This is a genomic window from Methanimicrococcus hacksteinii (genome assembly GCF_032714515.1).
GTDB lineage: Archaea > Halobacteriota > Methanosarcinia > Methanosarcinales > Methanosarcinaceae > Methanimicrococcus > Methanimicrococcus hacksteinii.
On sequence record NZ_JAWDKC010000022.1, the window covers coordinates 57,672 to 104,581 of the forward strand.

Consider the following 46,910-nt stretch of genomic DNA (forward strand, 5'->3'; position numbering starts at 1 on the left):
GTCCATTCCATTTACATCGAAAGTCCGAAAGAAGTGCGCGACTCGATTCGCGAGGATTTGGAAGAAGTCGTTTTGGAGGCGTTTGAATGATTGAATTCGGCCTTGTGACAAGCATTGCGCTTGTCGTTGCGACCTGCGCTTTGTTCCTGGCGGTTTACAGGCTGTTTGTCGGCCCGACCATCATGGACAGGGTGGCATCGCTGGATGCTATCGGCAACACGCTTGTTGTGATTTTCGCGATTTACGCATTCTCGCAGGATTCTCAGTTCCTGATTGACATTGCCATTCTGCTCGCGCTGATTTCATTCATCGGCACGCTTGCGCTGGCCAAATACATTGACAAAGGAGAGGTGTTCTGATGGCAATGGAATTTTTGGCAGGCATTGATTTTACAACGATCCGCCTTTACCTCAGCTACGCCTGTCTTTTGTTCGGCGTCTTTGACGTTCTGGTCGGTATGATCGGGCTCATCCGTCTTCCCGACATTTACAACAGGCTGCACGCTACGACAAAAATTGCGACAACCGGCGCATTCTTTGTTTTGCTCAGCATTTTGATTCAGGACGGTCTGACGGCTTTCGGCTTAAAAGCGATTGCCATCGGCATTTTCCTTCTGATGACGGCGCCTGTTGCCGGCCATGTGATTGCGCGTGCCGCTTACAACATCGGCATTCCGCCGTGCGATCAGACGCTTTTTGACGCCTACGGCGGCAAACGTCAGGGTGACTACTGCGACGATTACGACTTCCACGAAGGATCGTATGTCTATTTGGACATTGAAAGAAGAGAAAAGGACCGCATTCATTCCGATCACTTCGAAGAACATTTAAGCGGTCAGTTTTCGGAAGAATTGTCAGGTCTTGTTCACGACGTCAATGATCAGACGCCCGACACTTTCGTTGAAAGCGGCGAAGACGACGACAACGAAGAACTGATTACCGGCTCGGAATCCGTTGAAAAATCGGCGCCGGTTTTCGAACAATTCGAACATCCGGATGAACATCCGAAAACAGACGACGAATCTGAACCCGAATCAGGCAGTGATTCTGACAGAGCTGATGAAGAGAAAGACGAATAATCTTTCTTTTTCATCATTTCATTTTTGTTTTTATTCTTGGTTTATTTTGTTTTATTTTTGTTTATTTTTTTGTTTTTTCTTATTTCCTTTTTTTATTTTTGTTTGTCTCAATTTTCCGATGACTGCCATTACCGGTTTTAACATCTTTTTGTTTCAGCCCTTCTTTAATTTCCATGAATTCAATCATTTTTTAAATATCATTATTTTCTTCTAAAAAAAGAAATGTTATTATAGGAGTTGTTACGTTTATGAATTATCGTAACACAAAAGCATTTTGTTTTTGTCAATAACGACCCTCTACAACCTCCTTCAATCATATTATGAAAACACGCCTTTGCACGCTGAAAAGCAGCTTCTTGCTTTTCCGTGCCTTTTCTTTTTTCGTTTTTTTCGTTTTTTTCTGTACACTTTTTTGTTTTTTCTTTTCATTTTTCTTTTTCTGTTCTTCATTTTTCTTTTTTTGTTCTCCATTTTTCTTTTTTTGTTCTTCATTTTGTTTCAAACAAAATTGCCGATTTTTGAGCGATTAGTTTTAAATATGTTAAATATGTTTTTAAATTTTAACACGTTTCTAAAAAAGTGTGTTATTTACAAACTGAAAAAATCATTGAATTTGGGGTTTATTTCCGTTAACCGGTTTTGTTTCGGAAATGATGCTGAAAAATGATTGCGGAGACAAAATAATGTTTAAGAAAATGACAGTGATCGGGTTTATCGCACTCTTGGTTTTATTATTTGCAACCGCGCCTGCAACGGCTCACAATGCCGCTTTAATTGTCGGCGACAACATCACCGACGCAATGAATGCGGATTATAATGATTATCTGATTAAGCCGGGAACGGTTCTTCCGATTCTTTTGATTCACGGCCACGGTTTTGAATATGACTTCGGAAATGTTTCAACACCCGTCAACGTGACGATTGTAACGCCTGACGGAACCAAACAATCCGTTACCACAAAAACAGCCAATGAATCCGTTGACAAAATTTTGAGCGGCGAAAAAGAAACCGTCGAATTCCAAAAATTCAATTACAATTTCACGCAGAACGGCACTTATTTCCTTCATGCGACGCTTCCCGGAGAAACAACGGAAGTTGCAAAATTGGCAATTTTTGTCGGCGAAGGCACATGGGACGACTGGAACAAACACTTGGGCCTTCCCCTTGAATTCACCATGTTCACCCGCATGAGCGGTCTTGCCGAAGGCGAAACTGTTTTCGGAAAACTTGTTTACGCAAACGGCACCGGCGCACAGAACGTTAAATATTATGTCGAACCCGTCAAAACAGCATCCGAAGCTTTAGAACTTCATGACATGCTCGTTTCCGACTACGCAACCGGCGAAAGCATTTACTTAATCTACTCCAAGCGCGCCATGACAGACGAATCCGGAAACTTTGTCTCCGCCATTCCCGAAAAAGGCGTTTGGTCATTTGTCGCCTCCGCAGAAGTGGACGGCGTGCCGTACAAAGCCACTTACACCTTCCCGGTTCTGCCGCAGTTTTACGGATCCGCCGACACCGGCGCCGATAAAGAAACTCCTGGATTCGGCATCACATTTGCCGTTTTAGCCATTGTCGCACTCGGCGCATTTATGCTAATCCGCAGAAAGTAATTTTTGCGGCTTATACCTTCAAACCCTTATGATCCGATTTATTTCGGATCATTCCTTTTTCTTTTTATTTCCTGATTTTTTTTGTATCGTTTTTCGGACGCCCGATCTTTATTCATTTGTCCCGGAATTATCATCTTTCCGGCCGGGTTTTCATCTTTTCTGCAGTCATATTCAAAGAGCACTTAAAAAATTGAAATCGTGTTGTGTTGTTATAAATCAATATTATCTTTAAAAATAAGAAATGTTAATTTTATAGTAACTATTTTTAAATAGGTTTAAGCTGTTTTAATTTCCGACATGTCATTTTTAAAACATGTTATTTTGTGTTTGAATTTTATGATTCATATCAGTTTGTTTTGATTTATTTCCTGTATTGCGGGAACATAAACTGAAAATGATTGGGAGTTAGATATAATGTTAAAAAAAGTTACAATAATCGGGATGATTGCAATCCTTATTTTATTATTTGCAGCCGCTCCGGCTTCAGCACATAATTTAATGCTGGCCTCAGGCAGCAACATCACCGATGCCATGGAAGCGGAGATTGAAGATTATTTTATTAAAACCGGAACCGTCAAATCAATTATTTTGATTCACGGCCACGGCGTTGACTACGATTTCGGCAATTTGACCGAATCTGTCAACGTGACAATCACGGCGCCGGACGGTACAAAATACAATGTTTCAACTCAATCCGCAACAGAAACCGTTGATATTATTTTAAGCGGCGAAAAAGAACAGCGCACGTTCCAAAAAATCAATTATAATTTTACGCAAAGCGGCACTTATTATTTGACGGCTGCCGTTAAAGAAGGAAACACCACCGAATACGCCAAAACAATGATTTATGTCGGCGACGGCACTTGGAGTGACTGGGCTGCAAATCTGAACAATCCGATTGAATTTGTCCCGTATACGCGTGTCAGCGGCATTGGCGCAGGCGAAGTACTGCACGGCAAACTTTACAGCAGCGGTTCCGGCGCGGGTAATATCAAATATTACCTTGAGCCGTTCATGAACGCGACCACCGCCAAAGCAACATATGACGAGCTTTCTCAGTTTAATTCAACCGGCGAAAGCATCTATTTGCTTTATTCCAAAAGATCCATGACCGACGAATTCGGTAATTTCGTTATCACAGTCCCGGCAGAAGGCGTTTGGACGATCGTCGCTTCCGGAGAGGCCGCAGCCGACGGAACAAATACAAAAGCAACCTATACATTCCCGGTTTTGCCCCAAATTTACGGCTCTGATGCATCCGCATCAACGGATAAAGAAACACCCGGTTTCAGCGTGCTTCTCGCCGTTTTTGCTGTCATCGGCGTCGGCGCATTCTTATTCACACGCAGAAAATAATTTTTGCACACGAAACCAAAAAATCCTCTTTGAAAAAACGGCTCAAGATTTTCTTGGGCCGGCTTTTTTATTTTCTTAATTCTTACTGTTTTTAGTTGTTTTTAACTGTTTTTTAATTTTTTAACTGTTTTAACTTTTTAACTGTTTTTTTAATTTTTTTAACTGTTTATTTTGAACTGTTTTATTTTAAAAATTTTAAAATCCGATTTTTAGAGCATGTCTGCTGTTTGAAAAAATAATAAAAAAAAGAGTGTTTTAAAATTAAAACACAAAAACTTCTTCCGAAGCGTTAAAAATATTTTAAATTAAAGAATTACTCGACAACGGTTGCGAATGCGTACTTGGGAAGAACTCTTGTAATTTTAACAGTCACTTCTTCACCGGCAGCGGTGTCGGGGACGAAGATAACGTAGCCTTCGATGCGGGCGATTCCGTCGCCTTTTTGTGCGACGTCTTCGATTGTAACATCGTATGTCTTACCTTCGGAAACCGGAGCGGTGACATTTTCGTTGCTGTTTTTAAACATTGAATTTTTAAACATTTTAATTACCTTTAATATTTTTAGCCGCCACTTGTTTAGAGTGTCAGCTTATCTGATAAAACTAATTTAAAAGAACCGTTTGTCGTCAAATTGCTAAGCAAAAAGAGAAATTAAGAATCTTATAAATTAATTCTTTTAAAGAAGATGAACATGTTATAAATAAGTTCCGAAATTAATAAAAATAAAAAAACGCATCAAGGCCCGTCATTTCAAGTTGTTTCAAACAATTTGTCCAAGCATCTTTCAAATTTTTGAAATTTCAGTACCATTTAATCTTTTTTTTCTTTTTCTGTCATTTTTTCTCTCTTTCTTTCTCTTTTTCTCTTTTTCTGTCACTTTTTCTTTCAATTCCGTTTTTCGGAAACGGCTTCGGCTTCTGCGAAATCTTTATATAAGGTCAAACGGATTTAGAGTATTCATTTCTGTGATTTGATTTATGATTCAGACAACTGATATTGAAAAACAAATTCAGAATGATTCATCAAGCGTGGGCCCGTGGCTTAGTCAGGCAGAGCGGCGGACTCTTAATCCGTAGGTCGGGGGTTCAAATCCCTTCGGGCCCGCTTCATTTTCTTTTTTCGATAATTTGGTCAAACAGCCGTGCGTGTTTTTATTCAAACAAATTTTTAGGAACATTTCGGATAATTTTTGAGACAATTCGAGCAAATTCTTCAGGTGTTTCACGGTAATCACTTTTAACCCATTCCGCAATTAAATTTGTCATTATTCCCGTAAGCGCGGCAATTGCATAATTCTGAGGGATGAATACTCGGTCCGACATCTCTTTTTCTTCCCAAATTGTTTTCAGCATCTCGCCGAATTTGCTTGCAAATGCCGGATCTCCTTTGTCGCTGATTAACAAAGTAAACAATTTGCCGTTTTCACTGATGTAATTTGCAAGACGGGTCGAATAAGCTTCAATTTTTTGCACGTCAGCTTCCTGTAAATCCATATTTTGAGACTGAATTAATTCAACCGGCGCGGTGATCCCGATTTCTCTGAACCCTGCCAATAATTCCTCTTCAATCCGATTCAATAAATCAAATTTGTCAACATAATGAATGTAAAATGTACTGCGATTGATTTCCGCGCGCTCAATGATTTGCTTGACATTCATATTTGAAAATCCGGTTTCCTCCATGAGTTCTAAAAATGCATTTTTAATGGCTCTTTGAGTTTTTATGATTCGAATATCTGTCTTTTCTTCCATGGTTGACGCCTTTAATGATATTTACTTTTAAAAAATAAAAGGCGGAAATGTTATATAAGTTAAACGATATTTATTGTTTAATAGACAAGTGTCTATTATTTGAGCATATCTAAATCTTGTACCCGTCAAAAACAAAAGAATTGAAAATGGATGTGATTCATTATGACAAATAAGAAAACAAAATCGGATAAGCCGACATATTATGAAAAATTCGGAATTTATCATCTTTTGGAATTTTTCAGTCATACAATTATGCAGTCATACAATTATGCAGTCATACAATTATGAATTCTTGTACGCTGAAAAATTCGGGACGAATGCCTGTCGTTCTTAATTAAAATTTTTAAAAACCTTACGAATGATCGCTGTAAAATTGTGTGAATCGATTGTGTGATTGAGCGTGTAAAATCAAAACAATCGAAAGTGTGTGTAAACAGCAGAAACCTCCTGCAGAGCAATTTGTGGCTTGCTCTTGCAGGAGTTTCTTTTTTAACTTTTTAATTTATGTTTTCTTAACTTTTTTCTTTTAATTTATGTTTTCTTTTAACTTTTTTTAAACTTTTAATCAATTTCATTTTTAAACGATTAATCCGAGCTTAATTTCCACAAATGCTTTTTCATTTGAATATTCCCGGCCGCTGTAAATGTAATTCCTTCTTTTTCAAGTGCCATTTTTTGCAGTTCCTGACTGCCAAATACATATTCCGGCGACAGCTTTCCGAGACTGTTGACAACCCGGTGCGCCGGAAGCCCGGCAGGCGCCGTCCGCATCGCGTAGCCGACCTGCCTTGCAGTCAGCCCGCCGATCATCATGGCGATTTGACCGTATGTTGCCACTTTTCCCGACGGAATGTTTGAGACAATCACATAGACTTCCTGATATTTATCCTGAAAATCCTTTTTCTTTTCGGCCATTTGTTCTCACATTTGTTTTTGTCTTTAGTTTTGTCTTTAGTTTTGTCTTTAGCTTTGTCTTTAGCTTTGTTTTTATTTTTTATTACATATGTATCAAATATTGTAATAAACAAGCAGAATCGCTGTAAAAACCGCGGCCGTACATAAAATAATGTTCAGCAAAATATTTGCCGCCAGCGGGAAATATTTCTTTTCTTCCCAATAAATCAAATTATTGTAAGAAAATGTTGAAAACGTTGTCAGCGATCCGCATACGCCGGTATTGAAAAAGAAAGTCATCAGTTCGATGTGTTCAAAAATCCCGCCCCAACCGTTTATTTCTTTGGCGGCGTAAAGGGTTGTCAATGCCAAAAGAAATGTTCCGATGATGTTTGCAATCAAAACGCCGGCCGGAAATTTCGTATATTTTCCGGAAATTTCAACGGCGAAATAGCGAAGAAAAGCGCCGACGGCACCGCCGATTCCTGCGGCAAGAAGGTAAACAATCATCAATCCTGCGGCAGCCATTTCAATCCGTTTCCTTTAAGCTGCCGTTGCTTTCGCGGACGTTTCCCTTTTTCTTTTTTTGAGATGAAAATTCTGCAAAATATTTGCCGATTGCCGCCGCGATTATTCCGATAATTGAAAAAGCGACGGCGTAAATCAAAAATTGAATCATAAAAAGCGGCGTAATGTTTGCAAAAACATTCACAGCTGATTCAGCGCCGTTTGCAGCGGCTGATAAAAACGGGCCGAATATGAAATATGAAAAAGTTGTAAAACCGCCCAAAAAGCCTGTGCTGATGAACTGTTTTTTATTGAATCCTGTTTTGCCGGCGCTCTCAATTTTCTCATCGCGAACGGACGGTAAAAACATAAAAAAGCCGATCAGAAAACTGCCGATAATATTGACAACAATATCTGCGCCTGCGGTTTGAATCAGCAAAAAAGTAACGGCCCGCGTCAAGCTTCCAAAAAAGCCGCCGAGCATGACGGAGAAAACGGCAGAGCGCGTCATAAAATCAAACATCGGCGGTTTTGTATTTTGCAAACCGGTTTGTTTGACTTGATTCCCGCGGCTTTCTGCCATTTTTCTTCCTCAATCGGACACGAATTAAAGACAATTTTAAAGCACAATTTAAAATTCAAATTTAAAGCTTTTCGGTTGACGGCACCGTTGTCAGTTTGGAGAACTTAACACCGTTGAGTGAAATGATCTTTTCAGCCAATGTTTTAATGTCGCGGCCGTCGCCGTCCAAAACAACAACTTCCAAACAGTTGTCGTGGTCCAAATGAATGTGAATGGACGTTTTGATAATGTCGGAGTGTTCGTGCTGAATTTCAGCCATCATGTTGGAAAGACCGCGTTTGGTGTGGTCATACACGAGTGAAATTGTTCCGATGCGGCGTCCTTTGATGTCGTTCATCCATTCGTAATGATTGATGTAGCTGCGAATCGCATCGCGAATGCCTTCCGAACGGGAAGAATAGCCGCGTTCTTCAATGATATTGTCGAATTTCGTCAAAAGATTATCGGGAAGTGAAACACCGATTCTCATTAACTCTTTTTCGGAGACTTTTTTGTCGTCAATCATAATATTTCTCCTTTATTTGTTAATACGGATTACACAAATTGTTTCGGATTTATAAATGTTAAAAAAATGATTTTGATTTCTGAAAAAATGACATTTTCAGCTTTATGATAATTTACATGTATCCGTTTCACAGAATAATCGGATAAATGTCATATGATTAAATCATATTTCTATTGAACATATTTAACACTATTTATTTGATGAATTCGGTTATTTTATCGTATTGGTAATATTTTCAGCAAATTTTCCCCCTGTTTGAAAAAACAAGGCCGGTTTTTATTTATTCTCAAATTTATGCGGTTCGCGCGCGGCGGACGGAAGAACGAACAAAATACAATCAAATCAATCAAATTTCACAAAGAATTAATGAGATGATGTTTTTATGATTCATAATTCAATTACTTTCAATATTTCCGATTATTTTTGATTATTTCCGATTATTTTCAAAAAGGAGTCAATAATATGCCGTCATCTTCCCTTCAGCCCGGTGATAAAGCGCCGGATTTTTGTCTGCCGAATCAGGATTCTGAAAATGTTTGTTTGAAAGATTTCAAAGGAAAATGGTTTGTTCTTTATTTCTATCCCAAAGACAATACGGCCGGATGCAAACAGGAAGCCGTTGATTTTACCGCGCTCAAAAATGAATTTGAGAAAAACGGCGCCGTCATTTTGGGCGTCAGCAAAGACAGCGTTTCTTCGCATCAGAAATTTATCGAAAAAGCGGCGCTGACGATTACGCTTTTAGCGGACCCGGAGCTTGCCGTCATCAAAGCCTTCGATGTCTGGCAGCTTAAAAAATTCATGGGCAAAGAAAACATGGGAACCGTCCGGACAACGTTTTTAATCAATCCCGAAGGCAAAATCGCGGATGTTTGGAACAATGTCCGCGTGAAAGGACATGCTGAAGCCGTTTTGGGAAAATTGAAAATAATCCAAACATCGGTTTGAAAATCATACAAACCCGAACTCCCCTTTTTCGTCAAATTAAAAAAATAAAAAGGGGAGTTCGTTTTTCTTTAACATTAAAGAAAAACGATGTTTGATTTTTTGATTTTTTTCCAGTAATTCTTCAGTGTTTTCTCAATCGTTTTTCAGAGTTTTTTCAGTGTTTTTTCAGTAATATTTTATCCGGCCTTCGTTAGATTTTTTATTTTGATTTATCTTCATTCCGGTTTTGAATTTCTTCATCCTTTTCCGATTTTCTTTTTTCATTGTAAATGAACAGAACAATCGCTGCGGCGATTAAGAAGAACACAAGCAGCCAAACAATTACCGGAATCTCCGGAATTTCAGGCTCCGGTTCGGGTTCAGGTTCCGGCTCAGGTGCCGGTCCGGGACCGGGCTCAGGCTCGGATCCTGTTCCGTTTCCGGGGGGAATGACCGATCCGTTTCCGGTTCCGCCGCCTCCGCTGCCGCCGGATGACGCATTCAATTTGAAAATCAAAGGCGTTTCGGACGCAAAAATCATGCCGCCGTCATCATTCGAAACAACGCCCCACGCGTAATAATTCGGCGGCGACGACGATGCCGGCAGATTTCTCAGCTCGGCCGTGTAACGTCCCGAAGTCTCATTATAGACGGCGGAAACAACCGCCGACGCCGTTAAATCCGAACTTCTGCCGTAAGCCAGCATCGTCTTCCAATCGTTCGGATCTTCAGAATCCCAATCGACTTCGAATTCCAAAACCGCGCTTGTCGTGTTCAAGCGAATTTTAGCCGGCATCTGAACAACGATGTCGGCATACCCGAATGTTAAAAGATGCGGATTGCTTTTCAGAACGATCTGATTGTAATCATTATCGACTGCGGCGCCCCAAACATAGTATGTTGTTTGGACTCTTGCAGGCGGATTAAAGACAGCTGTGTATTTGCCGATATCCGAATCATAAACTGTTTCAACAGGCAAAGCGTCTTCGAAGTCAGTGTTTGTTCCGACAAACAAATTGACGGTCCAATCTTCCGGAAGCTCATATTTCCAGTCAATTCCGAATGAAACAATCGGCCCGGATTGCCCGGATTGCTCCGACAGTCCCGACAGCCCCAACAGTCCCGATTTCTCCGATTGTCCGGCTTCGGTTTTTATGCCGGCGGCAGGTTCTTCGATTTCAAAAATCCAATTCAAATGAGATGCATTTGAAATTTCATTGCTGCTTTGATAAGCCAAAATCGGAAGTTTGTACGCTTCGTTGCCGGCATTCGCTTTCCAAAGTTCCGTATTCCAATTTGAAGCCGACCAATAAGATTCCGGCAAATCAAACATCTCGGCCGCAAGCATTTCAATAGTTAAAGCAAAATTTCTGCCGCCGAAATTATCGCCTGTCCGCCTGTTTTCAATATTCCCGGCATTTTCAATATTTTCGAGCCTGCCGAAAAATGAATTGATCCAGCTCATAAATCTTTCAAAAAGACTCTCTTTTTGCATCGGAACAGTCAATCCGGTTTGATCGTCTTCAATAAAATTATCCCAAACCAAAACCGATCTGACAAGGACAACACCGACTTCATCTCTGAACCCGTTGGGCCCGGTTGTTCTCATATTTTTCCATGCCGCGCAGTTTTCAATCGTTCCCGAATTTGTTCCTGCGAACCGATAAAGCGTTGTTCTTGTCGAATTGATGTTGCCGTTTAAAGCAAGACTGTTGTTCACATTGCCGCTGTTGGATCCGACAAATCCGCCGGCGCCGAAACTCTGAGGGTTAATGTTTCCCGCAGCATAAGAATTGTTAATGCTTCCCGAATGCTGGCCGACAAGACCGCCTGCCAATGATCCGGCAGCTGTGACATTTCCGGCGGCATAGCTGTTGTTAATCTGTCCGCGCGCATTGCTCACCCCGACCAAGCCGCCGGCACTGCTTTGCTGACTGCTTGTTGCAATGACATCGCCAGCCGCAAAACTGTAATTCAGAAGACCTGCGTTCAAATTTCCGACAAGGCCGCCGACATTCGAACTGCCTTTGACATTTGCGTACGAATAAGAGCTGCTGATTTCTTCGCCGACAAGTTTTCCCGCCAATCCGCCGATGTTTGAATTGTTGGATTCGATTTTTCCGGTCGTGTAGCATTGAATAATTTTTGTGTTCACGCCGTTTCCGAGAAGGCCGCCGCCGTTGTCATGCGTTGTGTTTATGAAAATATCGGCCGAAGACTTCTCAATTTTCGGACGGTCTGACGGACCGCCGGATGACATGTTTCCGACAAGACCGCCGACATCGTGCGTTCCGGAAACATTTCCAGAAACGTGGCAGTTAATCACGTCTGTTCCGGTGTTGTATCCGATTAAAATGCCCGTATAAGAAGTGCCGTTGATTTCGGCATCTGTGAGAATCATGTTTTTGATTTCAGAACCGGTGTTCGTGCTTCCGAAAAAACCGGTGTATGATCCGCCGCCTGAAATTGTCAGGCCTGTAATTGTTGTGTTGCGCCCGTCAAAGACACCGCTGTAATAAGAAACCGGTTTCCATTCTCTGCCGGAAATATCAATCGGCTGAGAACTGCTGATGATGTAATTTCGGTTTGTTCCCGCTGAAACCGTACGGTAATGTTCTTCAAATCCCATCAGATCATCCGCTGTTTTGATTTGATAAGGATTTTCAAGCGATCCGTCCCCGTCCAATTGAACGGCGGCAATTGCCGTTGGAATAAGACACAATATACATAATACCAAAATACCCGTTATGAAAAAAATTGCTGAAATTTTCACAATTATACCCCGATAATTTTCGTAAATGCCGGCTGAAAATTATCAAAAATACCGTTCAAATACGAAGCCAATATTCATTTTTTATTCACTTTTATTTGATCAAAAAACAATTAAAATGTCATCCGTTCCGATTATTGAAATTTGTTTACTTGTTTGGTTGTGTTCGCCAATCTGAAAAGTCAGTCATCCGGTCAAAATAAATGAAGAACAAAACTAAAAAAAATCAAAAAAAATAAAAAGTTCACGACTCATTGAGCCGTGAATCTCAAGATTTATTTGCGGTGAAGCATGCGGTAAGCCGCGTATGCCGTCAAAGCTGCGACAGCGCCGTATGCAATGTATTTTTCATCCTGAGTTAATTTTTTGTCTTTGGATTTTTTCTTGCCTTTTTTGCTGTCATCTTTGCTTTTCTTACCGTCTTTCTTGTTCTTTTTGCCGGCTTTGTAAGCTTTGAGCAATTCCGCGTAATGAGCTTCTTTTTCTTTCAAAACTTTCTTTCCGGTGTTGATTTTTTCACCGAGAATCTCATTGATTTCATCCAAGTCAATCTCAATGTCGATTTCATCCCATTCGTCTTCCGCATTCACGGGAATGGAACGGGCCGTATTTGCTTTGGATGCGCCCGAAGATTTCGAAGCGGCTGACTTTGAAGCGGCCGATTTTGATGATGCGGACTTTGCAGGTTTTGCGGGTTTTGCTTTAGAAGCGGCAGTTTTAGAAGCAGCCGGTTTGGATGCGGCGGTTTTAGATGCGGCCGCTTTAGACGCTGCCGTTGTCTTAGATGCCGCAGGTTTAGATGCTGCCGGTTTGGTTGCAGCTGTTTTAGAAGCCGCTGTTTTGGGTGCCGCTTTGGGCGCTGCTTTGGCCGTTGTTGTTCGGCTTGCAGCCGGCTTTGATGCTGCGGCTGTCTTAGGTGCCGTTGATCTTGCTGTTGGTTTAGCGGCTGCGGGTTTTGAAGCGGCCGGCTTTTTTGCAGCTGCAGTTGTTGTTTTCGCGGCTGTCGATCTTGATGCCGCAGGTTTGGATGCCGCCGCAGGTTTAGCAGGTGCTGCAGGTTTTGTTGTTGCAGGTTTTGCTGCCGCGGGCTTTGAAGCTGCCGGCGTTTTAGGTGCTGCGGTTGTTCTTTTTGCAGCCGGAGCTGCTTTTGCTGTTCCGGCAGTTGTTGGTTTTGCGGCAGGTTTTGCCGTGCTTGCCGGTGTTTTCGCAGCAGTTTCAGTCTTTATTTCAGACGGAATGACAGGCTTTGCTGTTGATTTTGACATACTTCGGACAGAATCGTTTTTCAATTCCGGGCTGTCCGATACCGTTGTCTCTGAGAGTGTATCAGCCATAAACTTTTACCTTCTTGTTTATTTTTTCAGGTTATTTTTTTATTAAAATTCTTATAACCTACCCATTTAATATTTGCTATTATTTATATAAGCCTTCGTAATGCGTCTTTAAAACGGCAGACCGCTTTGTTTTATTTGTTTTACTTATTTTGTTTTTTTTGAAATTTTGTTTATCGCCGTGAAATAAAATCAAAAACAAAACATATTTTAAAAAAAGATATTTCGTTTTTACAACGTTTACCGTATTTGTTTTTGAGACATCAATGTGATAAAAATTTCAAAAACAAAAAAATAAATTGAAAAAAATCGGAACGCTTTTTGAAGAAAAGAAAAAACAAAAAAAGGAAAATAAGAAACAAGAAAAACAAAAAACAAGAAAAACAAAAAACAAGAAAAACAAAAAACAAGAAAAACAAAAAACAAGAAAAATAAAAAGAATAAGAAAAATAAAAAATGTTTCTCGTTTTTGATTAATTGTTATGAAACGTTTGAAATTAAGATTGAAATATTGAAATAAAAATTGAAATATTGAAATAATATTTGAAATGATAATTGAAATTCTTAAAAATTTTGAATTTTCATTAAAAATAACAAACATCAAATCAATTTTCCGATCGGAAGATCGGCTTCATTTCCGATGTCAATGCCCAGTTCTTTGGCATTTTCTTCAAGCATGATATCCACCATTGCCGCAGACGACGCCACATATTTGGCGTTTTCAATCGGACCGTAGAGCAGGAAGTTTGCGCCCATCGCCTGCGCGACCAAGTTTGTTCCGATGTCGGCCGGCAAGTAATATTCCTTCGGATTTTCCTGCGTTTTCTTAAATTCGCGCATCCAGTCCCAGGCCGAAGCCGTGTTGTGAAAACCGCCGCCGACAGGATATCCGAGATGCCCTTTAATCGCTGTAATGCCGCGCATGGAAGCGCCCGCGCCCGAGCCGAGCGGAACAGCCGCCACATCAATCAAAGGCTTCTCAATGCCGCACATTTTTGAAATTTCCAAAAGGCCGCCCGAAAGTCCGGTTCCGCCTTTTTCCAAGATTTCAATCTTTCCCAGAACCGTCGGATTAATCGCATTAAACGCCAAAACAATCGATGCGCTGATCTTGCTTTCCGTCAGCGCTTTGATTTCGTTTTCTTCAATGCTTGCGTTGATTGAATTGTAAATCGCTCTGTCCTGAACACCGATTTCCGTTGCGTAGCCGGCGGCAAACGCGCGCACTTCGCTGTCAGAAGAATCCATTAAAAACGGTGTTTTGTCGTCGATGTCCACGAACCAGTCGATGTAATTTTTGATGGCCTCAGGCGTTTCGCCGACAAGCTGATTCGTGCAGGAGACACCCGTTTTATCACAAATATCCAGCTGATCATTCCATAACTTTTCGGCGGCGGCTTTGTCAAAAAGACCTTTGTCCGCGTCCGTTACAATTTTATGGCGATTGTAAAACATCGTTCCGATAATCACCGTCGGGATTTCACCGGGCTGGCCGCCGAAGCGAACGCCGCCGATTTCATAAATCTCCTGTTTCTTTTCAAATTTAAACATACATTAAGCTCCGATTTTTCCTGAATTTTAAAAGGGGAATGAGAAGTATCTTGTCAATATTAAAAACAGCAAAGTTAAAGCCAATACCGCGAGAATGCCGTAGAGAATGCCGACATCTCTGCCGATTTTTCGGCCCGTCCGCTGAGCAACTTCCGCGCGGACAAATTCAACCTTTTCATCCAAGCGGTCTAAACGCTGCGTAATTTCTTCATATTCCAAAACCGTTTCATCCGTATTTTGGAATTCAATTTTTATTTCTTCCTGCATGGAAATCCTCGCCTTTTCCTGATTCTCTTAAATTTATTCCCCGGGTTTTCTTAAATTTATTTTCCGAGTTCTCTTAAATCTATTTTCCGGGTTCTTTTAAATTTATTATCTTGTGTCTGATTTTTCGCCGATAATTTTTCCGTTCATAAAATTCCGATAAAATACCAAACCGTCAAAGGAATGATTAAAACAAACAGAACCGCCGTTAAAAACCCGGCCGCAAATCCCGCCGCCCGCGTTGTCATAATTCCCGAATCCAATTTTTGAGAACGGGAGATCAGCTGAGCGCGATAGCCGATGTCGGCGACAAGCTCATCCAAATATGCCATTCGATTCCGGCTTTCCTGTCTTTTCATTTTATCTGTCCTTCACCATTTACGAATTGTTTACACGACGTTTGTGAATTGTTTGTGAATTGTTTATGCGTCATTTGTGAATCGTTTATGAATTATTATCATTCAGTTATGCGAAATAAATAATAACGCCCGCAATAATCATCAGCAAGGCCGCCAGCACAAATCCGACGACAAATCCTTCGACTTTTCCGGCTTGAAAACCCGCCTGGAACTTGTTGTAATCGCCGACGCCCGCAATTTTCTGATCCAATGATTTTAAACGCGTAATCATTGTCAAAGAAGAAATTTCTTCAACGGAAGCACCCGAACCGCCGCCTGCCGCGCCGTCGGATAAATCTTCTTCGAATTCGTCGCTTTCCGTTTCGCTTCCTTTTTCCTTGACATCCTGAATCATCGGCTCTGCCGGAAACGCGCCCGGGTCATTGGCGATGCATTCCTTAATTTTCGCCGAAATTTCCCCGATGTCTTCGACATTGATCATGTCGATGCATTCAATTTGTTCCATGAAGCGTTTGACAGCTTCTTCCGACAAGTTTTCAATGTACGGAATGGCACCTTTCGCGCCGACAATTCTGTTCTTGGAAATGCCGTTTTGATGGAGCATTAAAATTGCTTCGCCTGTGATGTGTCCTTTCACTTCGGCGCCGGCAACAATCAAAAAGCGGATGTTCGGATTTGAAATAATATGTGAAACCAATTTTTCAATGCCCAGATTTTCGGTTTTGCATGAGCCTGAAATTCCGGCGCCCGCTTCAATCAAAGCCTCGTCGTCTAAGTGAGAACCGCAAGTGACCACCGCAACACAGGAATCCGGACTGCCGGTTTTGTATTCTCCTTTCAGCATCGGCCAGCCTGCCGCTGCCGCCGTTTTGGCATTTTCATCTTCTGCCATTTTCAGATTCCTCCGTATAAAACGCTTAAAAGCAGCAGAAACGCGCCGGAAAGAAGCAGCCCGACAATTAAACCGTAAAAGAAATTCGTGACAAGACCGGCGCCGACAGATGTCTTTTCACGGCCGCGCCAAGAGCTGTAAAGCGGCTTGTCACCAGTCAGCGAATCCGTTAAGCCGTCGACAATACGTTCGGTTTCGTCCAATTTTTTAATCAAAACCATCATAGAGCGGTTCGGAGCCGTATTTTTTTCTTTGGAAATCACCGATGTCAGCGGGTCCATCACAAGACCCGTTTCCGGCGCAATTCGTATCTTCAATTCAAATCCTCCTCGCTTGGAAGTAAGCCCGTTTCCATAATTTCACAGGCATCTCTTTTAACATAAGTCCAAAATTGATAATATGAAATAAGAATGAAAATCAATGACATAAAGATTGTGACAATCGGAACGATCAAATTCGTGAGCGGGACATCCGGCCCGTAAGCCGCCAAGAACGCGGCGATTCCGAGAATCAGCAAAATTAAAGACGCGTCTAAAATCGCCAGCATCCGTGTTCGGTCCGGCGCTTCGTCGGGTCCCAAATTCGCGTTGTACGCGTGAAACACGGCAACAGCAATTCCGATAAATCCGAGCGCAACTGTTCCCGATAAAAGGTAATTCACCAGCAAATCATAACTCTGAATGCTTCCGGTCACGATAATAAAAGAGGCCGTCATCGCAAGCGTGCATCCGGCCGTAATTTCGGCCAGCCGCATTTCCATTGCCGGAATGTTCATGGCCAGCACTTTGTTGATTAAAAAACCGCCGAATCCGCCGACTGCCAAAGCAAGAATCATGCCGATTAACGGACTGAAAACGCCGCCTAAAAAGACGGAACAGATTGAAATAATACAGGCAAGACCGATTCCGAACATGCCGACGGACGGAACACCTGTTCCGAGACCGTATTTTGAGATTTTGCGAACAGCTGCCGAAGCGGCAACGATTGCTATAATCATTCCCAAGTTTGCGGACAACACACTGAGGATATTTTCATACAAGTCAGCTGAGCCGGCGTACAACGCAGCAACCGCGATTGTCATAAAGCTCATCGCCAAGCCGACCCAAGGCTTGTCATCAAAAACGGAAGATCTGCCGTCCGATTTTTTATTCCCGCTTTGACTGCTGCCGACTGCGCTCATGCCGACCCTCCGAGACAAAGAACGATGTATAAAGCCATCGCGCCGCAGATGCAGGTCATGATTCCCGAGACCAAAACCGCTTTAGGCACTTTTTTGAATTTCGGATCATAAAATCCTTCAATCGTTCCGCCGATATTGTAAGAGGCAATCACGGCATTGACAAAGAAAATGGAAATGGAAAGAATAATTGAAATCGTTGTTGCGGCAAAAAAGGTAAGCTGAAACCCGGTTTGAGAATTCAGCAAACCGTCATAAATTAAAGAATAAATTAAAGAACCGCCGGCACCGCCGATGAGGCCGCCGAGAATGCCGCTGAAAAAAGCGGCTGTCGGAATCCCGTGCCCTTCAGTTCCTTTTGAAACATAAATGTCCTGGCGGTCTTTTGTAATCGGGTCGCGAACCGCTTTGCCCGAGGCGGGCGGAATGCCGACGCCGTAAATGTAGCCGATGTTTGACACCAGCATGACGACGGCAATCATAATGGCAGAGCCGATGCCGCCGAGAAAAATACTGAGGAGCGTGCTGCCGGACAGCGCGTGAACGGAGACGGCCACCAAAAGGCCTGTCATGCCGGCGCCTGCTGCCAGCTGCGTTGTTCCCGTGCCGACGCCCGTTGCCTGCGCCATAGCCGCCGGCGCCCCGCCGACCGGAATCAAATGAACGCTGACTGTGATTAAAACACCGCCGAGTGTCATCAAAAGCAGAAAAATCAAAGAATCAATCATTCAATCATCTCCATTTTTTCTTCTTCTCTGTAAGGGCCGAACTTGCGGCGGGCAGCGTTTTCAAGATATCTGTTGAGTAAAATTGTCCCGAGAATGAATACGATTCCGGACACCAGGCCGATCCAGCCGACAGCGCCGCCCCACTCGGGGTTGAACAAAACCGTAATCCAAGACGTCATGAATAAAACAGCGGCAAATGCGATTCCCGTGGTCGGGCCGCCGAATTTGGATGAAAACCATGAGTTGTCAATACCTGATCGGATTCCGGATTCCGCTTTTCGGACAATGTTTCCGGAATATGCGGCGTTGACACCGGATCCGAACTCGAGATTCTGATACAGGCGCTCCGCACCGTATTGAATGTCGCCGACGGAGGAGCCGATGGAGCCGACCGTAATTCCGAGAATTAATGCCAAAATCGGAATCGGAATCGGAACATTCATATAAACGTACAGTAAATATGAAATGATTAAAACGCAAGCTGTTGTCATAAAAGCATAAGCGCCGATGACGGGAAGATTCGCTTTGAAAACATCCATGTAAATCGGCTGCTTAAAGCGGCTTTGACTGGCTGTTCTTCCGAAAAATGAAGTGGCAGATATAATCATATGAATAATCATTGCAGCAAAAGAGCCGACAGCGATTGCAATTAAAAAAGGAACATCAAGCGCATAGGCGATGACTGCGCCGATTGTTGCGGCCAACGCGTTTGAAAGCGGTTCGCCGGAGATGGCTTTGTTGAATAAACGGTGCGGATATTTCATCTGCGGTGCCAGCTGAACCTGAGAATTCGGATTGCTTTGGGATCCTGCAACAGACTCTAAGTCTTCCGTATAGCCGGCAATTGCCGCCGCGGCGCCGATAAACGCCAGCACGCCCATTCCGATCAGCGGGTCCATTTCTCCTCCTCTCCGTTTACAATTATTGTCCGTTTTTCAATTGTTGTCGTTTTTGCTTTCGCAGGTCTAATTCAAACTTCTATTTAATACAATCGCTGTTTATTTTTGGCGGCGGTTTGCTTTCTGTCGCCCTTTTATCCGGTTTTTTGCATTTTATTCCGCGTTTTGTATTATGTTTTGTTTCGCATTTTATTTCACGTTTATTTTGCGTCTTATTTTGCATCTCATACGCAATTTAATATATTCCGTCAGTCTTTTTATTTTTCATGAAATTCGGTGTTTCTTCATTTGCGGGGCCGCTTTCCGAACTGGAAGGCCTGGCAGATTCAATTGAGCTTTACATTCCCAAAATGGATCTCTACAAAGGCAGAGAACTCCAAACAGACAAATTGGATGCTTTTTTTGATTCGTTTTTTTCTTATGATTTTTACTGCACGGCGCACGCGCCTTATTATCCTGATCCCGAAGGCGAGCATCCCAAAAATCTGGCGATTGATACGGCAAAAATGACGGATTCGGATTTTCAATTAATGTTTGAAGCGCTGGACATTTCCGCGCACGCCGGCGCCGATGTTTTGGTCGTTCACCCCGGAAGGATTACGGAAGGCGGGGCGTCAAAATCGTTCGGCAGAATGATTCAGAATCTGAAAACGCTGGCCGAATATGCCGAAGAAGTCGGCGTAGTGATCGGACTTGAAAACAAGGAATACACAGATCCGCTGAATTTGTGCTGCAAAGCGGAAGAATTAGCCAAGGCGGTTGACTTGGTGGACTCGGATTATCTCGGGGCAACTTTAGATATCGGTCATGCGAATTTGACATGCGGCGGCAATCAGAAAAAGCTTGCCGAATTTGTTAAAACGATTTCACCGCTTGTCGTTCACGTTCATGTTCATGATAATCACGGTGTTGATACCGGCCGTTATGGCGGCGACGAACATTACGCCCCGGGACAAGGAATCATTGATTATTCCGCTCTTCGAGGCCTCGGCGATTATGATGAAACTTTTAATTTTGAAGTATTTTCCATTGAAGAATTTAAAGAAGGAAAGACATTTTTCAAAAACAAGCTCTCGGAATTTTGGAATATTTATTAATCGTTTTTTAAAATGACGGAAAATGCGCCTCATCTTTAAAAATTAAGATGCGTTCAAAATTTGCCGAATGCCGAAATGATTTTTCAATTGTGCAACAGCCTGTTGCACAATTGCCTTGAAGAAAAAATTTGTTTTTTAAGACAATTGACATTATCTTCAATCAAAAAGTGCATAATTTCATGACCTCGTTAGGGACTATGAAATTCAAGCACTTTCTTTTGACGGCTTTGACTGATAAATCCATCTCAATCGCCGTTTTCATTGATGTATCTCGTATGCCTCGGCAAAACCGCAACGCCTTTTGTCGAACGGTTCATTTCAACGCCGGACATTTTCGCTTTGCCGATGCCGATGACATTTTCGCCGAGAATAATGACATCGTCGCCCGGCCGGATTGCGGGGTCCGCTTCAATAATTCCGGGCGCAAGCAAAGATCCTTTCGGCAGGAAGTTATCGATTTTGACGGTGTATTGTCCCGTATATTTTTCAGACCGAATTAATTTCTCGGCGGCCTCAATTGAAAAGGCCAATTGGCCGAACTGCGGAACCAAAACGGCAAGCTGTGTTCTGCCGTCCAAAAGCATGAATTTCGGGAAATTGCCTTTAATTGTCGTCTCTTCCGTAAAAAGCGCGTCTGCAAGCGGTCCGAGCTGATATCTTGCAATTGCTTTTGCCTGATCCAGCTTTTCTTCCGTTCCGCCCCTCTTCAAAAGAGCGGGTTTTGGTCTGTGCGTTTCGGATTCTTTTTCGGGTGTTGCTTCTTCAACAATTTTGTCGATTGCCGTTCTCAAATTTTTCAAACTGGTTTGAGATGCCGGACTTCTTTCGACCGTGTATGTTATGGAAAGGCCGAGTTTGGCAGAGACCGATTCGCAGATTTCGCGGTACGGACCGTCGACGTGCGCGACAATATGCTTGTACAGATCTTTATTTTTAATCAGATAATCTTCTAAAAGACCGCCGACGAAAGCGCGTTCTTCCAAATCCCAGTGCCCGGTAACCGTCGTATCATAATGGGCGGCCGGATAAGTCAGTTCCAGTTCGCGCGGCACGATTCCCATCGGCGATGTGATGATTAATTCATTGACATATTTTCGATTGCGTTCAATCGATTGAATAAATTTCTGATGTGACGCCGAAATCGAATACGGTTTTTTGGACGAGCACGGGAAAATCACAAGAATTTCTTTTTTCGGAGCTTCATAATTTTCCGTAATTCGTTTTGCAAAACGCTGAATTTCCGCGCGGTTTTGCGATTCGGATGTTGTTGCCGTCAGTTCGTCTCTTCTGAATGCCGGCGCCGTTATTTCGGCAAGCGGGCTCCTGTCAAACAAGCGCAAAAGGCCGGTCAGCCAAGTCCGAACGCGGCATTGTCCTTCGACATATTCCCGAACCGCCCCGCGTCTGACTTTTTCCCGAACCAGTGTTATTTCGGCATCCAGCGCGTTGATATTGTGTTCCGATAAAAGCGCGTATCTGTCGGCAGCCGGCATCTCTTTCAGCTCTTTTGCAGTTTTTCCCGCACAGGCGCTGCATTTGCACGGCAATTCCGTCATGTCTTCTAAGAAAAAAGTTCCGGCGCTTGTCATGTATTTGTCGGAATATCCGGCAACTTCCGCGCGCGTCGTGTCCAGAATGTCGGCGCCCAAATAAATCAGCATGGCCGCGTTTTCAGGTGTCGCCAAATTCGGAAGCCAAAGAGCAACATCTGCCGGCAGTCTTTCTCTGACATTCAAAAACGCTTCGAAGAAGCCGATTGAATCATTATCAAAAGAGCCGGCGCTTTCCATAATGTAAACATCAGCGCCTGCTTTTTCAACGGCAAAAATCTCTTTTTCAATTCCTTTTTCTTCGCGGCCATCGGAATCGCCGCAGACGCAGTCTTCCGCTTCGACGGGTTTGGAATATTTAATCGGACGGATGACGGCGGCCGTCGGGCGCGTTTTGATAATTCCCGCGGCGTTGATTTTTTCATAAATTTTCTGCTGCCGTTTTTCGTTGTCTTCTTCCGAGTATGTCAGCGTAAACTGATTTCTCGGCAAAATCAAAAGCTGCGATTCGGGCGTTTGTTCGATTTCCTTTTTGATTTCCGCCGTGTATTCTTCAGTGTCCGTTCCCGTTCTCCAAAGCGTTCCGAGGTTTTTAACCGGCAAAAGACCGGCGGCAAGCACGGTTGAATTCAATAAATAAGGCGTTTGAATAAAAGAGGCCGCCGGCTTTTCGGCAGGCTGATTTGAAATGTAAAGTTTTCCGATGCGGGCAGGTCCGTCCCGTTCATCGACTTCAAAGAATTTTGTCATGGATTTTTAAACCGTGTCATTGAATAAAAAAACTCTCATTCGTTTCATAAAAAACGGCAAAAAAAGAGGCGAATTTTTGAAATTTGAAAAAACCGGAATTTGAAAAATTTTGAAGTTTGGAAAAAATAAAAGTTGAAAAATGTTGAAATTTGAAAAATTTGAAATGTGAAATTTGAAAAAAATTGAAAAGATTTGAGCGGCCGCGCGCGGCGGCACGCACATTAACGAAAATCACACTCTTTCAAATGGTCGTTGACCATGCCGATTGCCTGCATGTAGGCGTAAATAATGGTTGAGCCGACAAACGAAAACCCGAGTTTTTTCAAATCTTTGCTGATTTGATCCGACAATTCGGTGGATGCGGGAATTTCTGACATTGTTTTCGGATGATTTAAAATCGGTTCGCCGCCGACATAACGCCACATAAACGCGTCTAATGAGCCGTATTCTTCTTTGAGTTTGAAATAGGCGTTTGCATTGGTGACCGCGGCTTTGATTTTAAGGCGGTTGCGGATAATTCCTTCATTTAAAAGCAGTTCCGCTGTCTTTTTTTCATCATAATCCTTCATGATTTCCGGATCAAAACCATCATAAGCTTCCCGCATTGCCTCACGTTTTTTGAGAATGATCGACCAGCTCAATCCTGCCTGCTGACCTTCTAAAATCAGCATTTCAAACAATCTTCTCTCATCGTGAAGCGGTTTTCCCCATTCCTCGTCATGATATTTATGATCTGTCGGCGTTTTGGACCAGCCGCATCTTTTTTCTTCTGCCATTTTCATCCTTTTCCCCGAAATTCATATTTTCGTATTATCTAATATTCTTCAATATACAAAATATAAAATATTTATACTTCGAATACAATTTTATATATATGCCTGAATTTGGTAATCCTTTCGCCGGCCTGAAAAACGGCCGTAAGCTGACGCATGAAGAACTTGTTCGCGCCATTCGTTTTATGGTGTCCGCCGAGTACGAAGCGATTCAGCTTTATGAACAGCTCGCAGAATCAACCGACAACAAGCTTGCGCAAACTGTTCTTTTGGACATCGCCGATGAAGAAAAAGAACATGCCGGCGAATTCCTTCGCCTGCTTCGCGAACTTCAGCCCGATGAAGCCGACTTTTATGAAGAAGGCGCTGAAGAAGTTGAAGAAATGATGGCCAAGCTGAAAACTCCGGCAAAGCCTGCCGCAAAACCGGCCGCGGCAAAGAAAACAACTGCCGCAAAACCGGCAGCCAAATCGCCTGCAAAACCCGCAGCAAAACCGGCAGTTAAAGCGCCCGCGAAACCCGCGGCAAAACCGGCAGTCAAAGCGCCTGTGAAATCTACGGCAAAGCCGGCAGCAAAAACACTTTCCGGAGCCGCAAAAAAATAATTTAAATCATTATTGATTCTTTTCTTTTTTTATTTATGGACAGCGAATGCCATTTATGATTTATGATATTTTTTTATGACAAATAGATCATGAATCCAAAATGTTAAATCCGATTCAAGAGCCTTTTAATGCCGATTGTGCATTGCTTTTAAAAAACGCTTCATAATAAAATATATATAAGGAATCAACCTGAAAATGCAGACAGATTATAAATTGCATTTCGCATGCGTTTTTTCATTTCATTATTTTCATATTATTTTCCATATTATTTGCATAAATCATTATCTGCTTAACGGTTAATCATCTATGGATCATTACGAACAGCTTCAAAATATTTGTCCGGACCGCGCGACAATTGCGCCCGCCGAGCTTTGCTGCTACGCGGCCGACGGCTCCCAAGTGAAGGGAAAGCCGGATTATGTTGTTTTTCCGAAAACCGCCGCCGAGGTATCTCAAATTTTGGCTTACGCGAATGATCATTTGATTCCCGTAACGCCCCGCGGCGCGGGAACCGGACTTGCCGGCGGCGCCGTTCCGGTCAATGGCGGCATTCTTTTAGATATGTCGCTGATGAATCAAATTTTAAGCATTGACATTGACAACATTCAAGTCACGGTTGAAACCGGAATCGTTGCCGACAAACTCAATGAAGCGCTTAAACCGTACGGTTTCTTTTTCCCCCCGGATCCGGGAAGTGCCGCAACCTGTACGATCGGCGGCCAAATCGCAAACAACGCAAGCGGTATGCGCTGCGTGAAATACGGAACAACCAAGAATTATGTTTTGGACCTGGAAGTCGTCCTGGCGGACGGAACCGTTATTCATACCGGTTCCAACTGTTTGAAATCTTCTTCCGGCTATGACCTTTCCCGGCTGATTGTCGGCTCGGAAGGAACGCTCGGCATCATTACAAAAGCGGTTTTAAAAATCGCGCCGATTCCGAAAGCCCGGAAATTGATTATGATTTCTTTCCCGTCACCCGAAAATGCCGGCCTTTCCGTCTCCCGCGTTTTTGCGGCAGGCGTGACACCGTCCGCTTGTGAAATTCTGGATCGGACATCCGTCTCGGTTCTGACGAAATTAGATCCCGATGTCATTTTCCCGCGCGACGGCGATGTCGTTTTGTTTGAAGTCGACGGCAGCAAAAACGCTGTTGACGAAGCCGCCGTTTTGCTTGCAAAGGCGTGCGAAGACATCTCAAGCAGCATTCTGATTACCGACGATCCCGTCAAAATGAAAGAAATCTGGGACGCAAGACGCCTTCTCGGCGCTGCGGTTTCAAAGATTGATCCGACAAAAACGCGCATTTACGTCGGCGAAGATCTCGGCGTTCCGATTCAAAAATTGCCGGCAATGATTTCAAAAGTCTATGAAATCACAAGCGAAGTCGGCATCACACCGATGATTTACGGGCACGTCGGCGACGGCACCGTTCATGTCGGTTTATTTATTGATGTTTTAGATGAAAATGAGTGGGAAAAACTCAACATCGCCGCCGATAAACTGCATTTGGCGGCAATTGAACTCGGCGGGACCGTCAGTTCCGAGCACGGCATCGGCGCTGCCCGCGGCATGTACATGGAAAAACAATGCGGTTCTGCATTTGCCGTGATGAAAACGATTAAAAAAGCTCTTGACCCGAACGGAATTTTAAATCCGGGGAAATTAGGGCTGTAAGAAAAACGAAATGAGGGTTTAAAAAATGTCTTTTGCAAAAGTGGATAAAAGAGATCTTTACAGATGCGTTGCCTGCGGCAATTGCCGTTCGGTCTGCCCCGCATTTGAACAAACGGGCCGCGAATCCAAAAACACGCGCGGCCGCATTTTAATCATCCGCGATGCTTACGAAGGAAATCTGACGGACGATTCTGTTTTTGACAGCATTAACACGTGCACGACATGCGGCTACTGCGCCGTCACCTGCCCCGCAGGCGTTCATCCGCCCGACTTGGTTGAAGGCGCGCGCAGCGGGCTTGTTGCAAAAGGCCTGATGACGCCGACGCAGATGAAAATCCGTGACACGGTGGCGCAATATTCAAACACGCTCGGCAATTCTGAAAGCCGGCTCGGCTGGCTGGAAGGAACGGAGCTCACTGTTCCGAAAAATCCGAAAGCTGTTTATTTTGTCGGCTGTTTGGATGCTTACCGCTATCCCGAGACCGCCGTTTCAACGTATCAAATTCTCAATCAAATGGGCGTCGGCCTCCTGGAAGATGAAAAATGCTGCGCGTCTCCGCTTCTGCGCCTCGGATTTGTCGACGAAGCCGAAACACTGATGAAACACAATCTTGACCAAATCAAAAAGAGCAGCGCCGATATGATCATTGCGGGCTGCGCCGGCTGCTACAACACGCTTAAAAATAATTACACTCTTGACGGCATCAATGTCGTTACCGTTTCCGAATATTTGATTTCTCATTTAGATGATTTAAAAAAGGCCGGCCTCGGCAAACTAGATTTAAAAGTCACTTATCACGATCCCTGCCATTCCGGACGCCACAACAATGTTTTTGATGAGCCGCGCGAATTGATTTATGAAATCGTCGGCAAAGACAATCTGATTGAAATGACGGCAATCCGCGAAAAGTCAAGATGCTGCGGCGGCGGCGGCGGTGTCCGCTCCGGATACAATGATTTGTCTTTGGCAATGGCCAAAAGAAGACTGGAAGACGTCCCCGAGGGCGTTGATTACATTGTGACAACCTGTCCGCTTTGCCTGCGCAATTTAAGAGATGCGGGCGGCGACATTCCCGTTATTGATCTGATTGAATTGATTCAAACGGCAAACAACCGGTCATAATTTATTTTATTTCATTTTTTGTTTTTTCAATTTTTAAAGCCGGGGCCCGTTTTTTATTTGATTTTTGAAAATTTGTGCAGCCGCGCGCGGAGCAGCCGTGCTGAAACATTTAAAATCAGAATCGAAAATATCAGGAAAAAATATCGGAAAAAATGATCGGAATAGAAAATATCAGAACAAGAAAAAAGTCAAAAAAAGAATTGAAGAGACATTTTACAAATGTTTCTTTAAGAAGTTGCGGATTTCTTCGGAGTTTGCCCAGCCTTCGTCCAATTTGGCAATCACTTCTTCGATTTCATCGCATTCGGCGATAATTTTCTTTGAAGTTTCCTGATCGCTTGACGTTTCGGCCGATAAAACGACGATTGAAAGCGGGTTTCTGATATTGTCAATCACGGTTGCAAACTGTTCGATATTGTTTTCCAGTCTTTCGTAAGAAATGCGCTTCATTTCTTCGTCCAATTTGCTGACCGTAATATCGATTGCCAGCAAAACATAACCGGTGACTTCGCCGTTGTCATCGCGGGAAGCATTTGAGATAATCTGCCAATATTTATTTTTGAAACTTTTAATTTCCGCTGAAATTTCTTTTTCATCCAAAAATTCGGCATACATCGTGTTGATGGAATCGGTCGGGAACAATATTTTTCCCAAAACCGTTATCGGTTTGCCGACAACATCCGATTCGTCCAAATCGGTTTCGGTATAAAAAGATCGGCTGGCCCACATAATTTTGTAGTCGTTCGTCATGTAAATCACAATTTCAGGAACGAAATCCAAAATCATATTTTTTTCAATATCCGTTTGCTTGGCCACACCCTTGGCTTTTAAAACCTGGTTAATCAGCCGCGCCAGCAAAACGCCGAAAACGAAACAAAGGAGCAGAATCACGATGTTGAAAAAAATACCCTGATCGGTTGTCAGCGGTTCAAATAAAAAGCCCAAAGCATCTCTGATATTGTCCGTTTCCACATCTGATGCAAAAAACCGGGACAGCGCCTCCGCTAAAATAAACAGGACACCGACCATGACGGACAAAATAATGACTTTGTATTCCAGCTTCATTCTTAAACCTTAATTTTCTAAAATAACTAAAAATCAAAGGCGTATTAAATATATTAATATTTCATTTTGTCAATTTTTCAACACTTTCATTTTATTTTTGCTTTTCGGGCGGCGGTTTCTAATTTCATGTCTTCCGTCGCCCATTTCTGATTTTCTTTTTCAAAGTTCAATCATTCAATTTCCGTTTTCAATCATTCAATTTCCGTTTTCAAAATTCAATTTCCGTTTTTAGAATCTATGTTTTCATAATCTATGTTTTCAGAATCGGTGTCTTCGGTCATGATCCGGAATCAGACAATTTTCTCTGTTTCCGATTAAATCCGTCCGTCCCGCCGATTCCAGCGCCTGCTGAATCATTTCCCGATTGTCGGGATTTCTGAACTGAAGCAAAACGCGCTGCATTTTCTTTTCCGTTCGGGTCACGGGAACGTAAATCTTTTCCATCGTAAACGGATCAAGTCCCGTATGGAACATGCAGGTTGAAATCGTCATCGGCGTCGGCGTAAAATCCTGAACCTGCTCTGTGTAGCGGTTGTTGTCCCGAATGTATTCCGCCATTTCAACGGCGTTTTCCATCGTGCATCCCGGGTGTCCCGAAATTTGGAAAGTCACTAAAAATTGCTTCAGGCCGAGATCTTTATTGACGTCTTTGAATTTCTTCTCAAACTTCTCAAAAGTTTCCCGATTCGGCTTTCTCATCGCCGCCGTCACATTGTCGCAGAAGTGTTCGGGCGCCACTTTCAGCTGACCGCCGACATGGTATTTGCAGAGCGTTTCCAAGTAACCGTCCTCCTGAAGCGCCAAATCAAACCGAACACCGTAGCCGGTCAGCACTTTTCTGACATCGGGCATATTCCGAAGCGTTTCCAGCAGTTTTAAAAGCCGTTCGTGGCTCGAATTCAATGACGGGCAGACGGTCGGAACCAGACAGTTTTTGTGCGTGCAGGCGCCTTTCTTTTCCCATGTCGGGCAGGTCATGCCGTACATGTTGGCGCTCGGGCCGCCGATGCCGTTGATAATGCCGTTGAAGTCCGGCGACTCAATGATTGACTCGGCTTCTCTGATGATGGACTCTTCGCTTCTGTTGCTGATTGCGCGTCCCTGGTGCTGCGTAATCGCGCAGAACGAACAGCCGCCGAAACAGCCGCGGTGGCTGGTAATTGAATTCCGGACGACGTCAAGTCCCGGAACGCCTTCCGAATACGACGGGTGTTCCAAACGCAGGTAAGGCAGTTCGTAAACGTCGTCCATTTCTTTTTCCGTTAATTCCCGCATCGGCGGATTTTGAACGATAACGGTTTTGGGATGCGGCTGCACCAGCTTTTTCCCGGAAATCGGATTTTGATTTTCATAAATTGTTTTAAAAGCGCGGGCGTACTGCTCTTTGCTTTCCGAAACTTCGGTAAAATCGGGCAGTTCAATGTATGAATCGCATGAGTTGATTGATTCACCTGATTTGAACGATTCATCTGATTTGAACGATTCACCTGATTTGAACGATTCGCTTTCAAGAGACTTAATGTATTCAGATTCCCGGCCGGCCCGAATATTTTTCCATTCGCGGACGGGCATTTTCCAGACGGTTCCGGGAATGTCCCGAATTTCCGATATCTTTTCGCCCGCATTCATTCGGTCGGCGATTTCTTTGATTTGAAGTTCGCCCATGCCGTAAACAATCAAATCGACCGGCGCGTCGGCCAAAACGGATTGGCGCACGTCGTTGGATAAATAATCAAATTCGGCAAAACGGCGAAGGGATGCTTCAATGCCGCCGGCAACAATCGGCACATCAGGATAGGCCTGACGAAGCCGATTTGAATAAGCAATCACAGCGCGGTCGGGACGCAGCCCCGGCTCGCCGCCCGGCGAATACATGTCACTTTCGCGTTTGTAAAGAAGAGGCGTGTAATTGTTCACAAGCGAATCGGCATTTCCGGCGCTTACCGAAAAGAACAGCCGCGGTTTTCCGAGGATTTCAAAAGCGTCTTTGCTTGTCCAGTCGGGCTGCGCGATGACGCCGACGCGAAATCCGGCGTGCTCTAAAACACGGCCGATGATTGCCGTTCCGAATCCGGAATGATCGACATACGCGTCTCCCGTCACTAAAATGATGTCGAGTTCGTCCCAGCCTTTCTTTTCGGCTTCTTCAAGACTCATCGGTAAAAAATCGCCGGCTCTCTTCAATGCTTCCTGCCGGCGTTTCTCAAAAAAATGGTTTACTTTCTTTTCGGGATTTTTCCCGTCAACTTCGTTTTTTTTTGACTCGGAGCGGTTGTTTCTGCTTTTATCGTTATTCCGGTTATTGTTATTACTCCGACTGTTATCATTACCCCGGCTGTTATCATTATTCCAATCGTTGCCATTATTTCGTTTGCCGTCATGATTCCGTTTGTCATCCTGATTCCGTTTGCCGTCGACACTACCGGTCTTGCCGTTTTTCCGGTCATTTCTTTTGGATTCATACCGGTCGTCGTCTTTGCTTCGACCGCTATCCGTTTTCCATTCAAAACGTTTCGGTTCGGAAGGTTTCATATCCGAACTGCGGACACCCATCTTTCCGATGCCGGGTTTTGCAGGCTTGTCTGTTTTCTTTGCCTGTCCTTTGCCTTTTTCATCGTCTTTGGGAATCACGATTTTTGATTTGTCCGCGCCCATTTTTCCGGCGTTCTTTTCAAGTCCTAAAATCGTCCGGCGGTTTCCGGATTTTCCGACTTCAACTTTGCTGACCGTTCCAAGCGTTCCGGCTTTGCGGCGGTCTTTCTTCTCAGCTTCACTTTTGTTAAATTCTGACATTTTATTTTCCCCGGTCTTCTCTTTTTTCTCTTAATTGTCTGATCACGGATTTAATCGTTCCGACATCATTTTTGATAATGCGATTGACGCGTTGGCATCTCCCACCGTCGGGCGCCCGTGTCCGGGACATAAATTTTCAATATCGAGCTTCGTTAATTTATCAATCGAATCGGTCATTTTCTCAGGCGCCGAAATCTTAAAATCAGATCTTCCGATACCGCCTTCAGAGAAGACAGTGTCGCCCGAAAAAAGCGTTTTTGAATTTCTTTCATATAAGCAAATACAGCCGACAGTGTGTCCCGGCGTGTGAATCACTTCCAAGTATTCGTCTTCGCCGTCCGAATTCCGGCCGATCGGAATTCTCTCGCCGCCGCTGTATACGATGTCGGGAAACGGACATGCGGCCCGGCTTCCGAAATTCAGCGCGCCCGACAAATTGTCGTCGGATAAAAACGGCGCGTCCGCTTCATGAATTGAAAGTTTTGCACCGCTTTTCTCTAAAATTGCGCCCGCGCAGCCGCTGTGATCGTAATGCGTGTGCGTTAAAATAATCAGCTCAATATTTTCAAGCGGCACGATTTTTTCAAGGCTCGGCAGAACGTGGTCGGCCGTCATTCCCGTGTCAATGATAATTTTTTTGTTAATGACGTAAATGTTGGAATCATAATACGCCGGCATAATCATTTCCATTTCCATGTTTTTCACCTCATCCTTTGATAACGCCGATCGGAATCAGGCGGGCAACCTTTTGAGCAATCCCGAGACTGTCGACAACATCGACAACGTCATCGCTGTTTTTGTAAACGCTCGGCGCTTCTTCGGCAATGACGGATGCTCTTTCGGCTCTGACCGTAATGCCCTGCCTTGCCAGCTCTTCTTGGACAGCTTCGCCGCTCATGGTGTCTTTTGCTTTGCCGCGTCCCATCACGCGGCCGGCACCGTGGCAGGCGCTGCCGAATGAGAGCGACATTGAGTTCGGGCCGCCTTTGAGTATAAATGACGGTGTTCCCATGCTTCCCGGAATCAGAACGGGCTGACCGACATCTCTGTACTGCTGAGGCACTTCTTTGTGCCCTGCCGGGAATGCGCGTGTTGCGCCTTTTCTGTGAACGTAAACATCCTGTTTTTTGCCGTCAACACAATGCGTTTCGTATTTCGCGACATTGTGCGCGACATCGTAAAGCAGCTCCATGCCGAGCGCGTCCGTGTCTTTGCCGTAGAATTTTTCAAAGACTTCGCGTGTCCAGTGCATAATGATTTGGCGGTTCGCCCATGCATAATTGGCGCCGCATTTCATGGCATCGAAGTAGTCCTGTCCTTCTTTGGACTTGGCCGGCGCGCAGGCAAGCTGCATGTCGGGCACGTTTATTTTGTATTTCTTAACGGCCTGGTTCAGCGTCTGCAGGTGGTCGGTACAAATCTGGTGGCCGGCGCCGCGTGAACCGCAGTGAATCATCACAGTGACCTGTCCTTCGGAAAGGCCGTAGGCGGCGGCCGCTGTCGGGTCATAAATTTTGTCGACGTACTGAATTTCCAGGAAGTGGTTGCCGCTTCCGAGCGTTCCGAACTGCGGGCGCCCTCTTTTGCGGGCTTTGGTTCCGACAATATCGGGATTGCCGCCTTCCATGAAGCCGTAGGATTCGCAGTTTTTGGTGTCGCTTTCAATACCGTAGCCGGCTTCAACCGCCCATTGCGAGCCGTGTAAAAAAGCATCCGTCAATTCGGTGTCGGTGACTTTGAATTCGCCTTTTGAGCCGACGCCCGACGGGATTTTTTGAAACAGATTCTCTGTCAGCGTTTTAATATGCGGAACCGCTTCTTCTCTTAACAAATTCGTTTTCATTAAGCGAACGCCGCAGTTAATGTCAAAGCCGACGCCGCCCGGACTGATCACGCCTTCTTCTTCATCAAACGCAGCAACGCCGCCGATGGTAAAGCCGTAGCCGAGGTGAACGTCGGGCATCGCCATTGAATAATCTAAAATACCCGGAAGCGTCGCAACGTTGGCGACTTGATTGATTGTTTCTCTGTCAATCGTTCCCATCAGTTTTTCCGACAAAAATAATCTGCCCGGGACATTCATTCCAAACGCGTGCGTTTTCGGAATATCCCAAATGTTGTCATTGACGCGGTTTAATTCGCCCGTGACAGATTCATTGGATTCGTTTTTTTCTTCATTTTGGTTTGACATAATTTTCCCTTGATTAAATGTGATTTATAACAGTGATTCATTTCTTTGATTTAAATTGTTTGTTGGCTTTGCGCTTGCCGAAAAATCGAAATTTCGTTTTCGGATCATTTTTTAAAACAAGATTTATTTTAATTCGCCTTCTCAAAATTGAAACGGCGCGCGTGCGGGCGGCAGCACGAAAGCGGACGATGGGTGGCGGCAGCAGCACAGCAGCAGCAACACGACAGCAGCAGCATGACAGCAACAGCATGACAGCAACAGCATGACAGCAACAGCATGACAGCAACAGCACGACAGCAACAGCACGACAGCAGCAACACGACAGCAGCAACACGACAGCAGCAACACGACAGCAGCAACACGACAGCAGCAACACAGCAGCGCAGCGGCAGCAGCAACATGATAACGGCCGGCGACAGCGCGCCTGTGCCCGTTATCGTTACAAGTCCAAAACAACTTCGGTTTCAAAACCGTCCGCCGTCTTTTCGACGCGGATTCCGTTGTAAGTGATTGCTTTGACTTCCGTTTTGAAATTCTGCCGGCTTGAATCAATCGGCTCGCCGGCGGCAGCGGCTTTAATAAAAAAGATGGCATCGCCGTTTTCATTTTGCTTTGTTCCGACTTTTTCAACCGATACGGAACCGAGAACGGTTTCTTCGGCGTCAAACAAAAACAAAAGTTCTGATAAGAAATCCACCATCAGATTTTCCAAACTGACGGTTTCAAGGTCGATTTCAAATTCGTTTTTTTGCTGAACGGTTGAAATGTCGGCAATCACGGAAAGTGTTGCAAGCGCGGCGTTTTCAAAAACTTTTTCCAAGGTTTCGCCGTACGCGATAAATCGGATGTCTGCGACATGATCCAAATAAACAAAAGGTGTGGAAGATGTGTTTTGAGTCATTGTTTTCTGTTTTTTGTTTTTCAAAAATAAATACTCAAGCGTCGGCTTCCGCTTTTTCCGCCTTTCCCGTTCTTGTTTCTTCCGGCGTTGCTTTTTCGTTCTCAATGCCGGCTTTTTCAATTTTATCTTCCCTGTCCAGGGCTTTCCAAATGTGGTAAATTCTTTGGAATGCGGTAATGTGCGATCCGACGGCAATAATAATCATTGCCCAGCCGAGGAATTGAAATCCCCAAACGGATGCGGCGGTTTTGTAAAATCCGATGTAGCCGAAGTCCAAAAAGGAGGCCGCCAATATGATAATCAGACGGTCGGCGCGTCCCATGATGCCGCCGTAATAGCGCCCGATGTCCATTGCCTGCGCCTGTGTTCCCAGGTAGCTGGTCAAAAGGACGCCTGCCAATGCGATAAATCCGATCCACCACGGGCAGAAGCCGCCGAAAATGATGCCTGAAATGATAAACACATCGGCGTAGCGGTCAATGACGTGGTCCAAAAAGTCGCCTTTTTTGCCGGCAATGCCGCGGAGGCGTGCAACGGCGCCGTCAAGCGCGTCGAGTCCGGAGTTGACCAAAACACAGATTGCGGCGACCAGCAAGAAGTAATAAGGTGCCGAAAATCCGAAATAATCGTCGCCGGCAAAGTAATAGAAAATGCCTGCTAAAATTGAAAATATGAATGATATGATGGAAAGCGTATTGGGTGAAATGCCGATCTTGATGAATATTTTTGCAATCGGATCTACAATCGTTTCCGCAACATACGGTCTGAGCGAATTGGCTGCCATTAGCTTTAATTTCCTGTTGTTCGGTTAAGAGTTTTTCGGTTTTTTTGGTTTTTCCGTTTTACCGTAAATTTACTTGTATATAAATAACAATTATGCTCAAAAAACCTTGTTTCCTTTTTTTCAATTTTTTAAGATCATTTTGTTCAAAACAGATTTTTTGCTTTGGCATACATGTATTTGATTTTGGCGGAATGCTCCAGCTGCGCCGTTATGTTATAAGCTTCTTCCAATGTGCTGCCGGCGGCAATCGTTCCGTGGCCGAGAATGACAACACCTTTTGTTTTTCCGTCTCTGAAAGCTTCCGCCGCATTTTTCGCCAGTTCCTCGCTGCCGATATCGCCGCAAATGATTGGGATTTCTTTTAAAAACAATTTTCCTTCGCTGTCGACCGGAATGATTGTTTTGTTTCCGGCTTCGTATTCCAAAAGCGACATCACGACAGAATACGGGCAGTGCGCGTGAAGAATCGCTTTCACATCGGTTTCCTGATATATTTTCCTGTGAACCGGCGTTTCGGAAGACGCTGTTTTTTCAATTGCCTCAGCCTCCGCCGGGCTCATCCAGGTGTCGGCTTCTCCGTTCCAAACCGGAACCTCAACAACGTCATTCAATCCGATTTCGTCCAGCGCCGTTTTTGTTTTGGTAATCAAAAAAGAATTTCCCGAACTCGACCGGGCGCTGATGTTTCCGAAATTTGCCTCAACAAGCCCCGCCCGAACAATTTTTTTGCCGACCGCCGATATTTTTTCCTGCATAATCTGACCTGACGCTATTTTTATTATACATTTTAAATTCTATCGGATTTACTTATGTTTCATCCTTTAAAAAAGCATCATTTTGGAGGCATTCCCCCATAAAATTTATTAATTATGAATTGTATGTAAGGGATACTTCAAAGCGCCTCGTTGGCTTAGGGGTATAGCGGCTGACTTGTAATCAGCAGGTCGCGTGTTCAAATCACGCACGGGGCTTCGTTTTTTTGTTCAGGTCACGCACCTGGACAAAAACAAATTATTTTTTTGTATTAATTTTCAATGTTTTTAATTTTATTTTTTGTTATTTTGACAAAGCATGTTACTATCAATAGTAAAAATGTATATCTCTCAATTCATTGTATGCTTATTACAAAATTTTTGAAAGGTATGATAGAATGACGGCAAATTCTGAATTTATAATCTACCAAACTGAAGACGGGCAAACCAAAGTTGATGTTCGGATGGAAAATGAGACGGTTTGGCTAACTCAAGCTCAAATGGTAGAGCTATTTCAATCCAGTAAAACAAACATCAGTGAACATATACGCCATATTTTTGAAGAAGGTGAATTAATGGAAAATTCAGTTGTTCGGAATTTCCGAACAACTGCAGCCGATGGTAAAAATTATGATACAAACTATTCATTCTGTTTTTATTTATCTTTACAAGTACAATTCTGAACCAAATCCGAATACACCTTTTCAATAATCGTCTCCAAATTCACAATATCCTCACGATTATATTCTAAAAGCGTATCCAGCGCCGCTTCATCACCGCGCTTGTAACGGTTCCAAAGCCGAACCGCTTCCCAGCCGTCGACGTTTTTGACATTATCGCCTCGAACAATTCCCAAATCACGTTCGATTTTTTTGAGGCCGCCGCCGTAGCCGATACGTTTGAGCGGATACATCAAATCAATATGAAGCTGGTTGAATTCAATTTCGGGGAATTCGCGCTTGATGAACGGCAAATCGAAACGGGCGCCGTTAAACGTAATCAGCATTTTGTATCTCGAAAATTCGTCGGCGATGTCGTCCAAATCAATGCCTTGGACGTATGTTTTCGCTTGATTTCTGTTGTAAATCCCGACAACCGTGATTGTGTCGTGTCCGGGAGCAAGTCCTGTCGTTTCAATATCGACGAACGCGACGTCTTTGCAAAATTCGGGATAGGCGCGCCAATGTTCGGCCGACGGCAGGGTTTGGGCGAAATAACAATGGTCGCCGTCTTTTAAATGAGATTCCGATTCGTCAACGCCGGCGGCGACAGCTTTCTTTTTGGCTTGCGAGATCGGCAGGCCGTCCATTTTTTCAATCGCTTCGTCCCAGGAGTTGATTCCAAAGTCCCAAATATTTTTTTCCACACCTTTTCCGATACCGGTCATGTGAATGTAAGAGTTTCTGAGCATAGTTGAACCAATACGTTTCCATTCTTTAAAAGTTTTTGACGAAAAATTCGTTTTCGTTTATTTTTCAAAAATCAATTTTTTCTGAAAGCAAACACAGGCGCATCTTTTCGTTTAAGCCGCTTGCGTTCCTTTCAGCCGCATGCACTTTATTTCCGTTCCGACACTGCCGGTTTTTTTGGGAAAACGAGCATTAAAGGAATGTCACTGGATTGCATTTTTGAACAAAAAAGGCATGAAGCAAACTATATATAGATTCAAAACCGATTGTTATGTGCAATGAATCAATGAAATTTATTGCTTTATTCTAAATCAGTGATGAAAAATCTCAAAAGAATATGAGACCTTTTATCTCAAAAGGATATGAGAGTATGCAGTCAATGCAGAACATCAGTACAAAAGAAAATTTAAAAAATTCTACGGAAATTGCGCCTTTTGACGCATCAGGCATTACAAGTCAAACAAAAATCACAATCGCAAGATTATTCATGTTGGTTTCGATATTCGGGCTGGCGTGTCTTATCACGGCGCTTTGACGCTTTTGTTTTAACAAATTGAGAAATCCGAAAGGGTTTCTTCATTCGTTTTTCATAATTCATCCTCTCTTTTTGATTTCTTAATCCGTTAATCCATTCTTTAATATTTATGAAAAAAACGGGGTCGGTTTCATCTATTTTCTCAAAATTTCGTGCCGCCCGCGCGCGGCGGGCGCTGCCGCGGCAGCTTCCGGCAATGCAAACTGCAAGACAACAGCGGCAAATGAAAACAGTAAGGCAGCAGTGCCCACGCTCGCGCAGCGAGCGGATGTGATAAGAAAGAGCAGATGCAAGCGGGACAACAGCTCATCTCGGCATTGACGGCAGCAGTATCGGCAGCGGCGCTGCCTGCAGCAATGCAATCCTATTGTAAATGATTTTTCAAAGACAGGCATTCGTTTTTCGTTGCGTATGAGCATGAATTTTGATTCATTCAATTTTTCCGGATCGGAAAGCTTCAATCATTTCCCATGTCAAGCTCATTGTTGAATCCCCTTCCGGAATTTCTTTTCGGGAAATCCAAACCGCTTCCGATAATTCCCGAACTTCTAAACGAACAGATTTATCACCGTCCAAATCCGCGAAAAATCCCATAAGCAAAGATTCAGACATCGCCCACGGTTGACTCTTATAATACGTCATATTTTTGACATGAACGCCGACTTCTTCCAACACTTCTCTTTGAATTGCCTCTTCCAAAGTTTCGCCGATTTCAACAAAACCTGCAATTAAAGCATAATTCCTGTATTCCGATGCGGCTGTTGTATATTTTGTCAAAAGAATTTCATCACCGTTTTTGATGCCGACAATGACAACCGGCGAAATTTTAGGATATTCCGTTTGATGACATTTTTTACAGTAAACCGCTCGTTCATCTTCTTTATGTACTGTTTTTTTGCCGCAGCGGCCGCAGAAGCGCCGCGAATCATACCATTTTGCCAAATGAAAAGCGGTAACGCAGGCAAATGCAAGTGTTCCCTGTTCAAAATTAAGACTGCTGCGGACACTGTAATATCCTACTTCCTCTGTTGTGTTTTTTTCTTCCGTTATTTCATCTGACGGTTCTGTTCCCGCAAGGAAATAAGCGGCACCATCAATTGAAAACAAATACAGCGCATCTTTTTTAATTTCAGGATTATTCTTAAATGATTCGAATCGCGGAATTTCAAAAACGGGATCTGATTTTATTTTTTTCAGTAAAATATAACCGCTTTTAAAAACAAAAACAAAATCCGAATCATTCGGGGCTTTATTCTCATATTCGTTTCGAAATTGATGCGGATAAATATCTTGCAGCATGTTTTCACCGCGTTTTGCTTATCACAATATTTGTTTTCAGTTTTTGATTTGTTTTCAGCTTTTGATTTGTTTTCAGCTTTTGATTTATTTTCAGTTTTGATTTGTTTTTGTTAAATCTCAATACTGGTCGCCGTCGTTTCTTTTCTGCCTCTGCTCCAGCGCAAAAGTCAAAGCATTAATTTGCGTCGGAATCGCACCGATTGCCGTGCACGTTTCTAAAGAAATGCCTTTGGTCGTAATGTCCAAATGATATTCCGCCCGTTCAAAAAGGTCTTTGGGCAGTCCCTTTCGTCCCAAACCGACCAAAAACATGTATGAATTTTTCTTCATATTTCCGGCGGCGACATCGAGCGGCGTCAGCAGTTTTTGAGGATACGGCTTCGATGTCGTTGTGACAATCGATCCGAAATGCGCCGGAAAACCTTTCGGCGGCAGGTCTGAAACAAACAAATGATGTTCTTTGTTGAGCAAATCCAAATATTTGCCGGATTCGCCGATTGTGGTTTTGTCCATGACGAACTCGACGAGTTCGTCTTTGTCCATCTTAAACGGAAAATCAAAAAGAGCGAGAGAAAAACCGTAAGCATAGCAGATCGGCGCGGCCCTTGCAATTGCGCGGTAGTGCGCGTCTACGATTTTGATTTTGTCATACATATTGACGATTCCCATTGTCAGCATAATTTTCCTCTCCGTTTGTGTTTTGATTTGTTCCCGTTTGTTTTTATTTAATCTGATTTAATTTTCTTCTGTTTTTTCAAAATTCAAAGTTTTGGTAAGCACAGTCTGAGAACATATTTCAATATTATTGCAGGAAACGCATTCTTCCCAATAATCGGTTTTTTCAATTTCCGCTTTTTCAAAACCTTCGTGAATGAAAAAATTCGGCGCCGTGGTTCTCGTGTAAATTGTTCTTGTAATCGTTTCATCAAGACCGGCCGTTTCGATTTCTTTTTCAATGATTGAAATCAGTCGGTTCAAAAGAAGTTTTCCGATTCCTTTTCCTTTGTAGGACGGCAAAATCGCAATCGTATGAATTTCATAAAACCAAAAATCTTCTTTTTGAGATTTCAATTTTTCAAAAACGGCACAACCGATGATTTTTCCGTCTTTTTCAGCGACATAAAATTCTTCATACGGAATGTCGTCGCGGTCTAAAAAATAAGTCGATAAAATGATGTCAATCGGTGTTGTTTCACTTTCATTCGCGGGGCGCACGATTACGGTTTCTTTTTCATTTCTTGTCATTTTCGCCTTCCGTTCGTTTTAGACTTTCAAATATCCATGCTGCCGCTTCGGAATCCTTCCAGGTCGGCGGTCACATAAGAAAAGCCGTTCGCTTTCAAAAATTCAATAAATTCCCCGATTATTTTTTGATTTCCGGCATCAAAGAAAATCTTCCCGTCTTCGATTCCGACTTCAACGCGTGCGATGTTTCGGCCGGCGGAATCCGTATGGCAGCGAATTCTGATTTGTTTCGCGCCTGTCTCGGACAATATTTCTTCGGCCCTGTCAACGGTTTTCAAAAGCGCCGGATCCAATTTTGAATCATACGAAAAACGGGTTGCCAAACAGGACATTGACGGTTTATCGGCGACCGATAATTTTCTTTTCTTTAACAATTCCCGAACTTCTTCCTTTGTAATTTTCAAATCGGCAAGCGGGATTTCTAAAATCGGACCGATGTCATTTTGATTGCCTTGGGCCTTTTTTTGTTCCGAAATAAACGAAAATCCCGGGCGCGGAATCTCATTCGCTTCATTCATCAGAACATCGGAATAATTCGTGCCTTCAACAACCGTTTCAAATCCGTTTTCTTCGGCATAGTTCAAAAGCGTTGTCAATATCTCTTTTTTGCAAACGTAGCAGCGGTTCTTCCGATTATTTTCAATCTCGGGAAGTTCCAATATTTTTTTGTCAATGAAAATATGAGTAATGCCGATTTCATTGGCGGCTTCCTGCGCGTTTTGAATTTCCCTGTCCGAGACCAGTTCCGTTTTGATCGTCACGGCAAGCGCGTCAATGTCGGAGGCGGCCGCCGCGGCAGCGGCGGCTGCAAGGAGCGAGCTGTCCGCGCCGCCTGAAAAAGCGATAATAACTTTTTTGTGATTTTCAAAAAAAGTTTCAAGCAATCGTTCTTTTTCCGAAAGTGTCATTTTCTGTCCTCTGATTTAACCGTGAAAAACAGTCGCGGAAATCTCATCAATATTTTTCCGTCTTCCTGCTTTGAATAATATCGTTCCATCTGAAGACGAATTTCAGATTCGAATTTTTCCCCGTCTTCAGCCGTCAGTTGTTCCAAATACGGGCGCAGTCCTGATCCTTTGTACCATTCCACTATTTCTTCATAAGAATCCATAATGTGATAATAAACCGTTTCCCACATCGTAAATTCTGTTGATGTTTTTGAAAACAAATCGTAATATCGGCCCGGCTCCAAATTATAAAAAACGCGCGGGGAAATAAATTTATTTTTCCATTCCGGTTCTGAAATTAAATTCTGAATGATTTTATACATCGGCGCTTCATAAACAAGCGGCGTTTGAACGGCCAATATGCCGCCCGAATTCAGCAGCGCCATCATTTCCGGCAGCAATTTTTCATGATTCGGCATCCATTGAATTGCCGCGTTTGAAAAAATGATGTCATATCTGCTGCCGATTTGTTTCAAGTCGGTCACGGCGTCGGCAACTTTGAATTCAATGTCCGGGTGAGTTTTTTTTGCCGTTTCAATCATTTCAAATGATTTATCGATTCCGAGAATTTCAGCATTCGGATATTTGTTTTTCAGCAGCTTTGTACTGTTTCCGGGGCCGCATCCGATGTCCAATATTTTTTTCGGATCGGGCACAAAAAGGCGGCTGATTAAGTCAGCAGACGGCTGTGTCCGTTCTTTTTCAAATTTCAAATATTGTCCGGCATCCCATTTCATTGCTGCACCCTTTCATTGCATTTCATGTTTCATTGAATTTCTGTTTCATTGCATTTCCGTTTCATTACATTTCATTTGTCATTTAATCTGTTGATTTTTAACGAATATGCATGGCAATCAATTATATTTATGGATTCATTTTTTCGATGTTTGACGCGTTCTGCGGAAGGTTAATAAACAACTTTGTTTTTCCAAATTATGATTATAATATAAATTCACCAAAGTGACAATTATGGAGAATAAAACTTACAAAGGTAAAGCTTTCAAATTCGGAGACGATGTCGACACCGATGCCGTCATCCCCGGAACTTACCTGATCTTCAACACACCCGAAGAACTGTCACAGTACACGTTCTGCGGCGTCCGTCCTGACTTTGTGAAGTCGGTCCGGCCCGGCGACATTGTTGTCGGCGGCAGCAATTTCGGATGCGGCTCTTCCAGAGAGCACGCGCCGCTTGCGCTCATCGGATCTCAAGTCAGCTGCGTCATCGCAAAATCATTTGCACGCATTTTTTACCGCAATTCCATTAATGTCGGTTTACCGCTCGTCGAGTGCGCGGAAACGGACAAAATTGACGAAGGCGATATTTTAGAAGTCGACCTCGGCGCGGGAATTGTGAAAAACTTAACCAAAAACGAAGAATACAAAACCGTGCCGTTCCCGGACTTTTTATTACAGATTGTAGACGACGGCGGGTTAATTAAACACACGCAAAAAAATCTGTAATTTTTGCGGGTAACCCTTTGGAATTCATGTTTCATATTTCATGTTTCATTTGAATTCCTTCATTTTCATTCTTTTTATTTGATTTTTGAATTTTTAAAAAATCAATATGAACTTAATCAATTTAATTAATTTAATAGATTAAATCGATCTAATCAATTCAATCAATCAATTCGATTAAACAAAATAATATTATTACCAAAAATCGGAGCAATATAAAAATGACTCAATATAAAGTGCCGGTTATCGGCGGAGACGGAATCGGTCCCGAAATTGTTCGGGAAGGACAAAAAGTGCTTGACGCCGCCGGCGAAATTTTCGGCTTTGACATTGACTGGCTCGAATTTCCCCACGGCGCCGATCACTATTTGGAAACGGGCGAACTGGTGTCGGAAGAAACGATTAAAGAACTTTCCGGCTACAAAGCCATTTATCTCGGCGCGCTCGGCGACCCGAGACTGGCCCCCGGCATCTTGGAAAAAGGCATCCTTCTGAAGCTCCGCTTCGCGTTTGACGAATATATCAACCTCCGCCCGATTAAACTCTTGGACGGCGTTGAAACCCCGCTCAAAGGCAAAACCGCCAAAGACATTGATTTTGTTGTCGTCCGCGAAAACACGGAAGACTTTTACATCGGAATCGGCGGCCGCGCAAAGAAAGGTCAAAAGAATGATCTTCTGGAAGTGCAGCGTGATTTGTATTCCGCGAAATTCGGCCTCGACATTGAGACCGACAGCGAAGAAATCGCTTACCAAATCGGCATGATCTCCAAAGAAGGCACAAAACGCGTCATGGAATATTCTTATGATTTGGCGGCCAAGAGAAACAATCATTTGTCTTCCGTTGACAAAGCAAACGTCCTCTCCGACATCTACGGTTTCTGGCGCGAAACATTCGAAGAAGTCGGCAAAGGCTACCCGTCTGTGGAGACAGATTTCAATTACGTTGATGCCGTTACCATGTGGTTTGTCAAGAATCCCGAATTCTTTGACGTCGTCGTCACGCCCAATATGTTCGGCGACATCATCACCGATCTCGGCGCCATGATTCAGGGCGGCCTCGGCCTTGCCCCCGGCGGCAACATTAATCCGAACGGCACCAGCATGTTTGAACCGATTCACGGATCTGCGCCGAAATACAAAGGCATGGACCGCGCCAATCCGTTGGCAACGATTTGGGCCGGCGCGCTGTTGATTGAAACGCTCGGCGAAAAAGAAGCTGCCGATACGATTGTCAAAGCGATTGAAAAGAACATTTTGGACAAAAAAGTCAACACTGTCGACATGGGCGGCAGCGCCAAGTGTTCCGAAGTCGGAACGGATGTCGCAAGACTTGTGAGAGAACTCGGCAAAAGCTGAGATTCTTTCCTTTATTTTTCTTTTTTGCTGTTGCGGCAGCGCTCACTGCGCGCGAGCCGCATCATTTTTCAAAAATAATCAAAATTCAATTTCGTTTTTTCAAAAAAGCAAAAAGAAGAGAACTTTACTCTTCTTTTTCTTCAAAAATCATTGTGCCGATACCCGTGTCGGTAAACAGCTCCAGCAAAAGCGAATGCGGTGTGCTGCCGTTGATGATATGAACGCCTTCCACGCCGCTCTTGACGGCGACTTCGGCGCCTTTGATTTTCGGAATCATGCCGCCTGATATGATTTCCTCTTTGATGAGGTCGTCAATTTCGCCCAGCTTGATTTTTGAAATCCGGCTGTCTTTGTCGTTGATGTCGCGCAGAACGCCTGAAATGTCGGTCATCATGATGAGCTTTTTCGCGCCCATTGCCGCGGCGATGTCGCCGGCGACCGTGTCGGCGTTGATGTTGAGCATTTGTCCTTTTTTATCAATCGCAATCGGGGAAATGACGGGAATGAAATTGTTCTCAATCATGATGCGGAGAAGTCCGGGGTTGATGATTTCGGTTTCGCCGACCCAGCCGATATCGACATCTTCTTCGTTGCCGTCGATGATGATTTTTTGATTTTTCTTTTTGGCGGCGACGATTAAATTGGAATCGACACCGTTTAAGCCGACGCCTTTGGCGCCGTGTTTGTTAATCAGCGACACCATTTTCGTATTGATGTTGCCGACCAAAACCATCATCGCAATTTCAAGCGTATCGTCGTCGGTCACACGAAGGCCGCCGATGAATTTCGGCTGCTTGCCCATTTTTTCCATCTTTTCATTGATTTCGGGGCCGCCGCCGTGAATGATAATCGGATTGATGCCGACATAATGCAGAAGAACAATGTCCTGAATGATCTTTTCCATAATCGCGGTGTCTTTTTCGGGGTTCAGCATCGCGTTGCCGCCGACTTTAATCACCATTGTCGATCCCGAAAAATCGCGGATGTAAGGCAATGATTCAATCAAAACATCTTCTAATTTCAGTGTCATTTTCATTCCCTGCCGATTGCTGTTTAATTATTTGATATTTATTAATAAATCATGATGTGTTTCCGCGTTTCTAATTATCGACGAATTTGTGAATCCTGATTTATTCTGTCCGTTTATATGAATTATACAATGTTTATGTGCCCTAATGTATTTGACATTTTAAACTTTTTGATGTCTTTTAAAAATATGTTTGAAATTATCGACAATTCACGAAACGGTCCTCTTTGAGCTTGTCTTCAGGGGTGGTCCTCTCTTCCTATTGTTTTTTCATGCCTTTTTTTTGCTTCACTTTGCTAGGTCTTGAAAATCATATCTCTTCTCAGCCTTTCTGTTTTTCGAAAAACGCTGTCGGCAAGGCTTACATCTGCTGTGAAATTGATATTTATCCACAATTTATGTATAAAATTAGCTTGACTTCGAAATCGGGTTGAAATTTTCGTCAAAACAGTATACATAGAATCAATTTTTTCAACAAAGTATTTATATGAGCTCTTCCAATTGTTTTCTAGCAATATCGTATAGTATTGCAAAGGTGATTAAGATGGCAGAAACAAGAAACTTTGTTTTAAGAGACAAAAATGGTAACGAATCCGGTGTCTTTACCGGCAAACAGCCCAGACAGGCAGCCTTAAAAGTCGCAAACCGCGGTGCAGGCACAAAGAAAAAGCCCGAGACAATCATGCTCAGAGAAAGAGGAACCAAGAAAGTCCACGTCTTCAAAGCATGGAAAGAAATTGTCGACGCACCCAAGAACAGACCGGCATGGATGCCCCCGAAAATCAACAAACCCTTTGTTGAGAAAGTCAAGATCGAAAAGATCGACGAAATCTGAATTTTATAACATTTGTTATTTTTATCTTACCGGCAAAGCATTCACTGCTTTGTCGTAAGTTTTTTAACGCTTTGCCGTTAAAGCTTTTTTCTCTTTTCACATCTCTTTAATTCGTTTATTATTTTCTTTTATTCGCTTTTGCTCGCTTTATTTCGTTTATTATTTTCTTTTATTCGTTTTTATTCTCTTTAATTCGTTTTTCATTCTTCATTCATTTTCATTCATTCTTTTCGAATCTTCTGTTTCCGTTTCTTTTTCAGATGTCACCGTTTACGCGCGAGCGGGCGCGTTTTTGAAAAAACCAAACCGATATTCGTTTTTCGAATTTATCATGATGATTTCATTACGCCGTCTGCGGCAACATATCATTTTTATACCAACAAGGATTTGTTAGCGGTACTTACTCAATATTTTATTCAAAAACAATTACGCTGTGAGGTAAATTAAAAATGTCACAATGCCCGATTCTTCCGGATGTTCAGGCCAATCGTCCGGCCGTTCCGATTAATCTGACACGCGTCGGCGTCACCGATGTCAAAAAATTGATTGAAATCAAAAGAGAAAACAAAAGACCGATTATTCTGATGTCTTCTTTTGATATTTTCGTCGACCTCCCGTCCGACAGAAAAGGGGCCAACCTGTCCCGAAATTTTGAAGCGATTGAAGAAATCTTAACCAATATTTCTCAGTCTCCCATTTACGAAATTGAAAATTTGTGCGGCGACATTGCCGAAAATTTAATCGGGCGCCACGAATACGCTTCCCGCGCGGAAGTCCGTATGAAAAGCGAATACATGATTCGCCGAAAATCACCGGCCACAGGCGTTGACTGCCAGCAGTTTGTCGACATTTTCGCCGACGCCGTTGCCGAAAGAACGGAAGGCGCAAGCGCCGTTCAAATCAAAAAGCTTATCGGTGCCGAAGTCATGGGAATGACGGCATGCCCCTGCGCGCAGTCTATGATGCAGGAAGAAGCCGAAAGCAAACTCAAAGAACTCGGCTTGGCCGATGACAAAATCACAGAATTCTTTGACGCGATTCCGATGGCAACGCACAATCAGCGCGGCCGCGGCATCATTTCAATTCAGACTTTGGACACGACAGGCGTTCGCCTCGAAAACATTATTCAAATCATCGAAGCGTCCATGAGCTCCAACGTTTATGAAATTCTCAAGCGCGCCGATGAAAAGAAAGTCGTTGAAGAAGCCCACAAAAATCCGAAATTCGTCGAAGACTGCGTCCGGACAATGGCGAAGAAAGTCGTCGACACTTTCCCGCAGCTTCCCGATGACGCGATTATTACAATCAAGCAAATCAACGAAGAAAGCATTCACAAACACAATGCTTTTGCCGAACGCGTCGCGAGAATCGGCGACATTCGGTCCGAAATTAAAAACGGCTGATAAAAACGTTTTTGATATTCAAATCATCGAAGCGTCCATGAGCTCCAACGTTTATGAAATTCTCAAGCGCGCCGATGAAAAGAAAGTCGTTGAAGAAGCCCACAAAAATCCGAAATTCGTCGAAGACTGCGTCCGGACAATG

The 46,910-nt window shown here is 43.6% G+C and carries 53 protein-coding genes, 2 tRNA genes and 1 pseudogene (1 of these 56 only partly in view); 21 read left to right on the forward strand and 35 right to left on the reverse strand.

What is annotated here, in order from left to right:
* The 3 genes in view from MmiAt1_RS07100 to mnhG are tightly spaced (each overlapping or abutting the next) and all read left to right on the forward strand, a layout consistent with a single transcriptional unit that may run on beyond the window.
* Positions 1–90: the final stretch of a Na+/H+ antiporter subunit E gene (locus MmiAt1_RS07100; protein ID WP_318786195.1), read on the forward strand. 423 nt of this gene lie to the left of the window's left edge; only the last 90 of its 513 coding nucleotides appear in the window; its start codon lies off the left edge, out of view; its stop codon occupies positions 88–90.
* A complete protein-coding gene (locus tag MmiAt1_RS07105; RefSeq protein ID WP_318786196.1) occupies positions 87–359 on the forward strand; it encodes a monovalent cation/H+ antiporter complex subunit F in 273 nt (90 codons plus the stop codon). Before MmiAt1_RS07100 ends, MmiAt1_RS07105 begins: the two co-directional genes overlap by 4 nt.
* Complete coding sequence (gene mnhG / locus MmiAt1_RS07110) at positions 359–1,078, forward strand: monovalent cation/H(+) antiporter subunit G (protein ID WP_318786197.1); 720 nt, start codon at positions 359–361, stop codon at positions 1,076–1,078. The genes MmiAt1_RS07105 and mnhG overlap by 1 nt, the downstream gene beginning before the upstream one ends.
* Positions 1,079–1,391: 313 nt before the next feature.
* On the opposite strand, the gene MmiAt1_RS07115 is transcribed toward mnhG, so the two are convergent.
* A complete protein-coding gene (locus MmiAt1_RS07115) occupies positions 1,392–1,580 on the reverse strand; it encodes a hypothetical protein (protein ID WP_318786198.1) in 189 nt (62 codons plus the stop codon).
* A 181-nt stretch (positions 1,581–1,761) separates the two neighbouring features.
* On the opposite strand from MmiAt1_RS07115, the gene MmiAt1_RS07120 reads away from it, so the two are divergent.
* Both MmiAt1_RS07120 and MmiAt1_RS07125 read left to right on the forward strand, forming a co-directional pair.
* Positions 1,762–2,694 carry a DUF4198 domain-containing protein gene (locus tag MmiAt1_RS07120; protein WP_318786199.1) on the forward strand — a complete coding sequence of 311 codons (933 nt, stop codon included), beginning with the start codon at positions 1,762–1,764 and terminating at the stop codon, positions 2,692–2,694.
* Positions 2,695–3,108: 414 nt separating this feature from the next.
* A complete protein-coding gene (locus MmiAt1_RS07125; RefSeq protein WP_318786200.1) occupies positions 3,109–4,050 on the forward strand; it encodes a DUF4198 domain-containing protein in 942 nt (313 codons plus the stop codon).
* Positions 4,051–4,363: 313 nt separating this feature from the next.
* Here MmiAt1_RS07125 and MmiAt1_RS07130 read toward each other — a convergent pair whose 3' ends face one another.
* A complete protein-coding gene (locus tag MmiAt1_RS07130; RefSeq protein ID WP_420891295.1) occupies positions 4,364–4,591 on the reverse strand; it encodes a TRAM domain-containing RNA chaperone in 228 nt (75 codons plus the stop codon).
* A 489-nt stretch (positions 4,592–5,080) separates the two neighbouring features.
* Here MmiAt1_RS07130 and MmiAt1_RS07135 point away from each other — a divergent pair.
* A tRNA-Lys gene (locus tag MmiAt1_RS07135) sits at positions 5,081–5,154 on the forward strand.
* A 47-nt stretch (positions 5,155–5,201) separates the two neighbouring features.
* Here MmiAt1_RS07135 and MmiAt1_RS07140 read toward each other — a convergent pair.
* The 5 genes from MmiAt1_RS07140 to nikR form a co-directional block, all read right to left on the reverse strand.
* The gene (locus MmiAt1_RS07140; RefSeq protein WP_318786201.1) at positions 5,202–5,801 is read right to left on the reverse strand and encodes a TetR/AcrR family transcriptional regulator; all 600 of its coding nucleotides are present in this window, start codon (positions 5,799–5,801) and stop codon (positions 5,202–5,204) included.
* 585 nt (positions 5,802–6,386) lie between these two features.
* Positions 6,387–6,716 carry an MGMT family protein gene (locus MmiAt1_RS07145; protein WP_318786202.1) on the reverse strand — a complete coding sequence of 110 codons (330 nt, stop codon included), beginning with the start codon at positions 6,714–6,716 and terminating at the stop codon, positions 6,387–6,389.
* 93 nt (positions 6,717–6,809) lie between these two features.
* The gene (locus tag MmiAt1_RS07150; protein ID WP_318786203.1) at positions 6,810–7,223 is read right to left on the reverse strand and encodes a fluoride efflux transporter FluC; all 414 of its coding nucleotides are present in this window, start codon (positions 7,221–7,223) and stop codon (positions 6,810–6,812) included.
* Between the two features lies 1 nt (position 7,224).
* The gene (locus tag MmiAt1_RS07155; protein WP_318786204.1) at positions 7,225–7,785 is read right to left on the reverse strand and encodes a fluoride efflux transporter FluC; all 561 of its coding nucleotides are present in this window, start codon (positions 7,783–7,785) and stop codon (positions 7,225–7,227) included.
* A 61-nt stretch (positions 7,786–7,846) separates the two neighbouring features.
* Entirely contained in the window at positions 7,847–8,290 is a 444-nt protein-coding gene (gene nikR, locus MmiAt1_RS07160; RefSeq protein ID WP_318786205.1) for a nickel-responsive transcriptional regulator NikR, read from the reverse strand.
* Positions 8,291–8,752: 462 nt separating this feature from the next.
* Between nikR and bcp the strand changes: the two genes are divergently transcribed.
* Positions 8,753–9,238, forward strand: coding sequence for a thioredoxin-dependent thiol peroxidase (bcp, locus tag MmiAt1_RS07165; protein WP_318786206.1), 486 nt, complete (start codon positions 8,753–8,755; stop codon positions 9,236–9,238).
* Between the two features lie 199 nt (positions 9,239–9,437).
* On the opposite strand, the gene MmiAt1_RS07170 is transcribed toward bcp, so the two are convergent.
* Together MmiAt1_RS07170 and MmiAt1_RS07175 are read right to left on the reverse strand one after the other, a co-directional pair.
* Positions 9,438–11,939 (reverse strand): autotransporter outer membrane beta-barrel domain-containing protein, encoded by a 2,502-nt coding sequence (locus MmiAt1_RS07170; RefSeq protein WP_318786207.1) that lies wholly within the window; start codon positions 11,937–11,939, stop codon positions 9,438–9,440.
* A gap of 323 nt (positions 11,940–12,262) precedes the next feature.
* Positions 12,263–12,577: a hypothetical protein gene (locus MmiAt1_RS07175; RefSeq protein ID WP_318786208.1), complete on the reverse strand. Its 315-nt coding sequence runs from the start codon at positions 12,575–12,577 to the stop codon at positions 12,263–12,265.
* Positions 12,578–12,581: 4 nt separating this feature from the next.
* Between MmiAt1_RS07175 and MmiAt1_RS07180 the strand changes: the two genes are divergently transcribed.
* Positions 12,582–13,367 (forward strand): hypothetical protein, encoded by a 786-nt coding sequence (locus MmiAt1_RS07180; protein ID WP_318786209.1) that lies wholly within the window; start codon positions 12,582–12,584, stop codon positions 13,365–13,367.
* 250 nt (positions 13,368–13,617) lie between these two features.
* Complete coding sequence (locus MmiAt1_RS07185) at positions 13,618–13,791, forward strand: hypothetical protein (protein ID WP_318786210.1); 174 nt, start codon at positions 13,618–13,620, stop codon at positions 13,789–13,791.
* Positions 13,792–13,918: 127 nt separating this feature from the next.
* Here the strand turns inward: MmiAt1_RS07185 and mtrH are convergent, their stop codons facing one another.
* From mtrH to mtrE, 8 genes are all read right to left on the reverse strand, one after another.
* A complete protein-coding gene (gene mtrH / locus MmiAt1_RS07190) occupies positions 13,919–14,869 on the reverse strand; it encodes a tetrahydromethanopterin S-methyltransferase subunit H (RefSeq protein ID WP_318786211.1) in 951 nt (316 codons plus the stop codon).
* Positions 14,870–14,896: 27 nt separating this feature from the next.
* The gene (gene mtrG, locus MmiAt1_RS07195; RefSeq protein WP_318786212.1) at positions 14,897–15,136 is read right to left on the reverse strand and encodes a tetrahydromethanopterin S-methyltransferase subunit MtrG; all 240 of its coding nucleotides are present in this window, start codon (positions 15,134–15,136) and stop codon (positions 14,897–14,899) included.
* 143 nt (positions 15,137–15,279) lie between these two features.
* Entirely contained in the window at positions 15,280–15,492 is a 213-nt protein-coding gene (locus tag MmiAt1_RS07200; protein ID WP_318786213.1) for a tetrahydromethanopterin S-methyltransferase subunit F, read from the reverse strand.
* 106 nt (positions 15,493–15,598) lie between these two features.
* The gene (gene mtrA / locus MmiAt1_RS07205) at positions 15,599–16,384 is read right to left on the reverse strand and encodes a tetrahydromethanopterin S-methyltransferase subunit A (protein ID WP_318786214.1); all 786 of its coding nucleotides are present in this window, start codon (positions 16,382–16,384) and stop codon (positions 15,599–15,601) included.
* 2 nt (positions 16,385–16,386) lie between these two features.
* Complete coding sequence (gene mtrB, locus MmiAt1_RS07210) at positions 16,387–16,701, reverse strand: tetrahydromethanopterin S-methyltransferase subunit MtrB (RefSeq protein ID WP_318786215.1); 315 nt, start codon at positions 16,699–16,701, stop codon at positions 16,387–16,389.
* Entirely contained in the window at positions 16,698–17,564 is an 867-nt protein-coding gene (gene mtrC, locus MmiAt1_RS07215; RefSeq protein WP_318786216.1) for a tetrahydromethanopterin S-methyltransferase subunit MtrC, read from the reverse strand. Before mtrC ends, mtrB begins: the two co-directional genes overlap by 4 nt.
* Entirely contained in the window at positions 17,561–18,289 is a 729-nt protein-coding gene (gene mtrD, locus MmiAt1_RS07220) for a tetrahydromethanopterin S-methyltransferase subunit D (RefSeq protein ID WP_318786217.1), read from the reverse strand. Before mtrD ends, mtrC begins: the two co-directional genes overlap by 4 nt.
* Positions 18,286–19,188 (reverse strand): tetrahydromethanopterin S-methyltransferase subunit E, encoded by a 903-nt coding sequence (gene mtrE, locus MmiAt1_RS07225; protein ID WP_318786218.1) that lies wholly within the window; start codon positions 19,186–19,188, stop codon positions 18,286–18,288. Before mtrE ends, mtrD begins: the two co-directional genes overlap by 4 nt.
* Positions 19,189–19,454: 266 nt before the next feature.
* On the opposite strand from mtrE, the gene MmiAt1_RS07230 reads away from it, so the two are divergent.
* Positions 19,455–20,285 carry a sugar phosphate isomerase/epimerase family protein gene (locus MmiAt1_RS07230; protein ID WP_318786219.1) on the forward strand — a complete coding sequence of 277 codons (831 nt, stop codon included), beginning with the start codon at positions 19,455–19,457 and terminating at the stop codon, positions 20,283–20,285.
* A 245-nt stretch (positions 20,286–20,530) separates the two neighbouring features.
* Here the strand turns inward: MmiAt1_RS07230 and arcS are convergent, their stop codons facing one another.
* Entirely contained in the window at positions 20,531–22,585 is a 2,055-nt protein-coding gene (gene arcS, locus MmiAt1_RS07235; protein ID WP_318786220.1) for an archaeosine synthase subunit alpha, read from the reverse strand.
* Positions 22,586–22,806: 221 nt separating this feature from the next.
* Positions 22,807–23,361, reverse strand: a complete 555-nt coding sequence (locus MmiAt1_RS07240) for a DNA-3-methyladenine glycosylase I (RefSeq protein WP_318786221.1) — start codon at positions 23,359–23,361, stop codon at positions 22,807–22,809.
* A gap of 98 nt (positions 23,362–23,459) precedes the next feature.
* On the opposite strand from MmiAt1_RS07240, the gene MmiAt1_RS07245 reads away from it, so the two are divergent.
* The 3 genes from MmiAt1_RS07245 (at position 23,460) to MmiAt1_RS07255 (ending at position 26,763) form a co-directional block, all read left to right on the forward strand.
* The gene (locus MmiAt1_RS07245; RefSeq protein WP_318786222.1) at positions 23,460–23,963 is read left to right on the forward strand and encodes a ferritin family protein; all 504 of its coding nucleotides are present in this window, start codon (positions 23,460–23,462) and stop codon (positions 23,961–23,963) included.
* Positions 23,964–24,269: 306 nt separating this feature from the next.
* A complete protein-coding gene (locus MmiAt1_RS07250; RefSeq protein WP_318786223.1) occupies positions 24,270–25,640 on the forward strand; it encodes an FAD-binding oxidoreductase in 1,371 nt (456 codons plus the stop codon).
* Between the two features lie 25 nt (positions 25,641–25,665).
* Positions 25,666–26,763, forward strand: coding sequence for a (Fe-S)-binding protein (locus MmiAt1_RS07255; RefSeq protein WP_318786224.1), 1,098 nt, complete (start codon positions 25,666–25,668; stop codon positions 26,761–26,763).
* A 213-nt stretch (positions 26,764–26,976) separates the two neighbouring features.
* On the opposite strand, the gene MmiAt1_RS07260 is transcribed toward MmiAt1_RS07255, so the two are convergent.
* The 8 genes from MmiAt1_RS07260 to MmiAt1_RS07295 all read right to left on the reverse strand — a co-directional run bounded on the left by MmiAt1_RS07260 (position 26,977) and on the right by MmiAt1_RS07295 (position 35,252).
* A complete protein-coding gene (locus MmiAt1_RS07260; RefSeq protein WP_318786225.1) occupies positions 26,977–27,828 on the reverse strand; it encodes a hypothetical protein in 852 nt (283 codons plus the stop codon).
* A gap of 258 nt (positions 27,829–28,086) precedes the next feature.
* Positions 28,087–29,985 (reverse strand): YgiQ family radical SAM protein, encoded by a 1,899-nt coding sequence (locus MmiAt1_RS07265; RefSeq protein ID WP_318786246.1) that lies wholly within the window; start codon positions 29,983–29,985, stop codon positions 28,087–28,089.
* Between the two features lie 678 nt (positions 29,986–30,663).
* Complete coding sequence (locus MmiAt1_RS07270) at positions 30,664–31,317, reverse strand: MBL fold metallo-hydrolase (protein WP_318786226.1); 654 nt, start codon at positions 31,315–31,317, stop codon at positions 30,664–30,666.
* A 10-nt stretch (positions 31,318–31,327) separates the two neighbouring features.
* Positions 31,328–32,815 (reverse strand): RtcB family protein, encoded by a 1,488-nt coding sequence (locus MmiAt1_RS07275; protein WP_478219500.1) that lies wholly within the window; start codon positions 32,813–32,815, stop codon positions 31,328–31,330.
* A 125-nt stretch (positions 32,816–32,940) separates the two neighbouring features.
* The gene (locus MmiAt1_RS07280; protein ID WP_318786228.1) at positions 32,941–33,213 is read right to left on the reverse strand and encodes a hypothetical protein; all 273 of its coding nucleotides are present in this window, start codon (positions 33,211–33,213) and stop codon (positions 32,941–32,943) included.
* 38 nt (positions 33,214–33,251) lie between these two features.
* Positions 33,252–33,713 (reverse strand): archease, encoded by a 462-nt coding sequence (locus MmiAt1_RS07285; protein ID WP_318786229.1) that lies wholly within the window; start codon positions 33,711–33,713, stop codon positions 33,252–33,254.
* Positions 33,714–33,747: 34 nt separating this feature from the next.
* Entirely contained in the window at positions 33,748–34,497 is a 750-nt protein-coding gene (locus MmiAt1_RS07290; RefSeq protein WP_318786230.1) for a CDP-alcohol phosphatidyltransferase family protein, read from the reverse strand.
* Between the two features lie 143 nt (positions 34,498–34,640).
* Positions 34,641–35,252 (reverse strand): aldolase, encoded by a 612-nt coding sequence (locus MmiAt1_RS07295; protein WP_318786231.1) that lies wholly within the window; start codon positions 35,250–35,252, stop codon positions 34,641–34,643.
* Between the two features lie 144 nt (positions 35,253–35,396).
* On the opposite strand from MmiAt1_RS07295, the gene MmiAt1_RS07300 reads away from it, so the two are divergent.
* Together MmiAt1_RS07300 and MmiAt1_RS07305 are read left to right on the forward strand one after the other, a co-directional pair.
* A tRNA-Thr gene (locus MmiAt1_RS07300) sits at positions 35,397–35,468 on the forward strand.
* A gap of 179 nt (positions 35,469–35,647) precedes the next feature.
* Positions 35,648–35,932, forward strand: a complete 285-nt coding sequence (locus MmiAt1_RS07305) for a virulence RhuM family protein (RefSeq protein WP_318786232.1) — start codon at positions 35,648–35,650, stop codon at positions 35,930–35,932.
* Here the strand turns inward: MmiAt1_RS07305 and MmiAt1_RS07310 are convergent.
* Positions 35,905–36,660 carry a ribonuclease H-like domain-containing protein gene (locus tag MmiAt1_RS07310; RefSeq protein ID WP_318786233.1) on the reverse strand — a complete coding sequence of 252 codons (756 nt, stop codon included), beginning with the start codon at positions 36,658–36,660 and terminating at the stop codon, positions 35,905–35,907. The two genes, MmiAt1_RS07305 and MmiAt1_RS07310, sit on opposite strands and share 28 nt — an antisense overlap.
* 368 nt (positions 36,661–37,028) lie before the next feature.
* Between MmiAt1_RS07310 and MmiAt1_RS07315 the strand changes: the two genes are divergently transcribed.
* Entirely contained in the window at positions 37,029–37,193 is a 165-nt protein-coding gene (locus MmiAt1_RS07315; RefSeq protein WP_318786234.1) for a hypothetical protein, read from the forward strand.
* 134 nt (positions 37,194–37,327) lie between these two features.
* On the opposite strand, the gene MmiAt1_RS07320 is transcribed toward MmiAt1_RS07315, so the two are convergent.
* The 6 genes from MmiAt1_RS07320 to MmiAt1_RS07345 all read right to left on the reverse strand — a co-directional run bounded on the left by MmiAt1_RS07320 (position 37,328) and on the right by MmiAt1_RS07345 (position 41,421).
* The gene (locus tag MmiAt1_RS07320; protein WP_318786235.1) at positions 37,328–37,486 is read right to left on the reverse strand and encodes a hypothetical protein; all 159 of its coding nucleotides are present in this window, start codon (positions 37,484–37,486) and stop codon (positions 37,328–37,330) included.
* 136 nt (positions 37,487–37,622) lie between these two features.
* Positions 37,623–38,492 (reverse strand): NAD(+) diphosphatase, encoded by an 870-nt coding sequence (nudC, locus tag MmiAt1_RS07325; RefSeq protein WP_318786236.1) that lies wholly within the window; start codon positions 38,490–38,492, stop codon positions 37,623–37,625.
* 117 nt (positions 38,493–38,609) lie between these two features.
* Positions 38,610–39,170: a DUF531 domain-containing protein gene (locus MmiAt1_RS07330; RefSeq protein WP_318786237.1), complete on the reverse strand. Its 561-nt coding sequence runs from the start codon at positions 39,168–39,170 to the stop codon at positions 38,610–38,612.
* A gap of 57 nt (positions 39,171–39,227) precedes the next feature.
* Positions 39,228–39,737 carry a GNAT family N-acetyltransferase gene (locus tag MmiAt1_RS07335; protein WP_318786238.1) on the reverse strand — a complete coding sequence of 170 codons (510 nt, stop codon included), beginning with the start codon at positions 39,735–39,737 and terminating at the stop codon, positions 39,228–39,230.
* A 26-nt stretch (positions 39,738–39,763) separates the two neighbouring features.
* Positions 39,764–40,645 carry an ATP-dependent sacrificial sulfur transferase LarE gene (gene larE, locus MmiAt1_RS07340; RefSeq protein ID WP_318786239.1) on the reverse strand — a complete coding sequence of 294 codons (882 nt, stop codon included), beginning with the start codon at positions 40,643–40,645 and terminating at the stop codon, positions 39,764–39,766.
* Positions 40,642–41,421, reverse strand: a complete 780-nt coding sequence (locus MmiAt1_RS07345) for a methyltransferase domain-containing protein (RefSeq protein ID WP_318786240.1) — start codon at positions 41,419–41,421, stop codon at positions 40,642–40,644. The genes larE and MmiAt1_RS07345 overlap by 4 nt, the downstream gene beginning before the upstream one ends.
* Before the next feature lie 232 nt (positions 41,422–41,653).
* On the opposite strand from MmiAt1_RS07345, the gene MmiAt1_RS07350 reads away from it, so the two are divergent.
* Positions 41,654–42,148, forward strand: coding sequence for a 3-isopropylmalate dehydratase small subunit (locus MmiAt1_RS07350; protein WP_318786241.1), 495 nt, complete (start codon positions 41,654–41,656; stop codon positions 42,146–42,148).
* 218 nt (positions 42,149–42,366) lie between these two features.
* Entirely contained in the window at positions 42,367–43,503 is a 1,137-nt protein-coding gene (locus MmiAt1_RS07355; RefSeq protein WP_318786242.1) for an isocitrate/isopropylmalate dehydrogenase family protein, read from the forward strand.
* A 124-nt stretch (positions 43,504–43,627) separates the two neighbouring features.
* Here the strand turns inward: MmiAt1_RS07355 and argB are convergent, their stop codons facing one another.
* A complete protein-coding gene (gene argB, locus MmiAt1_RS07360; RefSeq protein ID WP_318786243.1) occupies positions 43,628–44,533 on the reverse strand; it encodes an acetylglutamate kinase in 906 nt (301 codons plus the stop codon).
* Positions 44,534–45,074: 541 nt separating this feature from the next.
* On the opposite strand from argB, the gene MmiAt1_RS07365 reads away from it, so the two are divergent.
* The 3 genes and pseudogenes from MmiAt1_RS07365 to MmiAt1_RS07375 all read left to right on the forward strand — a co-directional run.
* Positions 45,075–45,365, forward strand: coding sequence for a non-histone chromosomal MC1 family protein (locus tag MmiAt1_RS07365; protein ID WP_133517041.1), 291 nt, complete (start codon positions 45,075–45,077; stop codon positions 45,363–45,365).
* 449 nt (positions 45,366–45,814) lie between these two features.
* Positions 45,815–46,768: a GTP cyclohydrolase MptA gene (mptA, locus tag MmiAt1_RS07370; RefSeq protein ID WP_318786244.1), complete on the forward strand. Its 954-nt coding sequence runs from the start codon at positions 45,815–45,817 to the stop codon at positions 46,766–46,768.
* A gap of 16 nt (positions 46,769–46,784) precedes the next feature.
* Positions 46,785–46,910 (forward strand): annotated as a pseudogene (locus MmiAt1_RS07375) (GTP cyclohydrolase, FolE2/MptA family); the annotation flags it as partial.

Bases quoted from the DNA above. Each gene is read 5' to 3' on its own strand.
- nikR (WP_318786205.1), bottom strand. From the start codon at position 8,290: ATGATTGACGACAAAAAAGTCTCCGAAAAAGAGTTAATGAGAATCGGT.
- MmiAt1_RS07125 (WP_318786200.1), top strand. From the start codon at position 3,109: ATGTTAAAAAAAGTTACAATAATCGGGATGATTGCAATCCTTATTTTA.
- MmiAt1_RS07200 (WP_318786213.1), bottom strand. From the start codon at position 15,492: ATGAAAAGACAGGAAAGCCGGAATCGAATGGCATATTTGGATGAGCTT.
- MmiAt1_RS07285 (WP_318786229.1), bottom strand. From the start codon at position 33,713: ATGACTCAAAACACATCTTCCACACCTTTTGTTTATTTGGATCATGTC.
- MmiAt1_RS07310 (WP_318786233.1), bottom strand. From the start codon at position 36,660: ATGCTCAGAAACTCTTACATTCACATGACCGGTATCGGAAAAGGTGTG.
- MmiAt1_RS07305 (WP_318786232.1), top strand. From the start codon at position 35,648: ATGACGGCAAATTCTGAATTTATAATCTACCAAACTGAAGACGGGCAA.
- MmiAt1_RS07290 (WP_318786230.1), bottom strand. From the start codon at position 34,497: ATGGCAGCCAATTCGCTCAGACCGTATGTTGCGGAAACGATTGTAGAT.
- MmiAt1_RS07345 (WP_318786240.1), bottom strand. From the start codon at position 41,421: ATGAAATGGGATGCCGGACAATATTTGAAATTTGAAAAAGAACGGACA.
- MmiAt1_RS07355 (WP_318786242.1), top strand. From the start codon at position 42,367: ATGACTCAATATAAAGTGCCGGTTATCGGCGGAGACGGAATCGGTCCC.
- MmiAt1_RS07265 (WP_318786246.1), bottom strand. From the start codon at position 29,985: ATGAGTCTTGAAGAAGCCGAAAAGAAAGGCTGGGACGAACTCGACATC.
- MmiAt1_RS07260 (WP_318786225.1), bottom strand. From the start codon at position 27,828: ATGAAGCTGGAATACAAAGTCATTATTTTGTCCGTCATGGTCGGTGTC.
- nudC (WP_318786236.1), bottom strand. From the start codon at position 38,492: ATGCTGCAAGATATTTATCCGCATCAATTTCGAAACGAATATGAGAAT.
- MmiAt1_RS07270 (WP_318786226.1), bottom strand. From the start codon at position 31,317: ATGGAAATGGAAATGATTATGCCGGCGTATTATGATTCCAACATTTAC.
- mtrG (WP_318786212.1), bottom strand. From the start codon at position 15,136: ATGCAGGAAGAAATAAAAATTGAATTCCAAAATACGGATGAAACGGTT.
- mtrE (WP_318786218.1), bottom strand. From the start codon at position 19,188: ATGGACCCGCTGATCGGAATGGGCGTGCTGGCGTTTATCGGCGCCGCG.
- MmiAt1_RS07120 (WP_318786199.1), top strand. From the start codon at position 1,762: ATGTTTAAGAAAATGACAGTGATCGGGTTTATCGCACTCTTGGTTTTA.
- MmiAt1_RS07280 (WP_318786228.1), bottom strand. From the start codon at position 33,213: ATGTTGCTGCTGCCGCTGCGCTGCTGTGTTGCTGCTGTCGTGTTGCTG.
- MmiAt1_RS07145 (WP_318786202.1), bottom strand. From the start codon at position 6,716: ATGGCCGAAAAGAAAAAGGATTTTCAGGATAAATATCAGGAAGTCTAT.
- MmiAt1_RS07250 (WP_318786223.1), top strand. From the start codon at position 24,270: ATGGATCATTACGAACAGCTTCAAAATATTTGTCCGGACCGCGCGACA.
- arcS (WP_318786220.1), bottom strand. From the start codon at position 22,585: ATGACAAAATTCTTTGAAGTCGATGAACGGGACGGACCTGCCCGCATC.
- mtrD (WP_318786217.1), bottom strand. From the start codon at position 18,289: ATGATTGATTCTTTGATTTTTCTGCTTTTGATGACACTCGGCGGTGTT.
- argB (WP_318786243.1), bottom strand. From the start codon at position 44,533: ATGACACTGAAATTAGAAGATGTTTTGATTGAATCATTGCCTTACATC.
- MmiAt1_RS07350 (WP_318786241.1), top strand. From the start codon at position 41,654: ATGGAGAATAAAACTTACAAAGGTAAAGCTTTCAAATTCGGAGACGAT.
- mnhG (WP_318786197.1), top strand. From the start codon at position 359: ATGGCAATGGAATTTTTGGCAGGCATTGATTTTACAACGATCCGCCTT.
- MmiAt1_RS07315 (WP_318786234.1), top strand. From the start codon at position 37,029: ATGCAGTCAATGCAGAACATCAGTACAAAAGAAAATTTAAAAAATTCT.
- MmiAt1_RS07150 (WP_318786203.1), bottom strand. From the start codon at position 7,223: ATGGCTGCCGCAGGATTGATGATTGTTTACCTTCTTGCCGCAGGAATC.
- MmiAt1_RS07240 (WP_318786221.1), bottom strand. From the start codon at position 23,361: ATGGCAGAAGAAAAAAGATGCGGCTGGTCCAAAACGCCGACAGATCAT.
- MmiAt1_RS07295 (WP_318786231.1), bottom strand. From the start codon at position 35,252: ATGCAGGAAAAAATATCGGCGGTCGGCAAAAAAATTGTTCGGGCGGGG.
- MmiAt1_RS07105 (WP_318786196.1), top strand. From the start codon at position 87: ATGATTGAATTCGGCCTTGTGACAAGCATTGCGCTTGTCGTTGCGACC.
- MmiAt1_RS07140 (WP_318786201.1), bottom strand. From the start codon at position 5,801: ATGGAAGAAAAGACAGATATTCGAATCATAAAAACTCAAAGAGCCATT.
- MmiAt1_RS07245 (WP_318786222.1), top strand. From the start codon at position 23,460: ATGCCTGAATTTGGTAATCCTTTCGCCGGCCTGAAAAACGGCCGTAAG.
- MmiAt1_RS07365 (WP_133517041.1), top strand. From the start codon at position 45,075: ATGGCAGAAACAAGAAACTTTGTTTTAAGAGACAAAAATGGTAACGAA.
- bcp (WP_318786206.1), top strand. From the start codon at position 8,753: ATGCCGTCATCTTCCCTTCAGCCCGGTGATAAAGCGCCGGATTTTTGT.
- MmiAt1_RS07130 (WP_420891295.1), bottom strand. From the start codon at position 4,591: ATGTTTAAAAATTCAATGTTTAAAAACAGCAACGAAAATGTCACCGCT.
- MmiAt1_RS07255 (WP_318786224.1), top strand. From the start codon at position 25,666: ATGTCTTTTGCAAAAGTGGATAAAAGAGATCTTTACAGATGCGTTGCC.
- MmiAt1_RS07335 (WP_318786238.1), bottom strand. From the start codon at position 39,737: ATGACAAGAAATGAAAAAGAAACCGTAATCGTGCGCCCCGCGAATGAA.
- mptA (WP_318786244.1), top strand. From the start codon at position 45,815: ATGTCACAATGCCCGATTCTTCCGGATGTTCAGGCCAATCGTCCGGCC.
- MmiAt1_RS07180 (WP_318786209.1), top strand. From the start codon at position 12,582: ATGGAACGGGCCGTATTTGCTTTGGATGCGCCCGAAGATTTCGAAGCG.
- MmiAt1_RS07155 (WP_318786204.1), bottom strand. From the start codon at position 7,785: ATGGCAGAAAGCCGCGGGAATCAAGTCAAACAAACCGGTTTGCAAAAT.
- mtrA (WP_318786214.1), bottom strand. From the start codon at position 16,384: ATGGCAGAAGATGAAAATGCCAAAACGGCGGCAGCGGCAGGCTGGCCG.
- MmiAt1_RS07230 (WP_318786219.1), top strand. From the start codon at position 19,455: ATGAAATTCGGTGTTTCTTCATTTGCGGGGCCGCTTTCCGAACTGGAA.
- mtrH (WP_318786211.1), bottom strand. From the start codon at position 14,869: ATGTTTAAATTTGAAAAGAAACAGGAGATTTATGAAATCGGCGGCGTT.
- mtrC (WP_318786216.1), bottom strand. From the start codon at position 17,564: ATGAGCGCAGTCGGCAGCAGTCAAAGCGGGAATAAAAAATCGGACGGC.
- MmiAt1_RS07330 (WP_318786237.1), bottom strand. From the start codon at position 39,170: ATGCTGACAATGGGAATCGTCAATATGTATGACAAAATCAAAATCGTA.
- larE (WP_318786239.1), bottom strand. From the start codon at position 40,645: ATGACACTTTCGGAAAAAGAACGATTGCTTGAAACTTTTTTTGAAAAT.